Annotated in this window: 40 protein-coding genes and 1 tRNA gene (2 of these 41 cut by a window edge); 12 read left to right on the forward strand and 29 right to left on the reverse strand. The window is 61.0% G+C overall.

All coding sequences use genetic code 11. From position 1 onward, the window contains the following. A protein-coding gene (locus tag DSM100238_RS01875) for a bifunctional lysylphosphatidylglycerol flippase/synthetase MprF (protein ID WP_152355055.1) crosses the window boundary here: on the forward strand, positions 1-1504 show its 3' portion. It extends 1163 nt beyond the left edge of the window; the window shows 1504 of its 2667 coding nt (coding positions 1164-2667); its start codon lies beyond the left edge, outside the window; it ends in the stop codon at positions 1502-1504. 242 nt (positions 1505-1746) lie between these two features. On the opposite strand, the gene DSM100238_RS01880 is transcribed toward DSM100238_RS01875, so the two are convergent. From DSM100238_RS01880 to purE, 4 genes are all read right to left on the reverse strand, one after another. Continuing rightward, on the reverse strand, positions 1747-2661 hold the full coding sequence (locus tag DSM100238_RS01880) for a metal ABC transporter solute-binding protein, Zn/Mn family (protein WP_152355056.1): 915 nt from the start codon (positions 2659-2661) through the stop codon (positions 1747-1749). A gap of 349 nt (positions 2662-3010) precedes the next feature. Continuing rightward, complete coding sequence (locus tag DSM100238_RS01885; protein ID WP_152355057.1) at positions 3011-3448, reverse strand: Fur family transcriptional regulator; 438 nt, start codon at positions 3446-3448, stop codon at positions 3011-3013. A gap of 177 nt (positions 3449-3625) precedes the next feature. Then, positions 3626-4795 carry a 5-(carboxyamino)imidazole ribonucleotide synthase gene (gene purK, locus DSM100238_RS01890; RefSeq protein WP_152355058.1) on the reverse strand — a complete coding sequence of 390 codons (1170 nt, stop codon included), beginning with the start codon at positions 4793-4795 and terminating at the stop codon, positions 3626-3628. After that, on the reverse strand, positions 4779-5276 hold the full coding sequence (purE, locus tag DSM100238_RS01895; RefSeq protein ID WP_026502227.1) for a 5-(carboxyamino)imidazole ribonucleotide mutase: 498 nt from the start codon (positions 5274-5276) through the stop codon (positions 4779-4781). Before purE ends, purK begins: the two co-directional genes overlap by 17 nt. 169 nt (positions 5277-5445) lie before the next feature. Here purE and DSM100238_RS01900 point away from each other — a divergent pair, with 169 nt between their 5' ends. Further along, positions 5446-7371, forward strand: a complete 1926-nt coding sequence (locus tag DSM100238_RS01900; protein ID WP_152355059.1) for a 1-deoxy-D-xylulose-5-phosphate synthase — start codon at positions 5446-5448, stop codon at positions 7369-7371. A gap of 40 nt (positions 7372-7411) precedes the next feature. Here the strand turns inward: DSM100238_RS01900 and DSM100238_RS01905 are convergent, their stop codons facing one another. The 3 genes from DSM100238_RS01905 to DSM100238_RS01915 form a co-directional block, all read right to left on the reverse strand. Further along, positions 7412-8896 carry an ABC transporter permease gene (locus tag DSM100238_RS01905; protein WP_152355060.1) on the reverse strand — a complete coding sequence of 495 codons (1485 nt, stop codon included), beginning with the start codon at positions 8894-8896 and terminating at the stop codon, positions 7412-7414. After that, positions 8893-10113 carry a COG1361 S-layer family protein gene (locus DSM100238_RS01910; RefSeq protein ID WP_152355061.1) on the reverse strand — a complete coding sequence of 407 codons (1221 nt, stop codon included), beginning with the start codon at positions 10111-10113 and terminating at the stop codon, positions 8893-8895. Before DSM100238_RS01910 ends, DSM100238_RS01905 begins: the two co-directional genes overlap by 4 nt. A 92-nt stretch (positions 10114-10205) precedes the next feature. Continuing rightward, complete coding sequence (locus DSM100238_RS01915; RefSeq protein WP_152355178.1) at positions 10206-10889, reverse strand: ABC transporter ATP-binding protein; 684 nt, start codon at positions 10887-10889, stop codon at positions 10206-10208. Positions 10890-11205: 316 nt separating this feature from the next. On the opposite strand from DSM100238_RS01915, the gene DSM100238_RS01920 reads away from it, so the two are divergent. Next, positions 11206-11279: transfer RNA gene (locus DSM100238_RS01920), tRNA-Arg, on the forward strand. A 283-nt stretch (positions 11280-11562) separates the two neighbouring features. Here the strand turns inward: DSM100238_RS01920 and DSM100238_RS01925 are convergent. Together DSM100238_RS01925 and DSM100238_RS01930 are read right to left on the reverse strand one after the other, a co-directional pair. Continuing rightward, a complete protein-coding gene (locus DSM100238_RS01925) occupies positions 11563-12756 on the reverse strand; it encodes an SLC13 family permease (RefSeq protein WP_152355062.1) in 1194 nt (397 codons plus the stop codon). A gap of 259 nt (positions 12757-13015) precedes the next feature. Beyond that, a complete protein-coding gene (locus DSM100238_RS01930; RefSeq protein WP_240812286.1) occupies positions 13016-15445 on the reverse strand; it encodes an alpha-L-arabinofuranosidase C-terminal domain-containing protein in 2430 nt (809 codons plus the stop codon). Positions 15446-15751: 306 nt separating this feature from the next. Between DSM100238_RS01930 and DSM100238_RS01935 the strand changes: the two genes are divergently transcribed. From DSM100238_RS01935 to phnX, 5 genes are all read left to right on the forward strand, one after another. After that, positions 15752-16630, forward strand: coding sequence for a MurR/RpiR family transcriptional regulator (locus DSM100238_RS01935; protein ID WP_152355063.1), 879 nt, complete (start codon positions 15752-15754; stop codon positions 16628-16630). A 264-nt stretch (positions 16631-16894) separates the two neighbouring features. Continuing rightward, on the forward strand, positions 16895-17692 hold the full coding sequence (locus DSM100238_RS01940) for an ABC transporter ATP-binding protein (protein WP_152355064.1): 798 nt from the start codon (positions 16895-16897) through the stop codon (positions 17690-17692). Between the two features lies 1 nt (position 17693). Next, on the forward strand, positions 17694-20555 hold the full coding sequence (locus tag DSM100238_RS09440; RefSeq protein WP_205730664.1) for an extracellular solute-binding protein: 2862 nt from the start codon (positions 17694-17696) through the stop codon (positions 20553-20555). 118 nt (positions 20556-20673) lie between these two features. Continuing rightward, positions 20674-21876 (forward strand): 2-aminoethylphosphonate--pyruvate transaminase, encoded by a 1203-nt coding sequence (gene phnW / locus DSM100238_RS01955; protein ID WP_205730665.1) that lies wholly within the window; start codon positions 20674-20676, stop codon positions 21874-21876. Positions 21877-21955: 79 nt separating this feature from the next. Continuing rightward, positions 21956-22783: a phosphonoacetaldehyde hydrolase gene (gene phnX, locus DSM100238_RS01960; RefSeq protein WP_205730666.1), complete on the forward strand. Its 828-nt coding sequence runs from the start codon at positions 21956-21958 to the stop codon at positions 22781-22783. A 139-nt stretch (positions 22784-22922) separates the two neighbouring features. Here the strand turns inward: phnX and DSM100238_RS01965 are convergent, their stop codons facing one another. The 5 genes from DSM100238_RS01965 to DSM100238_RS01985 all read right to left on the reverse strand — a co-directional run bounded on the left by DSM100238_RS01965 (position 22923) and on the right by DSM100238_RS01985 (position 29319). Next, complete coding sequence (locus DSM100238_RS01965) at positions 22923-23942, reverse strand: DUF4392 domain-containing protein (RefSeq protein WP_152355065.1); 1020 nt, start codon at positions 23940-23942, stop codon at positions 22923-22925. A gap of 89 nt (positions 23943-24031) precedes the next feature. Beyond that, a complete protein-coding gene (locus DSM100238_RS01970; RefSeq protein WP_152355066.1) occupies positions 24032-25795 on the reverse strand; it encodes an acetyl/propionyl/methylcrotonyl-CoA carboxylase subunit alpha in 1764 nt (587 codons plus the stop codon). Beyond that, entirely contained in the window at positions 25792-27600 is a 1809-nt protein-coding gene (locus DSM100238_RS01975; RefSeq protein WP_152355067.1) for a 5-oxoprolinase subunit B/C family protein, read from the reverse strand. Before DSM100238_RS01975 ends, DSM100238_RS01970 begins: the two co-directional genes overlap by 4 nt. After that, on the reverse strand, positions 27597-28400 hold the full coding sequence (locus DSM100238_RS01980) for a LamB/YcsF family protein (RefSeq protein ID WP_152355068.1): 804 nt from the start codon (positions 28398-28400) through the stop codon (positions 27597-27599). The genes DSM100238_RS01975 and DSM100238_RS01980 overlap by 4 nt, the downstream gene beginning before the upstream one ends. 85 nt (positions 28401-28485) lie before the next feature. Then, on the reverse strand, positions 28486-29319 hold the full coding sequence (locus tag DSM100238_RS01985) for a putative hydro-lyase (RefSeq protein ID WP_376831007.1): 834 nt from the start codon (positions 29317-29319) through the stop codon (positions 28486-28488). A gap of 274 nt (positions 29320-29593) precedes the next feature. Between DSM100238_RS01985 and DSM100238_RS01990 the strand changes: the two genes are divergently transcribed. Continuing rightward, positions 29594-30562, forward strand: a complete 969-nt coding sequence (locus DSM100238_RS01990; protein WP_152355069.1) for an aminodeoxychorismate lyase — start codon at positions 29594-29596, stop codon at positions 30560-30562. A gap of 36 nt (positions 30563-30598) precedes the next feature. Here DSM100238_RS01990 and dnaG read toward each other — a convergent pair whose 3' ends face one another. The 3 genes from dnaG to alr form a co-directional block, all read right to left on the reverse strand. Continuing rightward, complete coding sequence (gene dnaG, locus DSM100238_RS01995) at positions 30599-32698, reverse strand: DNA primase (RefSeq protein WP_152355070.1); 2100 nt, start codon at positions 32696-32698, stop codon at positions 30599-30601. 189 nt (positions 32699-32887) lie between these two features. Then, entirely contained in the window at positions 32888-34174 is a 1287-nt protein-coding gene (locus DSM100238_RS02000; protein ID WP_152355071.1) for a deoxyguanosinetriphosphate triphosphohydrolase, read from the reverse strand. 117 nt (positions 34175-34291) lie between these two features. Next, positions 34292-35650 (reverse strand): alanine racemase, encoded by a 1359-nt coding sequence (gene alr, locus DSM100238_RS02005; RefSeq protein ID WP_152355072.1) that lies wholly within the window; start codon positions 35648-35650, stop codon positions 34292-34294. 222 nt (positions 35651-35872) lie between these two features. On the opposite strand from alr, the gene DSM100238_RS02010 reads away from it, so the two are divergent. Continuing rightward, positions 35873-37378 carry an APC family permease gene (locus DSM100238_RS02010; RefSeq protein ID WP_152355073.1) on the forward strand — a complete coding sequence of 502 codons (1506 nt, stop codon included), beginning with the start codon at positions 35873-35875 and terminating at the stop codon, positions 37376-37378. A 220-nt stretch (positions 37379-37598) separates the two neighbouring features. Here the strand turns inward: DSM100238_RS02010 and DSM100238_RS02015 are convergent, their stop codons facing one another. The 6 genes from DSM100238_RS02015 to DSM100238_RS02040 all read right to left on the reverse strand — a co-directional run bounded on the left by DSM100238_RS02015 (position 37599) and on the right by DSM100238_RS02040 (position 46105). After that, a complete protein-coding gene (locus tag DSM100238_RS02015) occupies positions 37599-38114 on the reverse strand; it encodes a GNAT family N-acetyltransferase (protein ID WP_152355074.1) in 516 nt (171 codons plus the stop codon). Between the two features lie 176 nt (positions 38115-38290). Further along, positions 38291-38797 (reverse strand): S-ribosylhomocysteine lyase, encoded by a 507-nt coding sequence (locus DSM100238_RS02020; RefSeq protein ID WP_152355075.1) that lies wholly within the window; start codon positions 38795-38797, stop codon positions 38291-38293. Between the two features lie 182 nt (positions 38798-38979). Next, positions 38980-41154: a RecQ family ATP-dependent DNA helicase gene (locus DSM100238_RS02025; protein ID WP_240812288.1), complete on the reverse strand. Its 2175-nt coding sequence runs from the start codon at positions 41152-41154 to the stop codon at positions 38980-38982. A 347-nt stretch (positions 41155-41501) separates the two neighbouring features. Next, complete coding sequence (locus DSM100238_RS02030; protein ID WP_240812289.1) at positions 41502-43295, reverse strand: aryl-sulfate sulfotransferase; 1794 nt, start codon at positions 43293-43295, stop codon at positions 41502-41504. Positions 43296-43744: 449 nt separating this feature from the next. Further along, positions 43745-44935 (reverse strand): cystathionine gamma-synthase, encoded by a 1191-nt coding sequence (locus tag DSM100238_RS02035; RefSeq protein WP_152355076.1) that lies wholly within the window; start codon positions 44933-44935, stop codon positions 43745-43747. A 159-nt stretch (positions 44936-45094) separates the two neighbouring features. Further along, on the reverse strand, positions 45095-46105 hold the full coding sequence (locus DSM100238_RS02040) for a pyridoxal-phosphate dependent enzyme (RefSeq protein ID WP_152355077.1): 1011 nt from the start codon (positions 46103-46105) through the stop codon (positions 45095-45097). Between the two features lie 508 nt (positions 46106-46613). Between DSM100238_RS02040 and DSM100238_RS02045 the strand changes: the two genes are divergently transcribed. Both DSM100238_RS02045 and DSM100238_RS02050 read left to right on the forward strand, forming a co-directional pair. Next, the gene (locus DSM100238_RS02045; protein ID WP_152355078.1) at positions 46614-48389 is read left to right on the forward strand and encodes a hypothetical protein; all 1776 of its coding nucleotides are present in this window, start codon (positions 46614-46616) and stop codon (positions 48387-48389) included. A gap of 1441 nt (positions 48390-49830) precedes the next feature. Further along, a complete protein-coding gene (locus DSM100238_RS02050; RefSeq protein ID WP_152355079.1) occupies positions 49831-50859 on the forward strand; it encodes a D-2-hydroxyacid dehydrogenase family protein in 1029 nt (342 codons plus the stop codon). 475 nt (positions 50860-51334) lie between these two features. On the opposite strand, the gene DSM100238_RS02055 is transcribed toward DSM100238_RS02050, so the two are convergent. The 6 genes from DSM100238_RS02055 to DSM100238_RS02080 form a co-directional block, all read right to left on the reverse strand. After that, positions 51335-52177 carry an ATP-binding cassette domain-containing protein gene (locus DSM100238_RS02055; RefSeq protein ID WP_152355186.1) on the reverse strand — a complete coding sequence of 281 codons (843 nt, stop codon included), beginning with the start codon at positions 52175-52177 and terminating at the stop codon, positions 51335-51337. A gap of 19 nt (positions 52178-52196) precedes the next feature. After that, positions 52197-53087, reverse strand: a complete 891-nt coding sequence (locus DSM100238_RS02060) for an ABC transporter ATP-binding protein (protein ID WP_167510993.1) — start codon at positions 53085-53087, stop codon at positions 52197-52199. Positions 53088-53128: 41 nt separating this feature from the next. Beyond that, positions 53129-54046, reverse strand: a complete 918-nt coding sequence (locus tag DSM100238_RS02065) for an ABC transporter permease (RefSeq protein ID WP_152355081.1) — start codon at positions 54044-54046, stop codon at positions 53129-53131. 381 nt (positions 54047-54427) lie between these two features. After that, complete coding sequence (locus DSM100238_RS02070; RefSeq protein ID WP_152355082.1) at positions 54428-55393, reverse strand: ABC transporter permease; 966 nt, start codon at positions 55391-55393, stop codon at positions 54428-54430. Positions 55394-55534: 141 nt separating this feature from the next. Then, complete coding sequence (locus tag DSM100238_RS02075; RefSeq protein ID WP_152355083.1) at positions 55535-57238, reverse strand: ABC transporter substrate-binding protein; 1704 nt, start codon at positions 57236-57238, stop codon at positions 55535-55537. A gap of 174 nt (positions 57239-57412) precedes the next feature. Continuing rightward, positions 57413-57671 carry the final stretch of a type III pantothenate kinase gene (locus DSM100238_RS02080; protein ID WP_152355084.1) on the reverse strand. Its footprint extends 518 nt past the window's final position, so 259 of the gene's 777 nt are visible here — the last part of the coding sequence; its start codon lies beyond the right edge, outside the window — the gene reads right to left on this strand; its stop codon occupies positions 57413-57415.

Below are 57671 nucleotides of genomic sequence, written 5' to 3' on the forward strand. Positions count from 1 at the left end.
CGACGCCGAACTGCGAGTCGCCCTGCTGCAACTGTTGGTGGCCACCGCACTGCCTTCGCTGGTGTTGCTCGTGGCGATTGTCATGAATATGGATCATTTCTCGGTGTTGACCGCCCGCTCGCGCATCCGCCGGGGTGTGGGAACCATCGGCATGACGCTTCTGGTCACCGCTGGCGGATTCCTGACATTTGGCATGCTCGACCGCGATGCGTACACCCCGCATGCCACCTTCGGCATGCTGCTGCGTGACCTGCCGCACCGGTACTTGCCGATGGGCTTGATCGGGTCGAGCCGGTTGCACATGCATTCGACCACGATGATATCGATGGTGATCAATCAGCTGCCCGGACTGGTGTTCTGGATTGTGGTGCTCGTGGTGTTCCTGCTGTGGTTCCGTGACGCCGTATCGTTGAACACAGCCGACCGCGAGCGCGCCAGCGAGCTGGTGGAGCGTGGCGGCGAGTCGATGAGTTTCATGACCACATGGGAAGACAATCACTACTGGTTCTCGCCGAGCGGACGGTCGGCGATCGCCTACCGGGTGAGCCATGGCGTGGCCCTGACCGTAACCGGACCGTTCGGAGATCCAGGCGAATTCGACACGTCGCTGCGTGAATTCATGCGCTTCTGCGAGCGCAACTCGTGGTCGCCGGCCTTCTACGCGGTGCACGACAACGCTCGCGAGACTTTGGAATCGTTGGGATGCTCGTCCATCCAGGTGGGTACGGAAATGCTGGTCATCCCCAGCACGTGGCAGACGCGCGGCAAGAAGTGGCAGGATATCCGCACGGCGATCAACAAGGCGCATCGCAGCGGCATGACCGACGTGCTGACCACGTTCAATGAGGCGCCGTGGGAGGTGCGCGAGCAAATCATCGGCATTTCCGAGCAATGGGCGGAACTGAAATCCTTGCCGGAAATGAAGTTCACGCTCGGCGGTATCGAAGAGCTGCGCGACCCCCGCGTCATGCTGCTGTATGCGATTGACGCCGATGGCGTGGTGCAGGGCGCGACCAGCTGGCTGCCGACCTACCGCGACGGCAAAGTCATCGGTTGGACGCTTGATTTCATGCGGCATCGCACGGACAGCCCGAACGGGATCATGGAGTTTCTCATCGCCCGTATGGCCGAGCGCCTGCATGAGCAGTGCGTCGAGGAGCCTGATCAGGCGCCGCAGTTCATGAGCCTGTCCGCCGCCCCGCTTGCCGGCATCGGCGACAATACCGCCGATCCTGAGGATGTGGCGGTGCTTGAGCACGCGCTGCAAATCGTGGCCGATACGCTTGAACCTGCGTACGGGTTCAAGTCCTTGTATTTCTTCAAGCGCAAGTTCCAGCCGACGCCTTCGCCGATCTACGTGTGCTATCCGGATGCGGCCGCGCTGCCGCGCATCGGGCTTGCCGTACTATCCGCGTATTTGCCGGGACTCAAGCCCTCGCAGATCCCGGATATGCTCAAGTCGCTGCGTCCCGCGCCGAAAGCCAAGGGACATGGGCACCAGTGAGATTGAGCAGGCTGACCGCCTGTCGCTGAGTTTCTGCCTCTGCCGACGCTGAGGGCCTTGTCAGCGTCGGCAGAAGGTTACGGCCATGCCACTACCGACACTCAGACCCCCGTCAGCATCGGCAGAAGATATCGTTCTGTTTCCACCGACACTTATCGTTCTGTTTCTGCCGACACTGAGTATGCCGTAAGCGTCGGCAGAAGGTTACGGTTTCCTGCTGTTTCAGGCGAATCTAGCCCGACTCAAGCCTTCTGAGCACGTGCGAACGATGCGACCAGCGCGGTCATCCAAGCGGTCAGCGTGCTGTATTGCTTGGGCATCTGCTCGGTGAGCTTGACCTGGTGCACTCCGCCGTGCTGTGCAGATGCGATCAGTTGCTTGGTGGTGGCATTGGATTCCTGAGTATTGACCACAAGCAACGCCACCGAACCTGCCTGGAGCTGCTTGCTGAATGCAGTGACATCGCCGGAGGCGGGTTCGCTTTCATTGGCGACCGCCTGCGCGTATCCGGCCGGCGTGGCATCCACCAAGCCCAGATCTTGAGCCAGATAAGCCGCCACGGACTCGGTGGCTGCATACTTCTTGCCGTCGAGCCGCTGCTTCGCCTCGGCGATGGCGGATTCCAAGGTCTTCTCCTTATCTTGCCACGTTTTGAGCTGCTTGGCGTATTCCTCGGCGTGAGCGGCATCGCTGTGCTGGTATGCAGCGGCGATTGCTTTGGCCGTCGCGGTGCGTACCGCCGCGGAGAACCATACGTGTGGATTGTCGCCGTCGTGTTTGCCGCCGCTTTCGGCCGCGTTCACGACCTGCGCTTTCGTGGATGCCGCGGCTTTCGTGGCCCAGCTGTCGTATCCGGCGCCGTTGACGATGATGACGTCTGCCTTGGAGAAGGCTGCGATGTCGGCGCTAGTCGGCTCGTAATCATGCGCTTCTACTGCGGTGCTGTTGATGATGTTGGTCACGTTGACATGGGAACCGCCGATCTGACTGGCGACTGAACCCCACTGGTTGATGCTGGCGACCACGTGAAGCGAACCTGACGTATTGGACGCGGTCGTGTTCGCTGGCCCACACGCCCCCATCGCGGCAATCAATCCTGCCGCTGCGATACATACCGTCGCCTGTGCAATACGTCGATACTTCCTGATTCCCGTCATATCTGCTCCTGATGCTCTCTTGGTGATGCGATGCGACGGATTGCCGCATCATCTGACGACACCAGATTATCGTTAATGATAATTATTATCAATTACAGCGTGTCGAAACCACCTGCCGACACTGACAGCACACTCAACGTCGGCAGAAACAAGAACAGAACCTTCTACCGACGCTCACACCCACCTCAGCGTCGGCAGAAACAGGATCGCGACCCTCTACCGACACTGACCGGCACCTCAACGTCGGCAGAAACAGAACGCCGACACTGACAGCATGCTCAGCGTCGGCAGAAACAGAACGCCGACACTGACAGCATGCTCAGCGTCGGCGGAAACAGGAAGATGGGACTTACCGACGCTCGATGGCAGAGTTCCGGGTCGGCTGCGTGGCACGCTTATGTTGGCAGTCAGAGCACAGGCCGAAAATCTCCAAGGTGTGCGAATTGATCTTGAAACCGTGGGAGCGGGCGATCTGGCGCATCCACTCCATATCCGGCGGCTCGATTTCGATGGTTTTCCCGCAGCCGCTGCAAATCAAATGATGATGATGCGAATCATCATCACAAATGCGGAACATCTGCTGCCCGTCCAGCCGCACAGTGTCCACCGCCCCGGATTCGGCAAGCGAATTAAGCTGCCGATACACCGTGGCAAGCCCGACGGACGCCCCGGAATCAGTGAGCCTACGATGCAGTTCCTGCGCCGAGACAAAACCCTCACACCCGCGCAACTGCTGCAATAACGCGTCCTTCTGCCGCGTATGCCGCGCAACACCATGCTCACTCATATCCACGCCCTCTCATATCCGGACATCACAACCATCGCGAACGAACTGCACCGCGATAGTACAACCAACCCGCACCCGGGGCAAGCCCGGTACGCCGACGGCCGGCATACCGTCTCCAGTATGCCGGCCGTCAAACCAGACCGCCCGAAGCAGCCCAAGCCGCAGCAATCAGCACATTCAGCGCAAATCGTCCCAGCAGCCCGTCGCTTCAAGCGCCGCAACCGCAGCCTGGGTATCATCGCACAGCACGGTGATATGCCCCATCTTGCGGTCATGCCTCACTTCGGCCTTCCCATAATCATGCAGATGCCATTCGGGATGCTCCGGGATAAGCGCGCGCGTCGGCGCCACATGTTGACCGAGCACGTTGACCATGACCGCCGGGCTGAGCAGCTTCGGCTGAGGTAACGGCCAGCCCGCGATCCCACGAATATGCTCGTTGAATTGGCTCTCCGAACACGCCTCGATGGTGTAATGCCCGGAATTATGCGGACGGGGCGCCAGCTCGTTGACAATCACACGATCGTCTTTCGTCACGAACAGTTCGATCGCAAGGATACCGGAAAGCTCAAAACCCTTCGCCAGCCTGACGGCAAGCTCATGCGCCTGACGCTCGACCTGCGGCGAAACAGCGGCGGGGGCGATCGTCATATGCAGGATGTTGTTGCGATGTTCATTGCGCACCATCGGGAACGTCACGAAATCACGCCCATTGCCGGCGACAAGAATCGAAGCCTCGAACGCGAAATCGACGAAGCCTTCCAAAATGGATGGCGGGAACATGCCTTCGCGCCGCGCCCGCTCACGGACTGCGGCGAAATCCTCCGGACCGTGCAGTACGGTCTGCCCATGGCCGTCATAGCCGCCGGTACGGGTTTTCAACACCGACGGGTAACCGATTTCCCCGATTGCGGCTTCAAGCTGGTCGATGCCGTCGACCTGACGCCACGGGGCCGTCTCCGTACCATGCTCGTTAATGAAGGTCTTCTCATGGACACGGTCCTGCGTCACGCGCAGCAGATCCGTACCCTGCGGGATGGCGACAAGGTGACGCACATCATCCAGCGCATCCGCATCAACGTTCTCAAACTCATAGGTGAGCACGTCACTGCGTTCTGCGAGCTCGCGAATCGCCGCGACATCGTCATACTCGGCGGTCACCTGGAAATCCGCCACCTGGGCTGTGGGGCAGTCAGGGGTCGGGTCAAGCACGCCGATGCGGAAACCCATCTGGCGCGCGGACAAGGCCATCATGCGGCCAAGCTGACCACCACCGACGATGCCGATCGTCGAACCCGGCTCGAGATAAGCGATACGCCCGTTGGTTTCCTCAGACAAGCTCGGCATTGGACTGTGCCACCTTCTCCTTGAGGCTTTCGCGATACGCCTTGAGTTCGTCGGCAAGCCGCCCGTCGGTGATGCTCAGGATGCTCACCGCAAGCAGACCGGCGTTCGTGGCGCCGGAATTGCCGACCGCCGTCGTCGCGACAGGGATGCCACCGGGCATCTGCACGATGGACAGCAGGGAATCCCACCCGGACAGCGCATGCGAGCGCACCGGCACGCCGATGACCGGCAGCGTGGTCTGCGCGGCGACCATGCCAGGCAGATGCGCTGCCCCGCCGGCGCCGGCGATGATGACCTTGATGCCCTTATCGCGCGCGGAATGCGCGAAATCCGCCATGAGTTCAGGCGTACGGTGGGCGGAGATCACCTGCTTCATGTACGGCACTTTGAACTGGTCAAGCATCTCACAGGCGTGCTTCATGGTCTCCCAATCGCTCGCCGAACCCATAATCACAGCAACTTGCGGCGTTTCTTCAGCCATTCCTACCTCCAGATCGGACAGAGTGGACGCGTACTCACCACTGTACGCAACGGGTCCGAAAAGCCCCTGACGATTTACGAAGAAACTGGGGGTATTTTCCCCGCTGAAAACCGAAGCGCCCTGCGTGGTCTACAATTCCGAATCTGGGACAAGCGGAAGGAGCAAGCGTATGGTTGGCGGTTTTTTGGAGCATATTTCGAGCCCCGCCGACGTCAAAGCGCTTGATTCCGGGGATTTGCCCGCCCTATGCCAAGAGATCCGTACAACCCTGGTGCGGTACGGCAAGTTGCACGGCGGGCATATCGGTTCGAATCTCGGCATCGTCGAGGCGACTGTGGCCTTGCACCGCGTGTTCGATTCGCCGCTTGACAAAATCGTCTTCGATGTCTCGCACCAAAGTTACGTGCACAAAATGCTCACCGGACGGGCGCCCGCTTACACGGATGAACGGTTGTTCGGCACGGTGACCGGGTTCACGAACCCTCAAGAAAGCGAGCATGACATGTTCGTGCTCGGCCACACCGGCACGTCGATTTCACTGGCATGCGGACTGGCGAAAACCCGCGACCTGATGGGCGGGCTTGGCGACGCAAGCGGCACGCGCAACGTGATCGCTGTCATCGGCGACGGGTCGCTGAGCAGCGCCATTGCGTTCGAGGGGCTGAACAATGCGGCTGAGCAGGGCACGAATATGATCATTGTCGTCAACGACAACGAGATGTCCATCGCCGAGGATTTCGGCGGCATGTACGGCCAGCTTGCGCGGCTGCGCGCATCCGGCGGCACATCGCAACCCAATATCTTCAACGCGTTCGGCCTTGATTACCGGTATGTCGAGGACGGCAACGACGTGACCGCGCTGGTGAAAGCGTTCAGCCAGGTCAAAGATATCGACCACCCGATCGTCATCCATATCCACACCGCCAAAGGCTTGGGCCTTGACGCCGAGGACGCCGCCGCCGGCGTGAAGGAAGGCCGGTGCGAAGCCAATCACTGGCAGGATCCATTGGCCCGGCAGGGCTGTCCGCTCGGCGCGCGCAAGCATTACGGCCATCTGGCCATGGCGCAGCTGGAGCCGCGATTCGCCGCCGAGCCAGGACTTGTCGTCATCTCCCCCGCCACCCCGGGGTCGAACGGCATCACGCGCGAGTTCCGCGAGCGTGCGGGACGCCATTACGTGGATACCGGCATCACCGAGGAGCATGCAGTCGCCTTCGCCTCGGGCATCGCGAAAGCCGGCGGCACGCCCGTGCTGGCGACGAGCGCGACCTTCTTCCAGCGCACCTTCGACCAGTTGCAGCAGGAATTGTCGCTCAACGGGACGCCGGTGACGCTTCTGGTGTTCGGCGCGGGCATTTCCGGCGCCGACAACACGCATTCCGGCGCGTTCGACATCCCGATGTTCGCCAATATTCCTGGTTTGACGTATCTGACCCCGACAAGCGGCGCCGCGTTCCTGTCCATGCTTGACTGGTCGACCACATCGCGCGAACATGGGGCGGTTGCGATTCGCGTGCCGGGCGAGCCGATTCTCGCCGCCGAACGGGCGGCCGATGCTGACGGTGTTACGTATCCGCGATATCGCGGTGCCGTAACGGCAGTGGACGCGGGTGGCAAGGCCGGTGGTGCAACCATGCCGTTCGCCCAGTACCGGGTGACCCGACAGGGTTCGGATGTCGCGATTTTCGGCTTGGGCAACATGTATCCGCTTGCCGAGCGTATCGCAGCGCATTTGGCCAAGACGAGCGATGACGGCGCCGCACCGATCAACGCGACGGTCATCGACCCGCAGCAGTGCACCAGCCTCGACACCGCGTGCCTTGAGGCGTTGCGCAAGCGTCATTCGCTGGTCGTCACGCTTGAGGATGCACAGATGTCCGGTGGCTGGGGCGAGCAGGTGACCACGTATTACGCGAACCAGGACGCCCTGAACTCTGCGGATGGTAACGAGTGCATGCGCGTGCTGAACTTCGGCGCCGCCAAAGAATTCACCGACCGTGTGCCCGCGCAGGACCTATACAAGCGGTACAGCCTGACCGCACCGCAGGTTGAGCAGGCCATCCGCTCCGCGTTGCGACAGCATCTTTGCGAGTAGCATCTTTTCGAATTGCCATGACGACCCGGATTGCACCGGCCTACTGATTCGATTTGATGGCGTCGAGGGCGGGGACGCGCACCGCCTTGTTCGCCGGACCGAACCCGGAAATCAGGCTGATCAGCGTGGCAAAGGCGATGGCGAACACGTACAGCCACCATGGAATCACCGAAATCCGCGCCGACTCATCGCCGGTTCCGTTGCCCAGGATCGCCCACTGCAGGTGTTCCGTGCTCACGCCCCCATAACGGATGAGATTGATTGCCAAGGAAATCACAGCACTCACCAAGCAGCCGATCACGCCGCCGATCACGCCGATTGCTCCGGCTTCCACAAGAAACATCGCGCGGATGTCATGGACCGTGCAGCCGAGCGCTTTCATGATACCGATTTCACGCACCCGTTCGGTGACGGACATAACCATGGTGTTGGCGATGCCGATGGCGGCGACCACCAGCGCGACCGCACCGATACCGCCCAAAATCAGCTGAATCGAGCGGGTTTGCTCTTTAAGCGAGTCCAGCATGTCCCGGCTCGAGGAGGTCGTGAACCCCATCGTCCTGATCTGGGATTCGACGTCCGCGACATGGTCGATATCCTGCACGCGCACGAGCGCCGAATCATACGCCAGCGAGCTCGTCGCCGCACCTGGCTGGATTTTCGCGACAAGGTCCTTCAACATGCCGATGTCCATGAGCAGACCGGATGATGTGGCCTGTCCCTTGCCATAATCCTCCTTGAGCAGCCCGGAAACCTGGATTTGTGTGCCGGAACCGGAAGCCGACGCCGTATTTTCCGTCGTGGTGGCGGTGGACGATGACGACGTGCTTCCGGAATCGTCGGAGGGTGCGGCAGCCACGGTGATTTTGGTCGTAAGGATATTGAAGAACGGGTCCTGTACGTCCGACTTATCCCGGCAGCCGTTGGCGCGCTCCTCAGCGGTGCAGGATTCGGCGACATTCATCGGGGCCACCCGGTAGTTGTCGCCTTCAAGGCGCAAACTATCTGCGAAATCGTATGCCGTGTACTGCCCGGCAAGCACCTCGCCTTGACGCTCAGGTTTGTGCCCGGAGACCAGCTTGTATCCCATGGCGTCGAACTGGGCCATGTCGATGGCCTCGATCGTCCCGGCATCGTTGGTGTACCGGTTGGCGGGACCTGCGGTAAGGCTCGCCGACGGGTAGGTGATGTGGCCGGTGGCTGCGGCGACGTACTGCAACGAGCGGAAATCCTTGACGGCCTTGTCATCGAGCCGCGCAGTCGCCGTGCCGGAGCTGTCAGCCATCCCCATGGGACCGGCAGCCTGCATGCCGCCGGCGCTGTTCGTACCGGTGACGGTGATGATGGTCAAATCGCCCATCGAGGCGAGCATCTGCTTGTTCTGTTCATCGATGCCGCTGCCAAGCGAAACCATGGTGACGATGGAGCAGCAACCCACCACCACACCGAGCACGGTGAGTATGGTGCGTGATTTGCGGCGGAACAGGTTCTGCCGACACAGGTGCACGAGGTCGGAGAATCTCATGAGCGCTCCCCCAGCTGCGAGGCGATCACCTCAGTGGGAGCCTGTCGGTCGGTATCATCCGCGGCAGGGGTATCGGAGGCGTGCCCCTGCGCTTCCGGCGTGTCGCCGCCGTCCTGATCATCCTGCCAGTCATCCCACTGTTCGTCCATCGCTGAACGCTTCTTCTTGCGGTGACGCTTCACCAGCACCACAATCACGACAATCACCACAATCGCAACGGCCGCGACCGTGGGCATCAGCCAGACAGGTGTGCCCGGCTGTTCGTCCTGTATGTCCGCCGCGGTGTCGTCCATGGCGGGAGCAGGTTCGGCGACCGTGAGTTTGACCGGGAATTCCTTGGTTTTCTGCTGACCGTCGGAATCTTCATACGTAACAGTGATCTTCGCGTCCAAATCCCCACTGTCCGTGGGTGTGAACGCGTAGGCGATGGTTCCGCTGCCGCCGGAAGCGACGTTGCCGAGGTACTGCGTCTTTGATACGGTATCGAAGCCCTTGCCGTCCATCGTTGCTTCGACGTTCGAAATGTCGCCTTTGCCTTTGTTCACGTAGGCGAGGGTGATGGTGCTTTCCTGGCCGTTCTGTGCGTCATCCGGAATGACGGGGTCGTTGATCTGGAAGCGGTCGGGCTGACTGACAGGCACGGAGATCTTCTCGTCCACACTGTTGGAGCTGCGCTGGCCGGCATCCACGTATTCGTAACGGAAACTGACGACCACTGCCTGTGCACCGCTTTTCGCGTCAATCAGGGCCTGCATCGGCACGGTCTGGCTTTGCGTGGCGCCCGCGGCCAGCTGGGGCACGTAGAAGGTGTTCGTGCCGCCGGCGATGGTCAGCCCGTCACCGCCGTCCACGCCGATGACCATATTCTGGACAGCCACCGACCCCTTGTTCTGGAAGGAGAATCCGAGGTCGAACTTGCCGCCAGCCGGAACAGAACCGTCGCCGTAGGTGAAATTCGTGATGATGACATTCGGCACCGGGCCGGCGATGGGGGCTGCGCTCTGCCCGGAATCACCGCCAGCATTCTGGTCGGTGTCGTCAACGGGTGTGGCGTGCCGGGTTCCGGCATCCCCAGCGACGATGGTATCGGCTGCCGCCGCGGCGGCTCGGCCGGACGCCATCGCGCAGACGGGTGCGGACACGCAGGCCACAATCAGGGCGGCGAGCGCGATGAGCGCGATAATCGGCTTGACGACGATGATTCGGGGACGGTTCATGGTGGTCTTTCTCTCTGATTTTCGGAAAATTTGCTGTTGAGGAATGCCGCTGTGCGATTGACGCGGGGCACCCGGCTGCACGTGATATCGGCCTATTCGTCTTGCTCGGTGTCATGGACGATACGCCCGTCCAACAAGGTGACGATGCGATCCGCGTAGGCGGCCATATGCTCGTCATGCGTGACCAGCACGATGGTCTGGCCATTCTCGCGGGCGAAATCGCGGATCATGTCCATGATGTCGACTTTCGTCTTGGAATCAAGATTGCCGGTCGGTTCGTCGGCGAACACGACTTGCGGGCGGGTGACGAACGCGCGGGCGATACCAACACGCTGCTGCTGGCCGCCGGACATCTGCGAGGGGTAATGGTTCAGGCGCTTGCCGAGCCCGACGCGCCTGAGCATCGCCCGCGCCCGGGCTTCGCGCTCCTCGCGTGGCACCCCGCGGAACATGAGCGGCATCGCAACGTTTTCGACGGCGTTGAGTCCGGGTAGCAGATTGTAGGACTGGAAAACGAAACCGATGTGCTTTTGCCTGAATTCGGCGAGTTCGCGCTCGTCGAGCCGCGAGACGACGATGCCGCCGATCCGCACGCCTCCGCGCGTCGGGCGTTCCATACCGGCAAGCTGGTTGAGCAGCGTGGATTTGCCTGAACCGGATTCACCGTAGATGCAGCAGATCTGGCCGCGCGCGATGCCGAGGTTGATCCGGTCGAGGGCGATGACGTGTTCGGCGCCCATGACGTATTCCTTGCGCAGGTTGCGCACTTCGATCATCGGACGTCCGGAAGCGGGATGCGTGCCGTTGTGCCGTGCGGGCCGAGGAGCCGGGGTTGCGAGCACGCCCGAGGCATCCGGTGCAATCGATGCATCCATATTGGCCGTAGGTGGCGGCGATGCGAGCCAAGCCATAGGCGTCCCTTCTCATCTCACGGCCCCTCAACACAGCGGTGCCGCATTCATCACTTCAAGTATTCATCCGAGTATATGCCCGAACACCGCCATACGCCACCTGCCGATACCGCCGGCATGCCGTATGACGGGCGTCGGGCGCACGTCCCTGATGCTGCTATAATGGCACACGTTGTCTTACGGCCCCGTAGCTCAGTTGGATAGAGCAGGAAACTTCTAATTTCAAGGTCGTCGGTTCGAATCCGACCGGGGTCACTTTTCCATCAAGGTCGGCACGACCGTTTCGTTGCACAAACCGTCATCGCGGTCGCGTACGCAACCACCTCGTGCAACGCAGCTATCCCATGTATTCACTTCCTCCAAACTGTCTACGCTCAGACAGCTGTGAGCGTAGATAGTTTGGGAAGGGTGCGCACAGATCAGCAGTGCGCGCAGATCAGTAGGATGCGCGCAGATCAGTAGGGTGCACAGGTCAGTAGGGTGCACAGGTCAATAGGGTGCACAGGTCAATAGGGTGCACAGGTCAATAGAGCGCAGGTCAGTCGATGATCCATGACAAGCCGACCAACACCACCAGGAACAGCACGTTGACCGCGCTGTACACCGCCAAATACCGGCCTTTCTTATCCGGATACCGCCGCGTCACGTTCTTGTAGGAGACCAAGGACGCCATCGACGCGATCAGCGTACCCATGCCGCCCAAATTCGTGCCGATGATCAGATGCGTCCAATCGTCACAGAAGCCCGACAGCAGAATCGTCGTCGGCACATTGCTCATGATCTGGCTGGAAACAACCGCCACCTCAAGCGGATGACCGCCCACCAAAGACGCCGCCAGCGAATAGAACGCCGGCACACGCTTCATATTGCCGATGAAAATGAAGAACATGATGAAGGTCAGCGGCAGACCCCAGTCGACCTTTCGGAACGCCTTGCGATCGGCGAACAGAAACACGCCGAACACCACGACGCACATCACCCAGATCGGCACAAGGTCGCTGACCACCAGCAGGCACAGCAGGAACAGCGCCGCATACACCCACATTCGCCAACCGCCATAACCGGCCCCATATCCTGTCAAGCGGATTTCATCAGGCTGCGGCTGGTCGGGCTGAGGGGCAAGCACTCCGCGTTCGATATCCTCCCCGTCAAGGTCAGCGAATCGTCGCACTTCCTTGCCACCGAACGCTACCGCAATCACCACCACCAGCAGCACTGCGGCGACAAAGGAATACGGGGCCATAATGCCCAGGAACCGACTGGTCGGCATACCCGTCAACGCTTTGAGATACAAGTTGTGCGCATTGCCCACCGGGGTGAGCATGCTGCCGACGTTCGCCCCCACCGTCATCAACGTCGCCACCAGCACAGCCGACGATTCCATACCCGCCATCGTCAACACGGAAATCGCGAACGGAATGAACGTGACCAGCGCAACATCATTCGTGATCAGCATCGAGGAAAAATACGTGAGCGACACCAAAACCAGCACCACACCCCGCTGGGTGCGCACCATACGCAGCAAGCGCGAACCGACCATACGGAACACACCGATGCGCTGCAGCCCGCACACCACGAGCATCAGGCACACCAGCTGGGCAATCGTCTTGGTATGCACATAGCTGCGATACTCGGCATCCGGGGGCACCACAAAACAGGAGATGATCGCAAGGACCGTAGCGACGATGAAAATCGTCTCGCTTTTGACCACTTCAAGCAACCAACGCCGCATCCAGTCCTCCGTGAATTGAAGTTGAACCCCAGGTGAATTCAACATGTCGCACGCGCGACATGTCCAATATTAGCGGGAAATCCGGCATGACCGGCGTGTTCGCGCGGATTGCTCCGACCGTCAACGCAATTGTCGGTGCCAAACACGCCGGCATTCCCACGATGCCGCCAATCGTGCGCACACACGAAGCCGACCGGCCGGAGCCTGCGCCGGAGGGAATCCGCGCTTCACGCGCGTGTCACAACGTCTCACACGCGTGTCACAACGTTACCGTCACCACCGTGACCGAATACGCGGGAAGCCCCAACGCGAACCTCACCGGCGGCCCGGCCATCGCGAATGTGTCCTCACGACGTTCCGCCACCCTATGGGAAACACCCTCGGCGCCAAGCACATTGCGCGCCTCAGGTGCCGCACACAGCCGCACCACACGCAACCGGCACGAATCGCGGCGCGGACGGGCGCCCAACGATCGCAAACCGAAGGAGATATCGAGCGTGACATCGATGCGATCGCCACCCGTATTGACCAGCTTGATGAATCTGGTCGATTCGTCGCCGGTCGCGCTTGCGAACAGCCTGCCCGCCACCGCTTTACCGGCACGGGTATGCCCGGCATCGCCCAGCTCGCATTCGTAGGCCATCGGGCCGATATGCGTGGCGAACAATTGCTCCACTTCGGCGTTGAGTGTGGGCATCACCGTGCGCGCGTCGAATTCGATGAGGTTCTGCATCCACCCCTTGCCTGGCACGCGTGCGAGCAGCGGCGCATACGACGTCATGCGCACCACGTCGCTGTTGCGCTCGCATCCCGTGAGGAATGCCGCCTCACCGAGTGCGGATGCCCATGTGTTGGCATGCGCGTTGTCCTGTTTGTACCCGGCCAGATACCCGTTCGCCGAATACTCACCGACCATGACGCCGGCGGAATCACGCGGATAGCTGTCATAGCGGCGGGCTTGCGAGGCGAACCATTCAGGCGTGTGGTACGAATGCTCGTCCACGATGATTCTGCTGCCGGCAAGCGGCGGATCGCACGCCAACAGCATCTCGCCCCGCCCTGCGGCGATATCACGCGCATGATTCCACGCCCGGCGCATGGACAGGCGGTATGGGAAGAGCCCGGCGCTCATCACGCACAAGATCGACGGGTAGCGTTCGTGGATTGCCTTGGCGATGGCATCGAACCGTTCCATATATCCTTGTCCGTAATTCTCATTGCCGATGCCGATCATATCGAGACCGAACGGCGCCGGATGGCCCATATCGCGACGAACCCGCGCCCACTGACTGGTATCTGGATCGCCGTTGGCGAATTCGATGAGATCGAGATAATCCTGAACGACCACGTCACGGAAATACTCGCTGTTCACAGGAATGGACTGCGGGTCGCGGTACGGCGACTGGCAGGTCATGCCCGCGAACAAGGTCGGCAACGGCTTGGCGCCCAGATCCTCGCACAGGCAGAAATACTCGTAGAAGCCGATCTGGTAGCTTTGCGAATAGCTTGAGCCGTCCGGCATGCGGAAGGCCCACATATTGTATTGCTGACGACGCGCGTACAAAGCGCCGACCGTGTCCTTCCAACGGTACTCGTTGCCCGGCGTGACGCCTTCGGTGATGCAGCCGCCGGGGAACCGCAGGAACGCCGGTTTGAGCGCCGCGATGGCTTCAACCAGGTCGCGGCGGAATCTGCCGTACCGCCATTTGGGGTCGCCCGCACCCCACGTGTCCGCATCCACCAGGACGACACAGTCGAGATCGATGACGGTGTCTGACACGGGGATTGCAACGTTGCCTGATCCAGCGGTTGACGAGACGGCTTGCGTATCGGTCTGTGCGGCGCTGGATCCAACCGCCTGAGCCGAGCCCGGTGCAACACCCGATCGGGCATCCGCAATATCCGGGACCGTGCCGGAGAGTCCTGTCTGGTAGCTGTGTGTGCGATTTCCGTGAGCTTCGCCGGCGGACGTGCAGTCCCCCGCGCGATCTTCCCCCGCAATCAAACCGATATGCAGCTTGCCCAAGCCCGAAGCCATGCCCGACAGCGTACAGGTCAGATGGACCCACCCGTTGATGCAATCGGTGTCATCCGGGTCGCATGACCCCGCCGCAGTGCTGGGCAAGTCATTGCTTGGGGCGCTGCACGACAATGTCACGCAGTTGGTCAGTGCGGCACCCGAAGCGTTGACCACACTCACCGCAAGAGCCATAACCCCAGCGACCGGACGCGCGTACACGCCAAAATCGTAGCGATGCCCCTGCTCGATGGCGATTGCACACTCCCCGGCATGCTTGCCGCCGCCGTTGTACCCGAGGTTCTCGATATCCGCACCATGCCGCCCTGCAGGCAGGGCTAGGCGCACGTATCGGCTGTTGCGGTGCAGCGGCGGCGCCGGGCAAGACGTCTCGATACGCTGCCCATGCTCGCCGCGAGTCTCCATGCCGTAACTCGTCGCCGAAACCCCATGGAACTGCCAGAAACGCAACGAATCGACCTGGGTGCGCCACCGGTCCGTTCCGTGCGCGCGCATGCTGCGGTGCTTGAGATAGACGCCGTCGAAGCTGTAATTATTGACCACGTTCGCATTCAAGCCGCCATCGACTGACATGTTGATGTCCTCAAGAAACGCGCCATACAGCCGATCGCTGACCGGATGCGACGCTGAACCCACCATTACCGTGACCATGATTCCTATCGTAGGTGAAGCGACAGGATTTTCCCGGCAGCGCAGGGCGAATCAGCGGGCGCGTGTCGCAGATGTCCGGTCCCGCTCGTGTACCCGCGCGGCGACCTGGCGACGAACATGCATTTCGGCAGCGTGGCGGGAACACGCACCCGCCCGCGAAGTTCTGCATACGACAGCGTGGCGGGAACGCTCATGAACAATTCACCGTATGTTCACCGCCGCTTGTTGCGCACACAACCGCCCAATCACTACACGGCGCTAGGCTGTCACCACCGTCATGGCGACGGGCGCCACGAGGGAGAACACATGGGAGAGCAAGCACACGCATCCGAGGCAATCAGAGCACGCATCGAACACATCTACCCGTCGCTTCGACCCGCCGAACGGGCCGTCGCCCAGTATCTTCATGACCATGCGGATGCCGCCGAACTCACCGTTCACCAGCTTGCGCAAGCCACCCATTCCAGCGAGCCGACCGTCATCAGGCTCTCGCGCAAACTCGGGTTCAGCGGGTACCGCGAATTGCGGTATGTGCTTCGTCACCCGGCAGCCGAACATCACCCGCCCTTCGACCCACTGGAGGGCTTCGACCTCAACCCGTGGGATCAGTTGGAAGACATCCCCGGCAAGGCGGTGGGCGGGGCACGATCAATGTTGGACGACCTGCTCGCATCCCTTGACCGGCCATCATTGCGCAAAGCCGTCGGTATGCTCGCCACCGCCGGGCTGATCGACATCATCGGCGTGGAGAACTCGATCGTCCCGGCAACGGATCTGTGCACCAAGCTCAGTTATCTTGGCCTGCACTGCCGTATCGCCACTGATGCATATCTTCAGCAGATCAACGCGGGACACTTGACAGACCAGGACGTCGCCATCGCGTTCTCCTACTCAGGCAGTTCACGCGACACGATCAAAGCCTTGCAACTGGCAAAATCGCAAGGCACGCACACGATAGCCGTCACCAATGCGTCGAACGCCCCCATCCGCAACTGGGCGGACATCACCCTGCTCGCGGGCAGCGGCGAGCGCACCATCTACGGCAATGCGATTTTCTCCCGCATCTCGCATATCGCGCTGGTCGACATGCTGTACATGGGTGTGATCCTCAGCGATTACGGCAGGTTCGCCGCGCGGCTCGACCGCTCGGGCAGATACATTCAAGATCGCGGTTTCACCGCTTGAAACTCCAAAACTACGCATCCGACGCGTAGTTTCATCTGGAATTCACCGTCCTTTCCCCAAGCTTTCGCCCAGGAAGACCGAAACAGCCGCGGAACGGATCGAAGATGAACATACAGCCGCGCGCCACAGGATCCAGGAGCCGGCCGAAGGCGCATGACGCCGCACAACAGAACACCCCTCAAACCAAGTGATACACTGCGCCGACAGTCGGCGCCATCCGTTGCGGGCGTCCGCCAGTGAAGCCCGCGGAAGGCAGAACCACCCATGCTTGAACTGAAGCACATCACCAAGTCGTTCGGGAACGACCGTGTTCTCGATGACATCAGCCTGCGTCTGGACACCGGCGAGATCATGTCCGTTCTCGGTCCGTCAGGCGGCGGTAAAACCACATTGCTCAACATCATCCTGGGCATCGTTGACGCCGATACCGGGCGGATCATCTTCGACAGCGAGGACGTCTCGCACACGCCGATGGAGAAGCGCGGCTTCAACATCGTATTCCAGGATTATGCGTTGTTCCCCAACCTCAACGCCTACGAGAACATCACCTACGGCCTGCGCAACACCCCGGGGCTGTCCTCGCCGGAAGAAATCAGCGACCTGATTGCATTGCTCGATCTTGGCAAGCATCTGGACAAATCCGTCGACGAACTCTCCGGCGGCCAGAAGCAGCGCGTCGCCCTGGCGCGCACCCTTGTCATGAAGCCCCGTCTGCTGCTGCTTGACGAACCGCTGTCCGCGCTCGACGGGGCAATCAAGGAGTCCGTCAAATCCAAGATCAAGCAGATTGTCGAGCGGTACCGGTTGACCACGATCATGGTCACGCATGACCCGGAGGAGGCGTGCACCATGAGCGACCGCGTGCTGATCCTCAACCGAGGCAAGGTCGCGCAATTCGGCACACCCGAGCAGATCATCGAGCAGCCGGCGGACGGGTTTGTGCGATCGTTCATCCTCAACCAGCTGGAAGTCAAGCGAAACAACATCCACACGCTGTTCGCTGACCATACCGCCGATGCCGCATCCGACGCGCACACCTCGCCGATGCTGAAGGAGGCGTGACATGTCGTTCGAATCCGTCCAGGCCCGCAAGCAACTGCCGAATATCGCGCCGGAAATCGTGAACTACGAGCGGCGCCCATCCAAGCCGAAGCAAACGGAACTGTGGATTGTGCTGGCGATGGTGTCGGCGGCGTTCGCGGCGTTTCTCATCGTGCCGGTCGCGCTGGTGGCCATCAGATCCTTCCAGACGGGCGAAGGCTCGGCGACGCTTGATAATTACCGCGCAATCCTCGCGCAACCGGAGTTCCTCACCTCTGTACTCAACTCATGCAAGGTCTCGGCGGCTTCCGCGGTGATTGCAGTGCTGCTGGCGTTCCTGCTCGCTTACACCGTGCATTTCACGAACACTCCGACAGGATTCAAACGCATCGTCGCGCAGCTGACCGAAATGCCGATGCTGCTGCCGACCATCACCTACGGGTTCGCAATCATCTACAGTTTCGGCAACCGCGGGCTGTTCACCGACCTGCTGGGCGGGAAGCCGCTGGACATCTACGGGTTCAACGGCTTGCTGATCGGCTACACGATGTACACGCTGCCGACGTGCTTCCTGCTGATTGACAATGGCATGAGATTCATCGACAAGAAGTTCATCATCGTCTCGCATGTGATGGGCGACCGGCCGTGGCTGACCTTCGCACGAACCGTGCTGCGTCCGCTTGTTGGCACGCTCGCTGTCGCGTTCATCCAGGCGTTCTTCCTCGCGTTCACCGATTACGGCATCCCCACCTCAATCGGCGGCACATACGATGTGCTGGCGATGACGCTGTTCAACCAGATGCTCGGTTCGATCCCGAATTTCAATCGCGGCGCGGTGATTGCGGTGTTCATGCTGATCCCCTCGATCATCTCGTTCATCCTGATGACCGTCTTGGAACGCTTCTCGATCCGGTATGCGAAAGTCACCAACGTGAGCCTGCCCAAAGGCGTGTGGCGGGACCGACTGTGCGCGGTCGCTTCGGTTGTCGTACTCGCGCTGCTGCTGTCCCCGTTCATTGTCGTGCTCGTCGTCCCCTTCGTGACGCAGTGGCCGTTCAACCCGACACCGACGTGGGCGCATTTCGCCGACTTGTTCACCGACGGCTCGTTGAGTTCGGTGTATGTCAATTCCCTGTATGTCGCGACCATGACGGCGATCATCGGATGCTTGTTCGCCTATTGTGCCGCGTTGGTCGCCGCGCGTTCGAAACTGCCTGATTGGGCGAGACGGACGATGGACGCGATGGGATCGGTCGTCAACACCCTTCCCGGCATGGTGCTGGGCATCGCGTTCCTGTTCGCCTTCTCCGGCAGCCCCATGCAGAACACCTTCTGGATTCTCATCATCGCGAATGTCGTGCACTACTTCGCCACGCCATACCAGATGATGAAGGATTCGCTATCGAAGATGAACAGCACGTGGGAGACCACGGCCAAATTGATGGGAGACAACTGGATCAAGACTATTGTGCGCGTGGTGACACCGAACGCGTGGCCGACCATCCTGCACGTCTTCGGATACTATTTCGTCAACGCAATGGTTACGATTTCCGCGGTCGTATTCCTCACCGGCGCCAAAACCCAAGTGATCACCACGGAAATCTCCGCATTGCAGCATCTGGCCGAATACGACCGGATTTTCGCGCTGTCCGTTCTGATTCTCGCCACCAATCTCATCGTGAAGGGCATCATCGCCTTCGCGACGCGCGAACGCCGTGGAGTCCGAGTACGGGAACCGGCAACCAGGCCGGTGGCGATGTTCGAGCCCGTCCACAGGGATGCCAAGCTGGCAGCATTCACACGTCCTGCCGCATCCGGTTCCGCGACATTCCACCTGCCTGCGGCATACCGTGGGCGTACCCGCTCAATCGCAACGAAGACACTGTCCGCTCTGCTCGCCGCGCTGCTCGTAGCATTCGGATTCGGCGCATTCACCAGTACAGCCGAAGCCGACGGCCAAGTCGTCATCTACACCAACGCCGACGACGAGGCGGTGGCAGCGTTCCGTCACGCCCTCGATGACAACGGGTTCAAAGGCAAGTACGTCATCCAAGGATTCGGCACCTCGGAACTCGGCGGCAAACTGCTTGCCGAAGGCAAGGCGCTCGAGGCAGACCTGATCACCATGAGCTCCTACTACATTGATTCCGCGCAGGAACGCAACCACATGTTCGCCAATCTGACCGATGTGACATCAATCCCCCTGGGGACGGACGGCAACTCCACAGCCCCGTCATGGCGGCGCCCGACGACCGTGCAGGAAGGTTCGATCTTCTACAACACCACCGTGCTCACACAGCAGGGGTTGCCCGTGCCTTCCAGCCTCAAGGACCTTGCCGATCCCGTATACCGCGGGCAGATCTCGGTGACCGACATGGAAGGCTCATCGACAGGCTGGCTGATGGTGCAAGCCATCGCGGACACCTACGGAACAGGCGACGAAGGCAAGGAGATCCTGACCGGCATCTACCGCAACGCCGGACCGCATATGCAGATGTCCGGTTCCGGCCCGCTCAACGCGGTGCGGTCGGGCGAAGTGGCAATCGGCTTCGGGCTTCGCCACCAAGCGGTCGCGGACAAGAAGAAAGGCCTGCCGATCGAATATGTCGATCCGCAGGAAGGCAACTACGCGCTGACCGAATCGGTCGCCGTCCTCGACAAAGGCGATCGGACCAATCCACTGGCACAGAAGATGGCCGCCACCATCATCGACAAGGGGCGCGCCGAACTGCTGCGCACCTATCCGGTCACCTTGTACCGAGGCGAGCGCAGGGCCGCCGGCACGGGAATAACCACCAAGGCATACCCCGACCCGCTGAGCGTCGACCTGCTGCAGAGGCATCAGGACTTCTCCGAATCCTGCAAGCGCGCCGCACAGGGCTGATACCGCCGGAGCCGAAACAGGCGCCGATACAGGACATCCGCGCCTGTTTCGGTTCCACCATCCGTGTGACATTCCAAAGCGACATTCACAACAACCATTTCCAAAGAAAGGAATACCCATGACCACCATAACCGCGCAACCGACCATGACCGACGACTACAAGCTCCTCACCCCCGGCCCCTTGACCACCACACGCACAGTCAAGGAGCAGATGCTCGTTGACCATTGCACTTGGGACGACGATTACAAGGCCATCACCCAGGATATTCGTGCCAATCTGCTTGAGCTGGCGCATTGCGACCCCGACACGTACACCACCGTGCTTATGCAAGGGTCAGGCACCTTCGGTGTTGAAAGCGTTCTGACTTCCGTGATCGGGACGGACGAGAAAGTGCTGATCTGCGCGAACGGGGCGTACGGCGAACGCCAAGCGGATATCTGCCGGCATGCGGGCATCGCCTATACGCTGTACCGTGAGCCGAATGACCGTATTCCGGATGCCGGGCGTGTCGAAACCATCCTCGACGAGGACCCCTCCATCACACATGTGTCCATGGTCCATTCCGAAACCACATCCGGACTGCTCAACGATATCGAATCCGTGGCACGCGTCGCGCACCAGCACGATTGCACGATGATCGTCGACGCGATGAGCTCCTTCGGCGGGGTGGACATTCCCGTTCAGGCGTGGGGCATCGATTTCATCGTCAGCTCTGCGAACAAATGCATCCAGGGCGTACCAGGTTTCAGCTTCATCATCTGCAATACGGCGAAGCTTGAAGCGTCCCGAGGCAAGGCGCGCAGCCTGTCGCTCGACCTGTGGGACCAATGGGATACGCTCGAACGGCAGCACGGTAAATGGCGTTTCACCTCCCCCACGCATGTGGTGCTCGCATTCAGCCAGGCGTTGCGCGAGATGCGAGCGGAAGGCGGGATCGAAGCGCGGCATGAGCGGTACGCCCGCAACAATCGGATGCTGATTGCAAGGATGAAAACCCTTGGTTTCGGCACATATCTGCATGACCATCAGGGGCCGATCATCACGACATTCACCTACCCACAAGGAGTCTCCATCGATTTCGCCGACATGTACGCGTTCATCAAGGAACGCGGGTATGCGATCTACCCGGGCAAACTCACCGAGGAGGAGACGTTCAGACTGGGCAATATCGGTGAGATCTACCCCGAGGATATCGAACGGGTGACCGAGCTGTTCACCTTGTATCTGGCCGAACGTGGATTGCTTGCGGCGTGCACCGGCAATGAGGACATCGCCACGGTGCTCGACGCGATGCGTGCGGCGGGCGAATCGGCGCGCTAACCGTTCGGCGCGCAGCCCGACATCAGAGCATATCAGGAACAACACGATGTTTTTCAACGACCAAGGAGCATTCATACCAATGACATCAGTTATGGCTCAGGCAGCATCCACGACACCCGCCGCACCTATGACACCGCGATTCGATGCCGTCATCTTCGATTGGGCGGGCACCACCGTCGATTACGGCAGCTTCGCGCCCGTTCAGGCGTTCATCGAGGCGTTCCGCGAATTCGGCATCGAGCCGAGCATCGAGGAGACACGCAAACCAATGGGCATGCTCAAGCACGACCATATCAACACGATGCTGCATATGGATCGCATCGCGCGCGCATGGGAGGATCAGCATGGCGGCGTCGCACCCACCGGCGCCGATGTGGACGCGGTATACAGCCGATTCGAACCGAAGTTGCTATCCATTCTCGACCGGTTTGCCACGCCGAAACCGGGGGTCGTGGCAGCAGTTGCCCGTCTGCGCGACGCAGGCATCGCCATCGGGTCCACTACCGGTTACACGGATGAGATGATGGCAATCGTGGTACCGAAGGCCGCCGAACTGGGGTATACACCAGACTGCTGGTTCAGCGCCGACAGTGTGGATGGGTACGGGCGCCCTTACCCGTATATGATGTTCCGCAACATGCAAGCCTTGCATGTGCAGGATGTGCGGCGGGTGGTCAAGGTGGGCGATACCATCGCCGATATCAAGGAAGGCAAGAATGCCGGTGCGTTTACAGTCGGCGTGAGCGAAGGAAGCTCACTGATGGGGCTGACGCAAAAACAATTCGAGGCGCTCGACCAAGCGGCGCGCGACCATGCGCTGGAGACGACCTGTCAGGCGTTTCTTGACGCCGGTGCCGACGCGGTGATCGACACCATGGAGGAGTTGCCGGCACTGCTGGGGCTCTGAAGTGGTTAAGCTGCGGGAACACGGCAGCCACCGGCAGTTCGCACCCGCCGGCATCATGCCTGTGTTCCTGCAGCGCTGTCTGGTGGGAGGAGCTGGGTGTGGCGGGCGCAGCGCTCCCACGCTGATAAACCAACACCCGTCAACACCGCCCTCGCGCGATGTCGGACATCATGCGGATCTGGCGGTAGTAGCGTTCCTCACTCAGGCCGTCGACCGTCGGGGTATTGCGCATCGTCACCCCGTCAAGACCGCCGGCACGGGCGACATCCGCCAGCACAGACTGATGCCACGAAATATCCAGAAGCGGAGCGATTCGCCGGCAGCCCATCGCGTACATGGCGCATACCAGCGCATGACCACCCCAATTCGACGTTCCGGAGACGATCAGCTCGTCCGCGGGGACCGTACAAGCGATGCGCTCGCCATGCTCGACGACATCCTCGATAACCATCGAATCGAGTCTCCCCATGCCGATTTCATTACCGCCGTCGCCGATGCCGATGACATGCAAACCCAGCCCAGTGAGCCGGCTGAGCGGGGCGGTCCACTGGTCGATATCGAATCCCCGCATATTGCGCGGGTTCCCGTCGCGCGCCGGCCCGACACGTTCGATGTAGATGACGGTGTCGATATTGTTGCGGTCGGAGAGCCCGTGCATCGCATCGATCCACTCGTCAAAGCCCTGTGCGTCGGCAGGCGCGATGGCCACATGGTCTTCGGGCAGTCGCGGCGAGGCCCCCGCGCGGATGATCGGCTCGCATGGCTCATCGCTGACCAGCCAGGCATCCGAACCGATCGCCCGGAGCGCCTCACACAGCTCAATCGCTCCGACAGGACCGTCCGATTCGGCGGCAGGGTGCTCCGCCTGTGGAATGTAGAATCCGGTGACGACCATGGCACGATGCCCGCCGGTCTTGAGCCATCGCGCAGCACGGAACAAATCGCCACGCGCGAAGGTCATCATGGTCTCGCTGCCCCGCCCTACATCCGCCGCGGCGGCATTCTGGATGTGCGCAACACGCGGCTTCCAGCGCCAGCTCGCGATGCGGGCAGCAGGCCCGATTCCTCCATGATGCGCCGCACCGCCGAGGCCGGCATGAGACACGCCCGATTGCCGATCGCCTTGCCTGGATGGGCTGTATTGCATCGCTTTCGTCATATCCGCTCCTCTCCTATCGACGCCCGACCGATCAGGTCGACCGAATGCCGCTCGCTCGCCGCGTCTCATGTCGTGTCTCATGTCACGTCTCACGATTCGATATGTCCCAGGACGCTTCCGGATGTCACGTTGTCGCCCGGTTGCGCGGCGATATGAACCACACCGCCGACCGAAGCCGGGACCTGAATCTCCATCTTCATAGCCTCCAGCACAACGACCGGCGTTCCCTCGCTGACTTCAGCGCCATCGTCGACCAGCCAGCGCGCCACCGTGCCGGTGATCGAGGCGAGGATATCCCCGGCGTCATGCGCCGCCGCGTCCCTCATGTCACCATCGTGCGATGTTCCACTTCCGGCAGCCCCGGCGGCCGAAAGCGACGAGGCCAAACCTGCCGGCAAGCCGACCTCTACACGGCGGCCATCCCATTCAATCCACGTGCGTCGCAGTCCGATCTCATCATCGTTGAAACGCACCGACTCGCCGCCAGATTTCAGCGCCTTGGGGTCAAGCCGCTTGAGCAGCACCTCTTCGATCCACCGCGTGTAGACGTTGAACCCATGCTCCCCCGTGAAATCAGGGTCGGCAAGCACCGCCCGATCGAACGGCACCACCGTGGGTACGCCGTCGATGCGCAGTTCGGCGAGCGCCCGACGCGCCCGTTGCAGGCATTCCTCGCGCGTGGGGGCGTGCACGACGAGTTTGGCGAGCATGGAGTCGAAGTGGTCAGAGACGATCGAGCCGGTCTGCACACCGGTATCGAAACGCACGCCCGGCCCGCTCGGTGCCCGAAGTGCAGTGATACGTCCGGGAAATGGCGCGAATCCGAGCGATGGGTCCTCCGCGTTGATGCGCAATTCCATGGCATGACCGTCATGCGCCGGTTTGAGCCCAGCGATCGACGCCCCCGAGGCGATGCGCAGCTGCCAAGCCACCAGATCGATACCGCTGGTCATTTCAGTGACCGGATGCTCGACCTGGATCCGCGTGTTGACTTCCATGAACGAGAGCGTCCCGTCCGGCGCCACCAGAAATTCCACGGTTCCGGCTCCCACATACCCGACCTCGGAGCAAATCGCCACTGCGGCGTCCCCAAGCCGTTGGGCAACACCGGCGGGCAGGAAGGGGGCAGGGGCCTCCTCGATGAGCTTCTGGTTACGCCGTTGCAGTGAGCAATCCCTCGTGCCGACGGCGATGACCCCGCCATAGGTGTCCCCAAGCACTTGCACTTCGACATGCCGCGGATGTTCAAGGAACCGCTCGATGAAACATTCCCCGTTGCCGAACGCGACTTCGGTCTCATGGACGGCGGAATCGAAAGCGGATTCGACGTCGGCGAGGTCGCGCACGACTTCCATGCCGCGGCCTCCCCCGCCATGCACCGCCTTGATGACGATCGGCAGACCATGCTGGTGGGCAAACGCGGCGGCCTCCTGCGCGTCTTTCACTGGTTGGGTGGTGCCGGGGGCCATGGGCGCGCCGACCTTCGTGGCGACGGCACGCGCTTCGACCTTGTCTCCAAGCATGCGGATGGTCTGCGGCGACGGACCGATCCATGTCAGTCCGGCGTCCGACACCGCTTGCGCGAAGTCAGCGTTCTCCGACAGGAATCCGTACCCCGGGTGGATGGCATCGGCATGGCTGTCGGCCGCCGCATCAAGCAATGCCGGGATGTTCAGGTAGGTTTCCGCCGGCGTCACACCGTGCAGGGCGATTGCCTCATCGGCGAGCTGGACGAACAGCGCGTCGGCGTCATCATCCGCGTAGACGGCCACCGCCTCCAGTCCCAAATCATGGCATGCGTGGATAATCCGTACGGCGATTTCCCCGCGATTGGCGATCAGAATGCGCTTCATCGCAACTCCTTTCCATCGTGTTCATTGTGATGGGATGTGTCGTGTTTCTCTTGCGTTGTCGTTCCTTCTGCCCCGACCTTGCGGAACCGGATGAACGCGCCGGGCGGCAGTTGCGCCGCCAGAGCAAGCGCGTCAAGCGTGAGTACGGCGATGACCGGATACCCGCCGGTAACCGGCTGGTCTCGCAGGAACAGCACGGGTTGCCCGCTGCCGGGTACTTCGAGCGAACCGGGGACCATGCCTTCGCTGGGCAGTTCCCGCTGGTCTTTGCGTTCCAAGGGTTGCTGGCCGTGAAGCCTGAGCCCGGTGCGGTTTGATTGGGCGGTGACCTGCCACGTCGTGTCAAGCAGCGTGGCGATGGCTGTCTGAGTGAACCAATCGTCATGTGGGCCGAGGATGATGTCCAGCATGACGGGATGGTTTGCACTGCCAACCGCCTTCGAACCGGCATGCTGCATGGTGCCGGAGGGAAGATGCTCGTTCCAGTCACGCGGACTTCCCACGCTTCGCTCCGGATCGGCGCGGCCTACAGCCAGGACATCGCCTGCGGCAAGCGGAGCCGGTCCGATGCCTGACATCGTGTCCCGCGAGGCGCTGCCAAGCGTCGCAGGAGCTATGAATCCCCCGCGGATGGCGAGATAATCCCGGAATCCCGCGCGCGGCACGCCAATGGTCAGGGTCTCGCCATCGTGCATGATGAAGGCTTCCTGCCGATGCAGGCTCTGCGTTACGGCCGCTCGCTCCTGATCGGTACCCGACGCGGCGTTTCCGGTGATGCGCAGACTGACCGGGGCTCCCGCGACGGCGACCACGACATCACCGATCGCGGTGAATGCGGCATCACCGGCGGTCAGCTCAATGGCGAGCGCATCAGGCGGATTGCCGACGAGCATGTTGGCGAGATGGTAGGAATGCCGATCGCATGCTCCCGATCCTGCGACCCCCATGGCTGAGGCGTGCCTGCCGTGGTCTTCGAACAGGGCGAGCAGTCCTGGACGGTCCACACGCAGACCGCAGCCATGCACGGCTGGAGTCGAATCGGCAGCGCGATTTTCACATTGTGCGCTTGCGCCGCAGCCTGTCGAGCTGATTCGCTTCGGCGGAATATCGGCGATCGTGGCGTCGGCGCGCTCAGGGCGGAACACGACACGGTCGCCAGGCATGATGGCGGCAGGCGGGTTGGTTTGGGTATTCCACATTGGTACGGTCGTATGCCCGATCAGCTGCCAACCACCTGAGCTTTCGCGCGGGTAAACGCCGCTGAACCGCCCGGCGAGGCCGACCGCTCCGGAAGGCACGGTGAGTCGCGGTGTCGTGCGACGCGGCACGTCGAATACCGGGTCTCCATCCACCAAATACGTGAATCCCGGGGCGAACCCGCCGAACGCCGCCGTCCACGGTGTGTCGGCATGCCGTGCGACCACCTCGTTGGCGCTGATGCCAAGCAATTGCGCCACAGCGTCAAGATCCTCGCCATCATAGACGACGGGAATCTCCACGCGCCGGCGGCTTGAGGTCTGATCCGGCGCGTCAGGCAATGCCATGATCGCTTCAGCGAGCGCAGATGCTCGAATCCTACGCAGATCGAATCGCACGAGCACGGTTTGCGCGGCGGGAACAAGCTCCATGACCGCCGCAAACGCGCGCATCGACATCAACGAAGCAGCGGGTTCCCCTGCCGATTCGCTTGCCGAAACGGCCTCCTTCACCGCTTCGCCCAGCACATGATACAAGCCGAGCGCATGGTGGAGGTCCCCGGTCTCCACCAAGAGTGCGTCCTGCCCTGCAGACGATATCCGTCTCATGATTTCATGGCTTTCGTGGACACTTGCGGCGAACCATCCTCGATGGCAAACGGTCGCACGCCGATCCCCGCGTCTTCCAACGCCTTGCGTACCGCCGTCGCCATCGTCACCGCTCCCGGCGAATCGCCGTGCACACACACCGAATCGGCATCAAGCTTGACAACCGTCCCATCAATCGCCGTCACGGTGCCGTCCTCGACCATGCGCAGCACCCGCGAGGTCACTTGCGTCGTATCGGTGATCACCGCCCCAGGTTCACGACGCGAGACCAAGTGACCGTCCGGCATGTATGCGCGGTCAGCGAATGCCTCTCGGAACACGCGAAGCCCCGCATCCTCAGCCAACCGGCCGACTACTGAGCCGGGCAGTGTGAGCAATGCCAGCGACGGATCCACTTCGGTGATGGCTTCGACCACGGCCTTGGCATGCCGCTCGTCGACCGCGATCCGGTTGTAGAGCGCTCCATGCGGCTTCACGTATCGCACCCGCGCACCCGACGCAGCGGCTATTCCTTCCAACGCGCCGATCTGATAGATGACGTCGGCGGTCAGATCCGCTGGCGTTTCATCGACATACCGCCGGCCGAATCCGGCAAGATCACGGTACGCCACATGCGCACCGATCGTCACGCCGTGCGAGGCTGCGTACCCGACCGTACGAAACATGCCTGCCGGATCACCCGCGTGGAAACCGCACGCCACATTCGCGCTCGACACCACGTCCAGCAACGCCGTATCATCTCCGAGCGTCCACCTGCCGAAGCTTTCGCCCATATCACTGTTCAGGTCGATTCCCGCCATCACCGCTCCTCACTTCCGGAATGTTCCGATATCTCCTGTAATGTCACCCGTACACGTTGCTGAGCCGCACCGGCGGCAATCGCATTCACACCATGAAGCTGCGATCGGGAATATCCGTAAGGAACATGTGCCCCGGCGCATGTGTAATCGCGAACGACGGTTTCGACGCCATCACCGCAGCCTGCGGGGTCACTCCGCACGCCCAGAACACGGGGATGTCGCCATCCTCCATGATCGGCGGATCGCCATAATCGGGGTGCCGCATATCCCTGATGCCGATGCCTTCGGGCTCACCGATCCATACGGGCGCCCCATGCACGCTCGGATAGTAGCCGGAAATCCGCACGGCGTCCGCAATCCGATCCGGCTGGATGCCACGCATCGACACCACCATCGTCGAGCTGAACCGCCCTGCGGGCTTGCAAGGAATCGACGTGTCATACATCGGCACATTGCGTCCCGCTGCAATATGGTGCACAGGAATGCCAGCCTCCATCAGCGGGAATTCAAAGGTGAAACTGCATCCGATCAGGAACGTGACCAGATCGTCATGCTGTGCCCAGATATCAGTGATGTCGCTGCACGTGTCCACCAGCTCGCCATGCTCCCACACACGGTACAGCGGGATATCCGTGCGGATATCGCTGCCAGCGGCGATGGACGGCTTGGGATTGCCGGGATCAAGGACTTCAAGAATCGGGCAAGGCTTGGGATTGCGCTGGGTGAACAGCAGGAAATCAAACGCGTACTCACGCGGCAACGCAATCATATTCGCCTGGGCGAAACCGCGCGCGATGCCGCAGGTCGGACGCACCACGCCGTGACGGAACGCTTCACGCGCCTCACGCGCCGTCGTATCCGCACCCAATACCGGCGCATCACCCTGCGCGGCATCTTCGACCGGAACACCACCGGACATCAACAAACCCATATGAACCTCCCTTTCGTCCACACGCTAAATTCACCGCGTTAAACCCGGATTTCCCGCAATGATGCGGAAGATCACCAAGCTGTGACCAACGGATTACGGGTATGTCCCATCCGTGTAATCCAGGAAATACATGCGGCATAAGGTGTGGCTCGTTCAATGGCGCAGCAGCGGAAACCACTGCCGTCTGCCGTGGCATCATCCGGCGGCGAACCGACAGCCCGGCATAACCCGCCACGTCACACCACAAGAGAGGAGTCATCCGATGAGCGCAGTCGTACTCGGAGTAGGAAACGCATCCGTATTGTTCAAAGGACTGGGAAACGGCGGCGGGGATGCCGTACGCATCATCGATGCACACGATGATTGCGCTTCCGCCTTTGATTTGAGCGTCTTGCGCGGCGACGGGATCTTCGAAGCGACCACGGTATACGAAGGATTCCCCGTGTCCTTGGAAAACCATCTGAAGCGACTTGCGCATTCCGCAGCATTGGTGGATATGCCCGAGCCTGACATGGCCGCGTTCACCGACGCCTGCCAAGGGGTCATCGACGCCTACGACGGAGCCGAGCAAGCGCCGATGTTGCGTATTCTCGTTTCGCGCGGGCTTGATCCGACCACCGGCATCGGCGCTGAAGCGAAGCATTCAAGCGAGGGACCGCTGCCACCAAGCGTATGGATCTTCCTTGACGGTGAAGGCGGCGGGCATAGTATCGAGCCGATCACCATGGCAACGCTCACACGCGGTTATCCATCGGATATCACCACGAAAGCGCCGTGGCTGCTCAACGGCGCGAAGACCCTCAGCTATGCGGTCAATCAGGCGATGCACCGGGAATGCGACCGTCGCGGGGTCGGTGACGCGGTCACCACCACAACCGACGGATATACGTTGGAATGCCCCAACAGCAGCATCGTCGCACGGTACGGGGATACATACGTCACGCCCGACCCGCGAATCGGCATTTTGAACGGCACATCACAGCGCGAACTGTTCGCATGGGCGCTTGAGGAAGGCAAGCGGACCGCCTATCGCAAGCTGCCAGTCGAAGAGCTGCGGGATGCGGATGCTTTGTATATGACGCACGGCGGCTGGGTAGTCCCGGTCAAGGAGCTGGATGGCAAGGCGTATGCGGTGGATATGGATGAGATCCAGGCGATGAACGACGCCATCCATGAGGGGCGCACGCATGACGACGCGCTGACCATCGGGCCGAGCGGTGAGTATGAGTAAGGCGGCATTCCACCATAGAAGCGCCCCGACCAGAGACTACCCGACCGTGTTGTTATACACCTGCGCCTGCAAATCCTTGCGCGCGGTTTCGAGCGTGGTGATGCTGCCGAGCAGCGCGATTTTCTCCTCGCCGTCCGGCAGCTGGGCCATACGGCGTCTGGCCGCACCGATTCTGCGCATGTAACCGATATCAAGCAGACGGGCCAACAGTTCGGACGCGTACTGGCGCTCCCCCTGGGTCGGCTCCCGCAGCTGGACGTCGGCGACGCCTGACGCTCCGGCAACGCCGGCGCCTTGTCCGTCACCCGTGCCAGGCGCCGCCTGTTGGTTCGGCGGGGTCGGCAACGGCAACGGCATCACGGCAAGCTCGTCAATCACCGATTGGAGCATCGGGCCGCCTGCCTTGGTCAGATTGTGCATCCACAGGCCTTGCGGAGTGTCATCAGTCGGCAATCCGCCGGCAGCCGCAATCGCCTGGAACAGCGTGCGGAACACCGGGGTCATGAAATTCGCCAGCGTCAACTGAGCGAACCATTCACGGTCGATCGCACGCGGAATCTGAATCAGCGTCGCCATGAACTGCTGCTCGCAGATGAATACCGCGTCGTCAATGTGAAAATACGTCTGATTGGTGGCGTCATGATGTTCAAGCTCACGTCTGCGCGCCGGATTCGCATACGGGTCATCCCGATCCGCGCGTTCCTCAATGCGCGGCTGCTGGCGCCGCCGGGGCGCATAGGCGTCCTCGTCGCGCACATGATACTGCACTCTGGCCTGTCTGACCTCGCGCTGCATGATATCAAGATCGACACCGATGCGCCTGGTCGCTTTGCGCGTATACCAATCCAGCAATGAACGGTCGCGGATCTGCGCGATCAGCGGGGCCGCGGCTTTGACCGCGCCCATCTGCCCGGTGGCATACTGGGTGTCGAACCGGTCGATCGCCGTGTCGATGACGAAATCGTACAACGGACGGGCGTTGTCGATCAGCGCGCGCACCGCTTCGTTTCCACGCTGGATCCGCAAATCGCACGGATCGAGATTGTCGTCGGCGACAGCGACGAAGGTCTGCGACAGGAACGACGAATCCAGTCCGAACGCGTGCAATGCGGCTTTCTGCCCGGCCGCATCACCATCGAAGGTGAATACGACACGCGAACTCAACGACTGTCCTTTGACTTTGAGCGGCCCGACCAGCTGGACCGCACCCAGCGAATCGTCAGCAATCAGACGGCGGATGATCTTCGCATGCTCCGCACCGAACGCGGTGCCGCATGTGGCGACCGCGGTGTCAATCCCCGCGAGGTGGCAGGCCATCACATCCGTATACCCCTCGACGATCACCGCCTGACGATGTTTGACAATCGACGATTTCGCCAAATCAATGCCATACAGCACCTGCGTCTTGCGATACAGCTGCGTGTCCGGCGTGTTGATGTATTTCGCCGCGATGGTGTCGTCGTCATACAGTTTGCGCGCGCCGAATCCGAGCGTGCGCCCGGTCGAATCGCGGATCGGCCACGTGGCCCGTCCGCGGAAATAGTCGTAAATGCCATGCTGGCCGCGACGGGCAAGTCCGGCGTCCAGCATTTCCTGCTGGGTGAAGCCCTTGTCGGCCAGATGGCGCACGAGATTGTCCCAGCCTTGTGGGGCGTACCCGCAGCCGAAACGCTCGCAATCCGCCTGGCTGAAATTACGGCCGCCCAACAGTTTGCGTGCGGCGAGCGCCTCTTTACTCATGATCTGCGAGGTGAAGAAACGCTGGGCTTCCTCATTCGCTTCGAGCAGACGCGCGCGTTTCGACCCGGCATGTTCGCCTTGGCGCGATCCCTGATCGTAATGCAGTTCGATGTGGTATTTGTCGGCGAGCAGCTCGACCGCTTCACGGAAGTCGATGTTCTCCTGTTGCTCGACGAAGCCGAAGACGTCGCCGCCCAGGCCGCAACCGAAGCAGTGCCACACGCCCAGTGACGGACGGACGTTGAAGCTCGGGGTTTTCTCGTCATGGAAGGGGCACAGGCCGACATAGGTGCCGGTGCCGGATGGTTTGAGCGTGACGGATGCGGATACGATATCGTACAGGTCCGCGGCGGCGCGCACCTTTTCAACGTCTTCTTTCTTGATCATCCCGGGCATAGGTTCCATGCTAGCCTGAGGGCTGCTCAGTGGGGGCCGACGGAGAACCGTGCGCCGTGCGACGGCGATGTCGCACCGCGGGCAGAATCCGCCGACCGCGACGACAACAGCCCCCGGCACCCGTGCGCTGCGCGACCGACCAGTCACACCACGCGCCAATACACTGGTACCGCATGCATGAAGCGGCACTCAGCACAGAATCGAATGCAGGGTCGCCGCCGAGCCGTCCGTCAGACTGGCCACCTGATCGATCGCCACGCGCAGCCGCTCATCATCATTCGACGCCTGCCGCCAGTCATCGAGGAACACCGTCTCCAACGCGTCGCTCGGCTTCGGCGAATCGGCCATAAGCACGTCCACCAAATCGGTGACAATCCGCTGCTCCTGCTCATGGAAGGGCTCCCGTTCGCGCGGGGCCATCACGAAATACACCGACATCCCCTTGAGCGCCAAAATCTCGTAGCGCGTCTGATCAGGCACCACCACATGCGCCGCATACCGGGTCAACGGTCCGGCGCCATAACGCTGCCGAGTGGCCGATTCCACCGACCCGGCGAACCTGCCGATCAGCGCGCTGGTCATGTTCTTCAACTGGGCCAAGGCTTGACGAGAACCGTCAAAGCGTTGCGGCAGCAGATGCCCGTCGCGCAGCCGCAACACCGCAGCCAGCAGCAGGTCGGGATCCCACTGCCGCCCATACCAGGCGCGGGCGGATTCGACCACCCGGTCCACCGTGCGATGATCCGCAAGCGCCGCGGGGTTCAGTGTGCCGGTTGCGATGGCGTCTTCGATATCGTGCACGCTGTAAGCGATATCGTCCGACAGATCCATCACTTGGCATTCCATCGGCGTGCTAGCTTCGGGCGAGCCCTGTTTGAGCCAGCGGAATACCGGCTCGTCGTCCGGGTAGACGCCGAATTTCACGCTGCGCTCCCCCTTGGGGTGTGCGGCGGCCTGAGCGAAGGTCCACGGGTATTTCACTGCGGCATCCAACGCAGCACGTGTGAGATTGACTCCGGCGGAACGGCCGTCAGGCAGGAAAATCTTCGGCTCCAACCTCGTCAGCAACCTTAAGGTCTGCGCGTTGCCTTCAAATCCGCCGATGTCTTTGGCGATGGCCGCCAACGCGCGTTCACCGTTATGTCCGAATGGTGGATGCCCCAGATCGTGTGCAAGACATGCGCAATCGACAACGTCAGGGTCGCAGCCGAGCAAGGCGCCGATCTGCCGGCCGATCTGTGCGACTTCAAGTGTATGGGTCAGCCGTGTGCGCGCGAAATCATCGGTGCCGGCGACCAGAATCTGGCTTTTTCCGCCCAACCTGCGCAAAGCCGACGAATGGATCAGTCTGGCGCGGTCACGCTGGAAAGCCGTGCGCGACGGGGATTTCGGAGGTTCAGGCGCCCAACGCTCTTCGTCCGCCGCGCAATACCCTTCGGCGGTGAGCACGCGTTCGCCGTCGGCCGTGGTCGTCATATTCGCCCTTTCTTGTCCGTCATTCACTGACACGCCGATACCGGCACACCGCCGCCGGGACGCGCGAACCCCGAGTCGCACGCGACTCCGCCCGCCGCCGCTTCCACCGGCTCCCGGTTACAGGATGGTCGCCGGATCGAGTTTGGCAAGATCCTCCGGCGGCAGCACTTCAGTCGCATGCAGGTACAGCCGCGGGATGCGATTGCGCAGGCATGTGAAGATCTCGTAGCTGATGGTGTCCGCCGCACGAGCCCAGTCGTCCGCGGTCGGCTCGGCGTAGTCTTCGCCTCGCCCCGGGCCGAACAGTTCGACAGTGTCGCCTTCATGGACGCCCAGTTCCGCCGCGCTGCCATGCAGATCGAGTATGAATTGGTCCATGCATACACGTCCGGACACGCGCAGCAGTTTCGGCCCTTGTTCGGTCATCACACGAACCGGGCCACCGAGCTTGGTGACGTGCTTGGCCCCCTGCATATCGAACCCGGAAGCGGAACGGTGGATGCCGTCGGCGTATCCGACCGGCACGATCGCGGTGCTGGTGGCTTGCGGGGTCAGGTAGGTACGGCCGTATGAGATGCCGTGGCCGGATTCCACGTCCTTGACCGTGCCGAGCTGCGCTTGCAAAGTCATGGCCGGCTTGAGCCGATAGGTTTGCGGCGTGCCCATTGCAGGATCGGGCTCGTACCCATACAGGCCGACACCCGGCCGGGTGAGTTCGAAATGGATTTGCGGCCGGTCAAGCGTGGCAGCGGTATTGGCCAGATGCCTGATCCTGGGCGCGATACCCGCCGCGCGCATCCGCTGAGTGAACTCGTTGAAGGTGGCGACCTGCCGGTCGGTCGCATCCACGAATTCCGGCACGTCAGGCGAATCAGCGACCGCCAGATGGCTCCACTGGCCGACGATGTCCAGCACGCCTTCCTTGGCGAGCGGCACCAGCTTGTCCAAAGCCGCGCCGAAGCCCTGCGGTGTGAAACCGTTACGGCCGAATCCGGAGTCGACTTTCACATGAACACGCGCCGGCCGATCCACCTTGCGGGCAGCTGCGGCGAGCGCATCGATGCCGGCAAGCGAGCCGACGGAAATATCGATATCGTTGACGATCAGCTCGTCGAAAGGAACCTGCGTGCCGTTGTAGACCCAAGTGAGAATGTGGCAACGATCCGGGCCGATACCGGCCTTGCGCAGCAGCAACGCCTCATGCGACTGCGCGGTTCCAAGCCATGTGGCGCCTCCGGCGAGGGCGGCGAGCGCGGATGGAATCAGCCCGTGCCCATAGGCGTCCGCCTTGACGACGCCCATCACCGCGGTGCCGGACTGCGGCCCGCCGACCACGGACACCAAATGCCGCATATTGTCACGCATCGCCGCGAGATCGACAATCGCCTGCGCCGGATATTGGCGCAACGCGGCCTTATAATTCGCCTCGCCCTGAGCCGAGGAAAACTGCCATGCTGGTACTGCACTCAAAGTCATGCTCCCATTGTTGCGCGGGGAGGTAACATTCGCGGCACGTGTTTCTTTCCCAACGCCTCAGTGTCCACATCGTGGAACTGTCCATATCGGTGTCCCGGCGCGTCGGGCGCGGCGGTTATAAAAGAGAAGGCAATGCGAATCCTGGGGAATGCTCATTTCCCCGTCCCGATTCCGGATCATTCGTCACGACGCCAGTCCCGTCGTGTTATCGGAAGAGAATTCATGAACCTGCTACGTAAGAAATCCGTCGAAAGCATGGTGGCGCAGGCCACTCCGCTCAAGCGGACGTTGAAAACCTTCGATTTGACGATGCTCGGCATCGGCGCGATTATCGGCACCGGTATTTTCGTGCTCACCGGCAAGGGCGCGCTGACCGCCGGACCCGCATTGTGCGTGTCGTTCCTGCTGGCCGCGGTGTGCTGCGGGTTCGCCGGCCTGTGCTACGCGGAATTCGCGTCGATGGTTCCGGTCAGCGGCTCCGCCTACTCATATGCGTATGTGGCGTTCGGCGAGATCATCGCGTTCATCATCGGCTGGGATCTGATCCTCGAATACGCGCTTCAAGCGGCGACCGTATCCGCCGGATGGTCCGGGTATTTCAACAAACTGCTCGATGGATTCGGCATCCACCTGCCGGTTGAACTGACCGCGGCATACGGCACCACGCCTGGTGTCACGACGTATTTCAACCTCCCCGGATTCGTCGTCGTGCTGCTGATCACATGGGTGTTGTCCATCGGCATCAACCAGACGAAGAGGACGAACGACATCATGGTGATGATCAAACTCGCAATCATCGTGCTGTTTATCGTATGCACGGTGTGGTATATCAATCCGGCGAACTGGAAGCCGTTCTCCCCGTATGGTTGGTATACCTTCCAGCCGGGTTCGACCAAGCCGATGGGCATCATCCCGGCGGCTTCGATTGTGTTCTTCAGTTTTATCGGCTTTGATGCGGTCTCTTCCTCCGCTGAGGAGACGGTCGAGCCGAATAAGACGCTGCCGCGTGGCATCCTGTATTCGCTGATCATCTCCACCGTACTGTACGTCATTATGACGTTGATTATGACCGGCATCGTCAAGTACCCTGAATTCGCGAAATTCGTGGACGCTCCGGTCGCCGGCGTGATTCTGGCCACCGGACTCAACTGGTTGGCGTTCGTCGTCAATCTGGGCGCGCTGATCGGCATGACGACGGTGATGCTCGTCCAACTGTACGGCCAGTCGCGCATCTGCTACGCGATGAGCCGCGACGGCCTGTTCCCGAAGTTCTTCGGCGAGGTCAACAAGAAGTATCACACGCCGTTCAAGGGCACGTGGTTCTTCGGCATTCTCACGGCGATCGCGGGCGGGTTCATCAATATCAATATTCTGTTCGAACTGGTGAATATTGGTACCCTGTCTGCGTTCATCATCGTGTCGGCGGGCGTGCTGTGGATGCGCAAAACCCAGCCGGACGCCCATCGCGGTTTCCGTGCCCCGGGTGTTCCGGTCACGCCGATTCTGGCGATTGTATTCTGCTGCGTTCTGATCGCCGGTCTCAACTGGGAGACTTGGGTGCGGTTCGTGGTCTGGTTTGCGCTTGGTCTGCTGGTGTATTTCGCTTACGGGCGCAAGCATTCGAGACTCGGCGCAGCTGACGGTGCCGCTTCGGGCGCGCAGACGGGCGATCATGCCGGCACCAGTGCCGGCGATGCAGCCGACAGCCTGGTGGCCTTCGAATCCTAAACACCCCTGACGTCAGCGGCATATCCCCGAGGTCGCCGTGGTGCCACGCGCGAACGGCGACCTGAATCCAGCTTCTGCCGACGCTGAGCATGCCCTCAGCGTCGGCAGAAGCTTATCGAGGCGACAGATGGCACCAAGGTGTCGGATTCCAGCATGTCGGATTCAGTTGCCGAGTACGTGGAGCGTGCGCCGCAGTCACATCAGACTGCCTTCCGGCGATTCACCATTCGTGACGCTGATAGGCGATACGCGTGGTATCAGTCGGCCGATCGATGAGCTGGATCAGCCCGCACCGAGTGAATCCGCAGCCTTCCAGCACATGTTGCATGGCCTTGTTGTTCGGATGGGTGTCGGCGCGGACATTGCCGTACTGTTTGAGCGCCCATTCCAAGCATTCGCGAGCCGCATGCCGGATCAATCCCGACGATGCGATGCGGTGGATGGTCACATACGCGTCGTCATCCAGCCAATGCCCGTCGATACTTTGGTACGTCGGATCCTCACCCGTGCATGCCGCAAACTGCGCGAGAATCCGCTCATTGGCGCCGCTGCCGTCGACCAGGAGGATGCTGCGATGCCGCATGATATCGTCCCGCACTACCTCTGGTTTCGGAAACGTATGCCCCCACTGGGTGGGGTTCCCGTTGCGCGCCATCAGCTCACGGGCGCGCTCGTAGTTCTGTTCCATAACCGGAAAATCACGCATGGTGGCGTGCCGAAATCGCCGTGCGACCATAAGTCAGTCTCCTCCGTCAATAACCTGCTCAACACTACCACGGCACATCATGCAGCGTCCGAGACACGGCACGAACACGACGGGCACGCCCAATACACCTCGGCACAGAACAGCAAGGCGGTGGAGTGTCATCGATATGACGCCCCACCGCCTTGTCATTGCGCATATGCCCCGGTTCAGACCACCTTGCGTTCGAACGGGTCGGAGCTGATGCCCTTCGCCAGGATGTCCTTGCACCACTCCTTGGCGGTGAACAGGCTGTGGTCGCGATAATTGCCGCAGCTTTCGATCGTGGTCGCCGGTACATCATCCCATGTCGCCTTGTAGGCGATGAATTCCAAGGATTCCTTCAATGCGCGCGCCACATCTTCGGTGCTGTGCGTACCCCAAGTCAGCAGATGGAAACCGGTACGGCAACCGAATGGCGAGCAATCGATGTACCCGGGGATCCTCTCACGCAACAGCACGGCGATGGTGTGCTCGATGGTGTGCAGGCCTGCAGTCGGAATGGCATTCTCGTTGGGCTGCACCAGACGCAGATCGTAATTCGAAATCACATCGCCGTTCGGACCGGTCTCCGTGTCGATGTAGCGCACATACGGCGCCTTGACTTTCGTGTGATCAAGCTGGAAGCTTTCGACAACCGGCTTGCCGTCCTGCGTGCGCTTGGATTCATCGCTCATAGTACCTCCTCGATGCTGTGGCAGCCTGCGTTCGGACGCAGACCACCCGCTTTCGATGCCTAGTCTAGCCCGCTTAGGGGCACGCCGCCGCGGGCATCAGCGGATAGGACATACGAAAAAGCTATGTCCGGCTACTGTGCACGATCAGCGCCGCCGTCTCGAGGAGCGCGGACGGCAACGCCTCACGCCTGTGCGATGGCTTCCATGAACTTCGCGCCGTATTGGCGAAGCTTGTTCTCCCCCACACCGTTGACTTGGAGGAATTCACTGTCATTGGCGGGTTTGAGGCGCACCATGTCGCGCAGCGAACGATCGGAGAACACGATATACGGCGGTTTGCCGATCTCCTGGGCGATGCTGCGCCGCAACGTGCGCAGCCGTTGGAAGAGCTGTTCGTCCGCTTCGGTGAATTCCGCGGCTTCCTGCTCACGGAGCCCTTCGGCGCCTTGTCCGAACCCGTCGCCGGTTACGCCAACGGCACGGAATCGTCCGCTCGACCGTCGTTGGATACGTTTGATCTCATAATGGAAGTCGGGGGCGACCGTCTGCGCCGCGAGCGGCCCGAATTGGACGATCGGCAACCGCCCTTCGGTGACGGCGAGGAAGCCGTCGACGCTCATCTGGTTGAGCACGTCGCGGATCCGCGCTTCGGGGACGCTGCCGAGCATGCCATAGCTTGGCACCTTGTCAAGGCCGCGATTGAGCAGATCCTGGGCTTTGGACCCGCGCAGCACCGCCACGATTTTGCCCATGCCGTAGCTTTGTCCCACATCATGGACGCACCGGCTGATGGCGCGCGCGATATCCGTAACGTCGATCGTTTCGAAATCGCCTTCGCAATTTGAGCAGTTCCCGCACTTGGCCGTCGAGACGCCCTGCTGCGTCGGCCTGTCGACAGCGACGGGACCCGTCTGCCCCCGGCCGGTCTCAGGGTCGGCGAAATACCTGACCATATAGTCATGCAGGCAATGCGTGGTGCGGCAGTAGCCGATCATCCCGTCCAACAGGCGGCGCTTCGAAGCGCGCACGATCTGCTGCTCCTCAGGGTCAAGCCGTTCGTTGTCCCCACCCAAGTCAAGCAATCGCCGACGTGTCACAATATCACTGTCGTTCCACAACAGCGTGCACCTGCCGGGTTCTCCGTCGCGCCCGGCACGACCGGCCTCTTGATAGTATGCTTCAATGCTTTCCGGCATATTGTGGTGGATGACGTAGCGCACATCGGATTTGTCGATGCCCATGCCGAACGCGTTCGTAGCTACGACGACCGGCACCCGATCGGTGACGAAATCCCGTTGGGTGCGTGAGCGGTCCTCGGGCGTCATGCCGCCGTGGTAGGCGGCAGCCACCGGGCCGTCCGAGGGGAGGTTTTCACCGGACAATCCGCCGGCGGCTGCTCGCAGATTCGGAACCGCTTGGTTGAGCGCGGCCGCAACGGCCTCGGTTTCCTTCCGCGTAGCGCAATACACGATGCCGGATTGACCGGGATGTGTCGCCACGTATTGCGCGATCCATGGGGTTTTGCGTTTGGTTTCCATACGGATGACATCGAAATAGAGGTTCGGGCGGTCGAATCCGGTGACGGTGATGAGCGGGTTGCGCAAGTGGATCAGGGAGACGATATCGCGGCGCACTTTGCCGGTCGCGGTTGCGGTGAATGCGGCGACGATAGGCCTGACGGGCAACATGTCGATGAACTCGCCAATGCCCAGATACGAGGATCGGAAATCCTGCCCCCATTGCGAGACGCAGTGCGCCTCATCCACAGTGACCAGCGCAATGCGCGCATGCGAGGCGAAATCACGGAACCGACCGGTTTCCAAACGTTCTGGGGCAACATACAGCATGCGGATGTTGCCTTGGGCGGCCTGGGCGAGCACGGCATCCTGCTCGTCGGGGCTTTGCGTGGTGTTCACGTATGCCGCGGGAATACCGGCGTCTTGGAGTGCATCCACTTGGTCGCGCATCAGTGAGATCAGCGGTGAGATGACGATGGTCAGTCCCGGCAGCAAGGTGGCGGGGATCTGATAGCAGATGGATTTGCCTGCGCCGGTGGGCATGACGCCAAGCACGTCGCGTCCTTGCAGGATTGCGGAAACAAGCCCGGACTGGCCTGGCCGGAACGAATCGTACCCGAAATAGTGTTTCAGTGCAGCGAGCGCCCGCGCAGGGACGGATGCTGATGCTGATGCTGATGCTGATGCAGGCGCTGATGCTGACGCTTCGCCTCCAGCGTTGCCGCGGAACCCGTCCGCCGCGCCCGGCATTCCCGCTGCGCCCGGCATTTCTACTGCCCCCGCACCCCTGCCGTCATGGGGATCGCCCGCTATATTCGTCATCGATAACCCTGCCGTCATATTCCTGAGTCTACTGGGCGCGGCGGAACTGGTGGCTTTCCGAGCGTCATGCAACCGCAAAGCCGCACCACTGCCAGATGACCTCTTGAATCCTGCAGCGACACGACGATACCCACCCATCATGCGACGCCGACATCGCACAGCAAGCAAATACCTCAGGATCGCAACCGATACCCGACAACACCCGCCCCACATGCAACCGCACAGTCGCACCACAGGCAGATACCACACCATCCATCGGCATCACACCGGCACCTGCCCGCCATGCGACACGGAAGCCACATGGCGGGCAGGCAAACCGGTCTCCGGCCATCTCCGGCAATCATCGCAGCCGCCGGAACCGCCAATCACCCCTTCGCGAAGTAGAATCCCTCGAAATCGTATTTGAACACACGGTAGATATACGTCTTCGAAGTAATCATCTTATATTGTGCGATCAGCGAGCCGTCATCGTCGTAGACGCCCCAGATGCCCTGCTTGCCCGAATCGGTGATGACCGTCCCGTCCTCGTATTCCTGGGCGCTGGAGACGACCGAGGAGTACGGCACATCGATGGAACGCACCAGTTTGTAGGTATTCGCCTTCGTATCGACGAGATACTTGTAGTAGTAGGACTTCGTGCCGCTGGTCGCCTTCGTCTCGATATCCTTGACGTGCGCCGCCCAATCGTATTCGGGTCGTGTGGGCGAGAAGCCATAGTTGTTGTCGAACATGTACAGGTAGTACTGGCCGTCTTCGAGACTGTCATCCTCCTCGTAGGTGACCGTATGCTGCCCGCCAGTGGATGGCCAATCCCCGTCGGAGGTGTCTTTGGTCATCAGATACTTCTCGTAGCCGGTGCCTTTCCAGAACGTCGGTTCGCCGATCATCGATTCGATGGACGGCGTGCCTTCAAGGTCGTTGATGCGAATGATCGTGGACATTTCACGCGAGCTGACGATGGCGTCACCGTCCGGCAGCATTTGGATGGTGTTGAGATGGATCCAATCCTTCTTGGTCGAACAGTTGTCGGCATTGCACACGTTGCTGCCGGAGCCGGATGACAGGGAGGCGAAGGTGGCAGCGTCACGGTAGTCGCCGAACAGATCGCCCATATCGAGCAGTGTGCTGACTTTGCCTGTGGTCGCATCGATCTTGATGATGTAATCCTGCATCGTCTTCTGGCCGGTCTTCGTGGCGAGAATCACGAAATCGCCGTTGGAATCCATCACATAATCATGATGGAGGATATATCCCGAACCGGTGCTGTACCATTTGACGATTCGCCCGAGTCGGTTCATGCCGACGATGTCATGCGTGGACACGCTGAAATACATGATGCCGTTCTTGAACAGCAGCCGGTGCGACCGGTAGTACAAAATGGGGATTTCGCCACGCAGCACGCCATTGTCGTCATAGTAGAACATGTAATCCTGGCCTTCGGAATCGTTGCCGAGGATGGCGTAGAGTCCGTTGCCGAGTTTGGTGGTCGTGTTCTGTTTGGTCAAGGTGACGCGCGTCTGCTCCCAGCCGAGCAGCGCGCCCATGCGGTGGGTGATTGTCTTGGTGACCTGCTTGCCGGATGCGGTCCGCAACGTGAAGATGATGGTGTTGGTCGCGTTCGGGATCAAACCGAGCACTGTGAACTCATGGGTGTTCTGGTATGTTTTCGCCTGATAGGCGGTCGCGGTGAAGTCGGGGTAGCCTTTGGCCGTGACGGTGTAGGTGACGCTCACGGCATCCTGCGTGGTGAAGTACACGTACAGCGAGGTGGTGTTGGTGCCGTATGGGTTCTCCACGGTGAGCATATGGTCTTCGGTGTAGGTGCCGGCTTTCTTTTTCGCCGCCAGATCCGCGGCGGCTTTCGCCTGGTATTCCTTGGTGTAGACCTGCGTGATGTGTTTGGTGATGGCACTCTGGGCGGCGGCGCGCTGATAGTTGACGGAGACGATGGCCAATGCCGCTGCCACGGCGATGACGACTACGGCGGCGGTTCCGGTGATGAGGCGCCGGCGGATGCGGCGGGCGTGCGGGTCGGTAGGCGTCGGTGCGTCGGCGGCTGCGGTCTGCGTGTGCGTTGCCGTTTCGTCGGAAGCTGATTGTGGCGGGGTTGTACTGTTCGGTCGGTCATCAGGTGTCATACCGGCGTTGCCAGTGGGCATGGGAAATCCTCCATGTTGTCGGGATTGGACAGCCGCGGCAGACTCGGGTGAAGGCGTGCTCCGCGGCATAATCAGCATCATGATGGTTCCGCGAAATGGAAATCAGATTCGTGTCATCTGAATTTTCCAGCCCGTCAAGCTGAGTGTTCGGTACATGTGGGCGACCCGATGCGGGCAACCCACCCCAACCGATGCTCCTTCTTGTTGCCGGAACGTCCATCAATCGCAGTTGCCCCGGCACATCGTTGACTGCCCCTCGCTGTCTGACGTCCATCACCCCAGCCGACCCAATCAATCGTGGTCTGCTCCAAGGAACCACGAGCGACGACAATGGGCGTCCGAAGCGACCCATCGCCGCCCCGGACGCCCATCATCGCGTCCCCCAACCGGACGCCTGCCTGTGCCTAACGCCCGGCATTCATCCAGCTTCTTCTCATTCCCTCCTTCGGTCAGGCTTGGTCGAGCGCCTGATCAAGATCGGCAATCAAATCATCCGCATCCTCAATGCCCACGGACAGGCGCACCAGATTCGCCGGAACCTCAAGCGTCGTGCCGGACACCGAAGCGTGGGTCATCGCCGCAGGCAACTCAATCAGCGATTCCACGCCGCCAAGCGATTCAGCGAGCGTGAAAATCTTCGTGGCCGCGGCAAACCGCTTCGCCGCTTCAAGCCCGCCCTTGAACTGGACGGAAATCATGCCGCCGAAACCACCATGCATCTGACGAGCCGCAATCTCATGGCCCGGATGTGATTCAAGACCCGGGTACCACACGCGCTCAATCTGCGGCTTGCTTTCAAACCATTCGGCGATCTTCAACGCGTTGCGGCTATGCTGCTTGACACGCAAATCCAACGTCTTCAACCCGCGGATGTCAAGCCAGGAATCAAACGGGGAAGGCACCGCACCGGCGGAATTCTGCAGGAACGCAACCTTGTCACGAAGCTCCTCGTCATTGAGCACAACCGCGCCGCCAACGACATCGGAATGGCCGCCGATGTACTTGGTCGTCGAATAGACCACCACGTCGGCACCCTCATCGAGCGGATGCTGCAACACCGGGGACGCGAAGGTATTGTCCACGGCGACCTTCGTGCCGTGCGCATGCGCGACCGCGGACGTCGCCGCGATATCGGTGATGTTCAGCAGCGGGTTGCTCGGCGTCTCCACCCAAATCCACTCGTAATGCTTGGATTCAAGCGCGGCGCTCACCGCCGAGGTGTCGGTGATATCGACCACGTCAAGATTCACACCCCACGGCACGAACACCTTGGACAGCAAACGGTAGGTGCCACCGTACACGTCGTTGCCCAGCAGAACGCTGTCGCCCGGCTTGAGCGTTGAACGCAGCAGCACGTCGATCGCCGCCAGACCGGATGAGAAGGCGAGCGCATACTTGGCGCCTTCGATGGCGGCAAGCTGGGCGTCGAAGGAGTCGCGTGTCGGGTTAATGGAGCGGCTGTAATCGTAGCCGTTGCGCAGACCGCCCACACCGTCCTGCTTGAAGGTCGAAGTCATGTAGATCGGCGTGACAACGGCTCCGGTGATCGGGTCAGGCTCCTGGCCGGCGTGGATGGCGCGGGTAGCGAGCTTGGTTGCGGCGAAATCCTTGGCGGACTGTTCGAATGATGCGACGGACATGATTACCGTTCCTTTCATATTCATACGCTGATTTCGAGCGTATCTGGTTATGCGGGGTTTGTCCCGCGTGTCGGTATCGGTTTTGGTGATGACTGGTTGGTAAATGCTGGTTGGTAGATGACGGTGCGTGCGGGGCGTGCGCTGACGTGCAGGCAACGCTCACAGGTATTGTGCGGCGATGGACGGGCTGCTCGTACGGTCGACGACATCGCCGTAACCGTTGGCGCGCATCCAATCGTCGTTGAAAATCTTTTCCAAGTAGCTGCGGCCTGAATCCGGCAGCAACACGACGACGAGCTGATGTTCGTCAAGATGGTTCTCGCGCGCATATTTGAGCGCCCCGGCGACCGCCATACCGGATGAACCGCCGACCAGAAGGCCTTCCTCCTTGGCGAGGCGACGAGTCATTTCGAAAGCCTCGGCATCGGTGACCTGTTTGATGTCATCGGTGATGGTGCGATCGAAAGCCTCCGGGTAGAAGTCTTCGCCGACCCCTTCGATATTGTACTGGTGGACATCATTCGGATTGGAATAGATGGAACCTTCCGGATCGGCGCCGATGACTTTGACCGCCCCGTGCGACACTTCCTTGAGATAGCGTCCGGTGCCGGATATGGTGCCGCCGGTACCGATGCCGGCGACGAAATGCGTGACCTTGTGGTCGGTCGCCTCCCAGATTTCCGGGCCGGTGGTCTCATAGTGGCTGCGCGGGCCGTTCGGGTTGCTGTACTGGTTCGGTTTGAACGCGCCCGGAATGGTGGCGGCGAGCCGGTCGGACACATTGTAGTAGGAGCGCGGATCGTCCGGTTCGACGTTGGTCGGCGTGACGACGACTTCGGCGCCATACGCCCGCAGCACCGCGCGCTTGGATTCGGATACTTTGTCCGGCACGACGAAAATCGTGCGATAGCCGCGCTGCTGGGCGACCAAGGCAAGGCCGACGCCCGTATTGCCGCTGGTCGGTTCGACGATCACGCCGCCGGGCTTGAGCTGGCCGGATTCCTCCGCCGCGGTGATGATACGCTCGGCGATGCGGTCCTTGGAGGAACCGCCCGGATTGAAGTATTCGACTTTGACGACGATGTCCGCTTTCACGCCATCGGTGACGTGGTGCAGACGGACGAGCGGGGTGTCGCCGATGAGGTCGGTGAGTGAATCGTGGATGGTCATGATGTCTCGTTTCTGTGCTTGGGCTCTATGCTTGGGACTGCATGTCAGCTGGTTGATGGATGGGTTCGTGGGCTTGGTGCCTGGCCATCGGTTGATTGCACAAGAAACGGATTCCAACATTGGATGTCATGGTTCCGGCCACACTGGTTGAGGCCACTGCCCGGCAAATCCGCCGGTCCTTCATCATCGCTTCACGATCCGGCACAAACGATTCGTTGTGCTGTCATCATACGCAGATACCGCATGCCCTTCCATGTGGTCTGCCGGAATCCTATCTCAAGTTGTGCGTTGTCAACCGCTCGCCAAGGGGCGTCGGTTAGCGACAACAACAACATGAGAAATACGTCATGGCCTTTACGTTAGCACGCCCCCTGACAACGGCGTGTCCGGACGTCTCACATCGTAAGACAGACGGCAAGACACATGCAGCGGCATGACTCCCCAGAGCCCTTGAACTTCTGACATTCTGAGATTCTGACATGCTGAAATCCTGAGCTACAGTGGAGTCATGCATAGCACCGCCACCGACCCAGAGAACGCTCCGGCATCCGCAAACGACGACACCGCCGCCGACCAGCAGAACGCAGCCACGGCAACCATCGAGCGCTCCAAGCCCCACACCCGGCACCGCATTTTCCGATGCCTGCGACCGGACTGGCTGCCGTTCGCCATCCTGTGGGTCGTGGCGTCAATCATCATCGTGCTGCTCACCATATCGACCCATCCGGCAGACAGTACATACCCGCTGCGCTACGGCGGCGGAACATTCCTCGTGGACCGGGCGCAGTATCAGCGGCTCGCAGACGCATTCCTCCACGGCCACACATGGATCGACGTCCATGTACCCGAATGGCTTGCGGCCATGAGCAACCCGTACGACGCGCAGGCCAGAGGGGCGGAGGGTACGGCCAGCGGCGACCCATCACTGTGGGATTGGGCGTTCTATCACGGCCGCTATTACTGCTATTTCGGGCCGCTCCCGGCAATCGTGCTGTTCGCCCCATATAAAGCACTGACCGGAACAGACCTGCCGACCGCAGCCGCATGCGCAATCCTGGCCATCGCCGCATGCGCATCACTGATTTTCTTGGTGCAGACCCTGTGGAAACGATTCTGGAAGGGGACGCCGCGTTGGTTCGCCGTACTGACATGCACCGCAATCATCGCAGCATCAGGTCTGTCCTACCTGGTCCTCGTCCCCTGGTTCTACTCGATTCCAATGCTCGCCTCGCTGGCGCTCGCACCCGCGGGAATCGCGTTCTGGGCGCGTTCCGCCGATGATATCGGTTCCGCTCCCCGAACCGGTATGGTCGCAGCGGGATCAACGCTTGTCGCGCTCACCATCACGTGCAGACCGACATTCATTCTGACGGCGGTCTTCGGTCTTATTCTGCTGTGGCCGCACATCAGATCACACGAGATACTCTCCGTTCGTTCACGCCACGCGATTCAAGCCAGTCTCGCGGCAATCGTGCCGTTCCTTCTCGCCGGAGGCGCGATGATGTGGTACAACGCCGCCAGATTCGACAATCCGTTTGACTTCGGCGCTACATACAATCTGACGAGTTTTGATATGACACAACGGTATGTCAGCCCGCAAGACCGGCTGTTCGGTGCGGCGCTGCTGCTGTTCGCCCCAATCAGGTTCACTTGCGAGTTCCCGTTCACTGCGGATGTCTTCGCCACGGACGTCACAAACCCTTGGGCGTTCCTGATCCTCAACAGAAGCGTCATCACGGAGCCGACCGTGGGTGGAATCGTCGCGCTGTCGCCAATCTGCTTGCTCACGCTTCCGGCGGTTATCTGGCTCATTGACTCACGGGTCTCGCACAGACGGGCGGAAGCAGCCGGGACGACGGGGATGCCAACGGTGACGTCATCTGGAATGCAATCAGGAAAGTCGTCGGAAGTATCGTCGAATTCGTCGCAAGGAACGTCGAAAGGAATGTCACGGGGAATGTCAAGGTCATGCACAATCGGCATCACATGTCTGCTTCTTGTCGGTGTTATCGCGTGTATCGACAGTTCCATAGTAGGTGCCAACGCGCGATATATGTGTGATATGGCGTGGCTGGCGGTCATCGGAACCATGTGTCTGCTGATGCCGATGGAGGCGGCCAGCCGCAAGAAGGGAGAACGCTGGCTGACCATCACGATTGTGGCTTTCTTGGTGCTCGGACTCGTGTTGCAGGCGCTTTGTCTGATGACGACCGGACGGTACGAAGCTTGGAACGTCTCGAATCCTGCGCTGTACGCGTGGCTGCAGGGAGTATTCACACGCTAAGCGCCGCAGCGTGCCGTTGTGACCCGCCCGTTTCGTGCGCGGACAAGCCCTTAGGATGTTCGCGGCCGGGCGGGACGCTACTCACTCGCTCACTGCAGAGGCAGCAGACAGCAGGCGGCAGCATCCCATCTTGTTGGTTGTGAATCGCCACTCACAATCAACAGCCACAACCACCCCAACCACATCCACAATGCCCACTCCCACTCTTGGTTGTGAGCCACCACTCACAACCAGCAGCCATACTCACCCCCGACCACACCCACAATGGACGATCACCCCGTTGATTGTGAGTCACCACTCACAACGAGGCATCCGATCAAGCCACCAGGACCGCGCATACCCCAACCCATCAGCCGATTGTGAGCCACCACTCACAACGAAGGGCGGGACAGCGGAAACCGCGTACGTCGCGACATGGGTCATTCTCCGATTGTGAGTGCAAACTCACAACCAAGAGGCATTGCCCCACGAACCGCACCTGCAACAAGCGATTGCCGTGTTGTTGTGAGCCACCACTCACAACGAAAAGACATTGACCCGCAAGCCACACTTATAACGACCGATTACTTCGTTGATTGTGAGTGCGGACTCACAATCAATGCGGATAGTCGCACTGTATCCGCCTCAACGGCACCGCCGACTCACTGATTGTGAGTCACCGCTCACAACGAACTACAGCACAGCACGACCGATGCACACGACCGAACAAACAACTCGTTGGTTGTGAGCCGCCACTCACAACCAACAGCCATACTGACCCCGGCTACACCCACAATGGACGATCATCCTGTTGATTGTGAGCTGCCACTCACAATCAAGCAGCAGAAACCGCGTATTGAACTCGAACCATCACGCTCACCCGTTGATTGTGAGTCGTCACTCACAACGAAAAGACATTGGCTCACGAACCACACCAGCAACGAGCGATCGCCCCTGCTGGTTGTGAGTCATCACTCACAACCAGCAGTCACAACCACACGAACCACGTCCACGATGGACGATCACTCCGTTGATTGTGAGTCGTCACTCACAATCAAGTATGGGGTGGCGGATGCCACTGCGTCCGAACGCCGACATCAAACCCGATACTGGCCCGACACTTGCCCCGACATCAAACCTATCCCCGCATCACCCCGATCCGCCGCCTACCTACGCTCCGAAGCAGACTCGTTGACTCCGACCCGCGTGGCCGACACCATCACCCGGCTCGCCGGGCTACACTCCGAAGCCGGCTCCTACACACCAACCCAACCCCCGACACACCGACACAACACCAACCCCACCCTCAACACCAACACAACAACACACCCACACCGACACCCACACCATGCAACACACCAATCTCAACACACCAATCCCAACCCCAACCCCAACACTGACACCGACGCGCGCCGAAATGCGCCCGCAACACAGCCGGCATCCGTGCGCCTAATGTGGAAGCATGAGTGAAACATCAACCACAGCCACACAGCCGATCATCGAAACCCAGCCTGAACGGACCGATTTGCCGCTGGCGGTCATGCCGGTGGTCGTTGCATCGATGATTCCGTACTTCAAGGAGCATCTCGAGATTCTGCACGATGCGGTTCGCCTGCGTATGTACGGCGATTTCACGCTCGACGAGGACACCATCGTCGATCGATGCCAAGATGCGGACGCGGTCATGGTCATCGGATTCCACGTCACCGACTCGATATTCAACCGCTTGACCGACGACGCCCACGTGCGTTGCTTTGCGTTCGGCGGCACCGGGGTCGCCAGCTACATCAATCTGCAAGCTGCTCGCGAGCGCAGCATCCGCGTGTGCAATGTCGTGCGTTACGGTGATCATGCGGTCGCCGAGCACGCGTTCGCGCTGCTGATGGAGCTTGCCCGACATGTCGGCGATCTCGACCGCCAGGTTCATGCAGGCAGTTGGGAAGGCGCCGACGGATACGCTTTGCACGGCAAGACGGTCGGACTGGTGGGATTCGGCGGTATCGGTCAGGTGTTCGCGCGCATGCTTCAAGGGTTTGGCATGAAGGTGCTCGTGTGGAATTCGCATCTTGACCAGGATGCCGTCGCCCGTCTGGGTGTCACGCCGGTCGACGATATGGGCGAGATGTTCGAACAGTCCGATATCATCTCGCTGCACATGCCGTTGCTCGCCGCGACGAAAGGCATTGTCACCGCCGAATCACTCGATCACATCAAACCGGGTACGTTGTTCATCAACACTGCTCGTGCCGAGGTCATCGAGCAAGGTGCGCTCGCCGAACGTTTGCTGCGCGGAGACATCAAAGCCGCGTTGGATGTGTTCGAGCATGAACCGCTTCCTGAAAACGATCCGTTGCGACGCGTGCCCGGCATCATTTTGACGCCGCATGTCGCATGGCGCAACGAGGAAGCGTATCGCAACCTGACCCGGCAGGTGTTCCAATCGGTCGCCGCATTCGCGACTGGCGGCGATTTCAACGCCGTCGTCAAATAGCGATTCCGCAATCGGCTCCCCGTCTTCCTTGCTCTGTTTCTGCCGACGGTGAGGGACCAGTCAGTGTCGGTAGAAGGTTTCACCCCTGCTTCTGTCGACGGCGACAGACCGGTCAGCGTCGGTAGAAGGCTGTACGGACGCTGAGTATCCCGCCAGCGTCGACAGAGGCAAAGGATGATTTGCTGATTATGGACCATCTGGCGGCAGCGACGCCCAACCACACCCAGCGACATCGACGACGCCCAACGATACCAGCAACACCAACGACATCAACGACATCTTGCGCCGGCATCAGCGGTATCCAGCGACAGTCACGCTAAACGACGATGACTATACGGCGGCCAACAACCAGCAACCCAGCGGCAGTCACCCACAGCAGCACGCGCCCAGCGCCAGTCACCTACGCTACGCACACCCACGATGGAGCTCGTCAACCGCGACACTCACCGACCGCGACACTCACCAACAACGGCTCTCACCACGCTGCGGCATCGATGAGTTGCCTGGTGTACGCGGATTGCGGATGGGCAAGCACCTCGTTGGTATCGCCGGTCTCTTCGACCCGTCCGTCATGCAGCACGATGACCTGGTCAGCGATATGCTGCACCACCCCGATATCATGAGATACGATGACCATTGCAGTGCGCGGCCGCTCCCGTCGAATTCTCGAGAACGCGTCCAATATCTGGACACGAGCGGAAACATCAATCGCGCTCATCGGCTCGTCTGCCAGTATGATTCGCGGCTCTGCAGCAATCGCCCTCGCAATGGCGACACGCTGCGCCTGCCCGCCTGACATATCGACCGGATACCGACCGACGAATTCATCCGGATCCAGCCCGACCGTCGATAACGCCTGATAAACCGCACCGGCGATGTGGTCCGATGCCGCCTGCTGTCCGTCATCCCGGACATGGATGGATCGCCGCGCGCCAAGCCCTTCCGCAATCGATTCCCCGGCGGTCCACCGCGGATCGAGCGACGCGAACGGGTTTTGGAACACCAGCCCCGATTCGCGCCTCAACCGCAGCATCCCCGGCGAATGCGCACCGGCCAAGGTCTCGCCCTGATACGTGACCATCCCCGAATCTGCCTGTTCCGAGCCGAATGCAATCCGAGTCAACGTTGTTTTCCCGGATCCCGACCCGCCGATCACAGCCAGGCACTCCCCTTCGGTCACATCCATATCCACACTGAACAGAACCTGCGTCCGGCGTGAGCGGGCCCCGAAGGACTTGTTGATTCCGCGCACCGACAGTATCGGCTCACCACCGCTCACGTCGGCGTTGCGGCCGTCACGCCCCACCCGTCTCGTCATCGCGGCCGGTTCGTCTTTCTCACGCATGATACCGCCTCCGATCCGCACGTTGTGCGACGTCTGAGCCCGAACCTGCACCCGAACCCGAACCCGCGCGGACACCCGCACCCACTCCTGCTCCTGCACCCGTACCCGCATGCAATGTCAACATTCTTGCCGCCTGCACCAACGCGCGCGTCGCCGGCTGATCCGGGGCGCGCAACAGATCCGCCGTCCGACCGCTATCGACCACATGCCCGCCATCGATGACGACACACCGGGAAGTCGCCCGCGACAACACCGCGAAATCATGGGTGATGAACAGCATCGACGCCCCAGCCGATTCAACCAGCGAAACAAGCAGATCGATTATGGAACGCTGCACAATCGCATCAAGCGCGGTGGTCGGCTCATCCGCGATAATCAAACGCGGCGAAGTGATCAACGCCGTGGCGATGCCGACACGCTGCTGCTGACCGCCGGAAAGCTCATGCGGGTAAGCGCCGGCGAGTCTGCTTGGCAATCCGACCCGCTCGAGCATCGCCATCGCCCTGTCGTGCAGCTCATCAGCATCCAGCTCATAATGCAGACGCAACGGCAGGCATATCTGCTGTTCCACGGTCAGCACCGGATTGAGCGCTGCACCGGGATTTTGGAACACCAGTCCCACGTATCTGCCCCGCACTTGGGCAAGCGACGCGTCGTCCATGATGTCGAGCCGCCGACCGCCCAAGGTCACGCTGCCGTCCGCCTGCGCGGTACGCGGCAGCAGCCCGGTCAGTGCTTTGACCAGCATGGATTTTCCTGACCCGGACGCCCCGATCAGCCCGACACGCTCGCCGGCACCGACATGCAGGGACACATGGTCAAGGATCACGTGTTGTGCGATGGTCACGCTCAAATCATGGACATCGAGGACATGCGTCTGCACTGCGTCAACGGTGTTGTCTGCATGGTTCGCATCCGAATCGTTCACGATTCTGCCTCCTCATCGTGCATCGCATCCGTCACCCGCCCGGCACCACGACCGGCAAGGCTCCCTACCCGCACCAACGCGCGCCCGCCAGCCGCCTGCCGCAACCGGGGATTCGCCAGCGGATCGGCGCAATCGCGAATCGCGTCCCCCAGCAAATACAACGCCGTTACGACGAGGGTGACCACCAATCCCGGCCATAGCACCGTCAGCGGATACACGCTGATCAGCCGTACCGAAGTGGTCAGCGAATGCCCCCAACTCGGCACGCTTGAGGGCACGCCGACACCGAGATACGTCAATCCTGCTTCGGCGAGTATCGATGTGCCTGCGCTCATCGACAGCTGGACGGCAAGCACCGGGAACGTCGAAGGCACAATATGCCTGAAGAACACGCGCCACATGCCCACGCCGCTCGCTCTGGCTGCCTCCACGTACGCGCTGCGGGCGGCCAGACTCGCCGTCGGCCTGACAATACGCGCCATATTCAGCCCATACGTGATGCCGCACGCGGCGACAATCACCGCAACGGACGCACCGAAGGGGACGGCGAACAGCAGGGCGAGCAGCACTGTGGGAATGGCAATCAGCGCATCCACGACCACTACGCCGCTCGTGGCGAGCCATCGCCGATTGGATACCATTGCGGCGGTCAGTGCGAGGCCGATCACCGCCGAAACCAGAACCGTCAGCACCGCGATTGCCAGATCTGTACGCGACCCCGCCATCAGCCAGCTGAGCACGTCCGCGCCAACCCCGTCCGTACCGAGCGGATGGGCGGCGGTCGGCGATGCCCAAGCGTGGTCTCCATCGGTGAACAACAGCGGGTATGGCGTCCACGCCAGGGACACCACGGATACGGCCAGCCACAACACCATGATGACCAGCGCGAACCGCCCGCCCGGCCGTTCCCACATGCTACGCAGGATAATGCCGAGTCTGACGCGTACCGGCAATCTGCCGAAGCAACCGTTGCGAGACGGGCGTGGCGACCCGGTATGCCGGCGAAGCTTGGTTCCGGTCGGTCGTCCGATATTTCCGGATCGCTCTTGCACTCCGGATCGCTCCGCCCCGGCCCGCTCTCGTGCTCCGGATCGCTCCGCCGAGGACCGATCTGCCGTCCCGGGCCGTTCTTCCATGTGCGGACCTCCATCTTGCTCATCTCGCCCGGTAAGCCCAGACCGCCCAGGCTTCCCGGACCGCCCAGGCTCCCCGGACCGTCCGGACTCCTGCGTGTGCCCAACTTGCCCTGAGTCTGCGCGATATGCATAGCATTGCTCGAGTTTTGCCATATGCCCCTACACTTCCTCGGGCTGTTCTCCCAGCCGCGGGTCGAGCACATGATGAACCATATCGACCAGCACGCCAAGCAGCAGGAAGAACGCGGCGAGCAGGAACAATTCGCTTTGCACAGCGACCAGGTCACGATTGCCGACATCATTGATCAGCATCGCCCCCAAGCCGGGAAGATTGAATAGACTTTCAACGACCATGACACCGGTGACCATCTGCGCGAATGTCAGCCCCGCCACCGAAACCAGCTGCGCGGCAGACAGTCGCAGTCCCACGCCAAGCATCGCCTGCCGCCGCGTCATGCCGCATGCCATGGCCATCGCCACGGCATCGCTGTCCTCCATCGACATCAGGCATGCGCGCGTGTAGCGCATGATCGCGGCTCCCGCCACCAGTCCGGTCGCCACGGCGGGCAAGATCAACGCGGCGATTGCAGCTGCGGGATCTCGCCAACCGGCATCCGGGAATCCTTGCGAAGGCAGGACACCCATCAGTCCCACGCCGCGGCCGAACAGCATGATGAGCAGTAATCCTCCCCATAATGCGGGCACGGCACCACCGATGATGGCGAGTGCGTGCAACACACCACGCACCCGCGCATGCGTAGCGAGCACCGCTTGGCAACCGAGCGGAATACCAACGCCAAGGGCGACGATCAGACTCAGCACGATCAATGGCATGGTGATAGAAGCATGCAACCCGATCTGTGAGGCGACTGAACGTCCGCTGATTGCGGACACACCCATATCCCCACGCATCAAACCCGAAAGCCAATCCGCATACTGTCTCGGATACGGGCGATCCAACCCCATCTGCGAGCGCAGCGCCGCCACGCGTTCGGGCGTGGCATTCGTGCCCGCCATGACGGAGGCGACATCGCCCGGCAATATCCGCAATGCGACAAACACCAGCAGCGACAACCCGAACAGGGCGGCCACGAACAGCACGAGCCGACGAATCAGATATCTCATACGCCTGGTGACACTCCTTGTCTTGATTGTCTTGATGTGCTCTGACGATTCGTGTTGACGATTCGTCTTGACGATTCGCCTTGCCCGATCAGGTCTTCTCACGTACTCTCACCGGCACAACCGGCCGATTCACCGCCGCATTCACGCCGTGACCGGAGTATACGCGACCTTCCACAACGGTAGGACGCTCTGGGTCAGCCGGGACGGGAATCCGGTGACGCCCTTGACCTGCGCGACGCTCACCCGGTAGGCGAACAGCCAGTCCGCGGGCGCATCCTCGCTGACCATTCTCGCCGCCTGTTTGAGATAGCGTGCACTGTCCTTGTCGTTCGTCGCGGCGAGCGCCTTGCCATACAGCGCCTGCACCTGCGGATTGTCGTAATGGTAGTAGTAGTCGGGCTGCGTCCACTTGTAGAAGTCGTGGCTTTCCGCATGGTCGACCAGCGAAAGGTCATAGTCGCCATTGGCGTGCACGTCCTGAAGCCACGTGGAGAATTCCACGGTGTTGACGCTCAGATCGATGCCGATGCGGCTGAGCTGGCTGCGCAACTGCTCGCCGAGTTCGGAACCGTACACATTCGCATAGGTGAGCGTCAACTTGAGCGGGTGACTTGTCGAATAGCCCGCCTGCCGCATGAGTTCCTTGGCTTTGGTCGGATTGTACGGATACAGGCCGGTCAGGTCCTCGTACCCGGGGTCGACGGACGGAATCGGCCCGCCGAGCGCCGCGTCCACGCCACCCCGTGAAGCGATGATTTCCTTGTGGTTGATCGCGTAGCGAATCGCCTGCCGCACGCGTTTATCGGATGTTTTTGCGCCGGTGCAGTTGAAGGCGAGGACGAATTTGTCGCTGCCGTCGGTCGCTTTGACGGTGTATTTCCCACTGCTCTTGAGTTTGCCGGTCATATTCGCGTTGACCGGTGACAGCACTTGCACATCCCCGCTGGTCAGCGCGTTGAACGCCGCATTGTCATCCGGCAGGAAGCGCACGGTCACCGTGTTCGTGCGAGCCTTGTGCGCGCTGCCCCAATAGTTCGGGTTCGCTTGCAGAACGAGCTTGCTGCTGGAGTCGAAGGATTTGACCAGATACGGCCCGGATCCGATCGCCGTGGTTTTCGCGTCGTACCGCGCGTCTTTGTCGAAGACCAGGCCTGGCCGGCCGGACAGGTACCACAGCATATTCGCATCGGGCTTGCTCAGGGTGAGTTTCACGGTGGTTGCGTCGGGGGCGCTTGCCTGCTTGAGGTTCTCGACTTGGTCGCTGTTGTAGTACTGCTTGGCTTTCAACTGGTTGATGGACCATGCGACGTCGGTGGCGTCGAGCGTGTCGCCGTTGGAGAATCGCATGTGTGTATTGAGTTTGAAGGTGTAGGTCAGCCCGTCATCGCTGATCGTCCAGCTTTTGGCGAGACCGGGCTCCACCTCGTTATTGGAGTTGCGTGAGACGAGCGCCTCGTAGACGTTGCCGATGAGCAGCTGTTCGAGCGCAGAACCGGACTGGTTGCGGATGTCGAGGCTCACCGGTGCGAGTTTGATGCCGATGGCGATGCTCTCTGATGCGGTTGGTGTGGCGGCTTTGCGTGCATGTGTCTGCACGATGGCGCAGCATGCGACGAGTGCGACGATGACAAGAGCCGCGATCACCCAGATGATGGGTTTGCGTCCGCTCTTGCGCTGTTTCGCGTGCGCGTTCAAACTTGCGTCGGTACTGACGTTGGTACTGGCATCGGCGGCGACACGCGGTTGTTGGTTTTCCTCGCCGCGTTCTTGCCGTGCTGTCGCCTGGGCTGTGGTGTCTGTTTCGGTTGCGTCGGACATGCCGTGCGCACCATTGGACTGAACCATGGTCTCTCCTCTGTTCGGCTGTGAAGCCTGCTTATATGATGGCTGGTTGACCGCCCGTGCGGGTCGATCACCACGCCCCATCATACGCATGCAGGTGGATTGCCCCGGCCGCCGGTCCCGAGGTGACGCCGCCCGCCGCGCCATGGCTCCTCGCGTCCGGCGCGCCCGGGGCGTTCAGCGGGTGTTGCGCGCGTAAATGAACGCAAGACCCTTGAAGATGAGATCGGGATCGTAGACATCGATCAGATCGGTGTCATCCTTGAACATGCGTCCGAGTCCGCCGGTGGCAATGACACGGAATTCCCCATCGATCTCCTGGTGGAATTGCCTGATGGTGCGTTCAATGCCGCCCAGGAAATTGTAGTAGAGACCGGCTTGCATCGCGTCTTTCGTATTCGTGGCGAGAATCGACTTCGGCCGTGTGATCTCGACT

This window comes from Bifidobacterium apri (genome assembly GCF_009299485.1).
GTDB classification, from domain to species: Bacteria; Actinomycetota; Actinomycetes; order Actinomycetales; family Bifidobacteriaceae; genus Bifidobacterium; species Bifidobacterium apri.

Coding starts and splice junctions, on each gene's coding strand:
- DSM100238_RS01925 (WP_152355062.1), bottom strand. CDS start 12,756: ATGCGGCGTTGGTTGCTTGAAGTGGTCAAAAGCGAGACGATTTTCATC.
- dnaG (WP_152355070.1), bottom strand. CDS start 32,698: ATGCCCGGGATGATCAAGAAAGAAGACGTTGAAAAGGTGCGCGCCGCC.
- DSM100238_RS01880 (WP_152355056.1), bottom strand. CDS start 2,661: ATGACGGGAATCAGGAAGTATCGACGTATTGCACAGGCGACGGTATGT.
- DSM100238_RS01935 (WP_152355063.1), top strand. CDS start 15,752: ATGGGAGAGCAAGCACACGCATCCGAGGCAATCAGAGCACGCATCGAA.
- phnW (WP_205730665.1), top strand. CDS start 20,674: ATGACCACCATAACCGCGCAACCGACCATGACCGACGACTACAAGCTC.
- DSM100238_RS01940 (WP_152355064.1), top strand. CDS start 16,895: ATGCTTGAACTGAAGCACATCACCAAGTCGTTCGGGAACGACCGTGTT.
- DSM100238_RS01980 (WP_152355068.1), bottom strand. CDS start 28,400: ATGGCGGGAATCGACCTGAACAGTGATATGGGCGAAAGCTTCGGCAGG.
- phnX (WP_205730666.1), top strand. CDS start 21,956: ATGACATCAGTTATGGCTCAGGCAGCATCCACGACACCCGCCGCACCT.
- DSM100238_RS02045 (WP_152355078.1), top strand. CDS start 46,614: ATGCATAGCACCGCCACCGACCCAGAGAACGCTCCGGCATCCGCAAAC.
- DSM100238_RS02025 (WP_240812288.1), bottom strand. CDS start 41,154: ATGACGGCAGGGTTATCGATGACGAATATAGCGGGCGATCCCCATGAC.
- DSM100238_RS02055 (WP_152355186.1), bottom strand. CDS start 52,177: ATGACGAGACGGGTGGGGCGTGACGGCCGCAACGCCGACGTGAGCGGT.
- DSM100238_RS02000 (WP_152355071.1), bottom strand. CDS start 34,174: ATGACGACCACGGCCGACGGCGAACGCGTGCTCACCGCCGAAGGGTAT.
- alr (WP_152355072.1), bottom strand. CDS start 35,650: ATGACTTTGAGTGCAGTACCAGCATGGCAGTTTTCCTCGGCTCAGGGC.
- DSM100238_RS02030 (WP_240812289.1), bottom strand. CDS start 43,295: ATGCCCACTGGCAACGCCGGTATGACACCTGATGACCGACCGAACAGT.
- DSM100238_RS02070 (WP_152355082.1), bottom strand. CDS start 55,393: ATGAGATATCTGATTCGTCGGCTCGTGCTGTTCGTGGCCGCCCTGTTC.
- DSM100238_RS01965 (WP_152355065.1), bottom strand. CDS start 23,942: ATGACGAAAGCGATGCAATACAGCCCATCCAGGCAAGGCGATCGGCAA.
- DSM100238_RS09440 (WP_205730664.1), top strand. CDS start 17,694: ATGTCGTTCGAATCCGTCCAGGCCCGCAAGCAACTGCCGAATATCGCG.
- DSM100238_RS02065 (WP_152355081.1), bottom strand. CDS start 54,046: ATGTGGGAACGGCCGGGCGGGCGGTTCGCGCTGGTCATCATGGTGTTG.
- DSM100238_RS01910 (WP_152355061.1), bottom strand. CDS start 10,113: ATGAACCGTCCCCGAATCATCGTCGTCAAGCCGATTATCGCGCTCATC.
- DSM100238_RS02075 (WP_152355083.1), bottom strand. CDS start 57,238: ATGGTTCAGTCCAATGGTGCGCACGGCATGTCCGACGCAACCGAAACA.
- DSM100238_RS01930 (WP_240812286.1), bottom strand. CDS start 15,445: ATGGTCACGGTAATGGTGGGTTCAGCGTCGCATCCGGTCAGCGATCGG.
- DSM100238_RS02010 (WP_152355073.1), top strand. CDS start 35,873: ATGAACCTGCTACGTAAGAAATCCGTCGAAAGCATGGTGGCGCAGGCC.
- DSM100238_RS02015 (WP_152355074.1), bottom strand. CDS start 38,114: ATGGTCGCACGGCGATTTCGGCACGCCACCATGCGTGATTTTCCGGTT.
- DSM100238_RS02040 (WP_152355077.1), bottom strand. CDS start 46,105: ATGACCATCCACGATTCACTCACCGACCTCATCGGCGACACCCCGCTC.
- purK (WP_152355058.1), bottom strand. CDS start 4,795: ATGCCGAGCTTGTCTGAGGAAACCAACGGGCGTATCGCTTATCTCGAG.
- DSM100238_RS01970 (WP_152355066.1), bottom strand. CDS start 25,795: ATGAAGCGCATTCTGATCGCCAATCGCGGGGAAATCGCCGTACGGATT.
- DSM100238_RS01990 (WP_152355069.1), top strand. CDS start 29,594: ATGAGCGCAGTCGTACTCGGAGTAGGAAACGCATCCGTATTGTTCAAA.
- DSM100238_RS01900 (WP_152355059.1), top strand. CDS start 5,446: ATGGTTGGCGGTTTTTTGGAGCATATTTCGAGCCCCGCCGACGTCAAA.
- DSM100238_RS01975 (WP_152355067.1), bottom strand. CDS start 27,600: ATGAGACGGATATCGTCTGCAGGGCAGGACGCACTCTTGGTGGAGACC.
- DSM100238_RS01915 (WP_152355178.1), bottom strand. CDS start 10,889: ATGATCGAAGTGCGCAACCTGCGCAAGGAATACGTCATGGGCGCCGAA.
- DSM100238_RS01905 (WP_152355060.1), bottom strand. CDS start 8,896: ATGAGATTCTCCGACCTCGTGCACCTGTGTCGGCAGAACCTGTTCCGC.
- DSM100238_RS02020 (WP_152355075.1), bottom strand. CDS start 38,797: ATGAGCGATGAATCCAAGCGCACGCAGGACGGCAAGCCGGTTGTCGAA.
- DSM100238_RS02050 (WP_152355079.1), top strand. CDS start 49,831: ATGAGTGAAACATCAACCACAGCCACACAGCCGATCATCGAAACCCAG.
- DSM100238_RS01885 (WP_152355057.1), bottom strand. CDS start 3,448: ATGAGTGAGCATGGTGTTGCGCGGCATACGCGGCAGAAGGACGCGTTA.
- DSM100238_RS02035 (WP_152355076.1), bottom strand. CDS start 44,935: ATGTCCGTCGCATCATTCGAACAGTCCGCCAAGGATTTCGCCGCAACC.
- DSM100238_RS01985 (WP_376831007.1), bottom strand. CDS start 29,319: ATGTCCGGTGGTGTTCCGGTCGAAGATGCCGCGCAGGGTGATGCGCCG.
- purE (WP_026502227.1), bottom strand. CDS start 5,276: ATGGCTGAAGAAACGCCGCAAGTTGCTGTGATTATGGGTTCGGCGAGC.